This window comes from Moritella sp. 36, from assembly GCF_018219415.1.
GTDB lineage: Bacteria > Pseudomonadota > Gammaproteobacteria > Enterobacterales > Moritellaceae > Moritella.
In genome coordinates this window covers 2,479,873-2,537,543 of the sequence record NZ_CP056120.1, presented here as the reverse complement: position 1 = coordinate 2,537,543, position 57,671 = coordinate 2,479,873, and the positions used below count along the sequence as shown (strand labels likewise).

Sequence of the window (57,671 nt, the reverse complement as noted above, 5' to 3'; positions counted from 1 at the left end):
TTGTGAACCATTTCTTTCAACAATATTCGCTCTGCCAGTAATTTTACCCCATTCATTGTTAAAATCGCTCTTGAACAAAGCTGCTGTATACGCACCATTCTGATGATTCTCAAAATTAATATCATTGATAATACCAGATGCATTTTTGTAATCCACATTTGGCACAACATCATGAATCTTACTTGGGTCTAGCTCTGGGTCTGGAGTTGGGTCTGGAGTTGGGTCTGGAGTTGGATCTGGAGTTGGAGAGGGATCTTCTGGATCTGGTGTTGGGATCGGAGTTGGAGCTGGCTCTGTTTGAGTTTTATCATCTGTTGATGAAGACCCACCACATGCAACTAAAAAGATACTTGTAAAAGCGCAAAGTAATAAATTTTTCAAATCTGAACCTCTTGGCATTTGTTCGTTATGGTTAATTTATACAGCAACTATCTATTCACTAGATATAATTTACACAGGCAAAAATTAACCTCGTTAAATAACAAGGCCAATTGTGAATTAATAAGTTATGGTTTTATTTTTAATAGCTAACCGCTTTGAACCATTTCTATCTAAAATATTTACTTTAGCTAGATCACCTATAGTTCCCCATTCATTGTTAAAATCTGCATTGAGTATCCCGGCTGTATATTCGCCGTTATGGCGTGCTCAAAATCGATGTATTTTGTGTCATCTACGTTTGGCACAAAATAATAGATTTTTCGAATGAACACCTAGCCTATCTCTAAATGATTTTCAGCATACTAACGGCATTATTTGACCAGTACAAGTGGCTGGGTTTATGCTGTTCGATACTTACTGTTCGTAAGTGATTGGTTTAAATTTCTAAGTATTTGATAAGAAAGGACTCGAAATTAATTGAAAAAAATATCAATTTATAGTGTTAAATCGTAAAACTGTGCTATGGAGATTTCAGCTGAATTTTCGGGAAAGTCAGTATAAAATTCGAGCTAAGCAGTTTTCATTATAGAAAAATGACTACTGCAGTAATTTAATAATTTTGCAATAGGGTGAGAGGTATTGAGCAAGTAGTCGCTGAATATACGTAAAATAGTGCTGCTTCTCAAGTAAGTAATAAGGATTAAATGCAAACTACTTGCTCCAATCTGGGAATGCTAACTCTGGTTTTAAAAAGTAATAATCGTTATTCTTCCTTTCCTGTAATTCTTCGTTATTATAGAAATAACAAATCCTAATAAATGTAATTAATACTAATGATTAAAATAATATAAACAAAATATGAAAAGTAACTAGGCTAAAAGTATGGGTGAATAAATAAAGAAAACATTTAAATATAAACTAGACACTAATCTTAGGTGTTATTTATAACATAAGAATAATAAACCAAAGTCGATATTATAATAATAAATAATAAATAATAAATAATAAATAATAAATAAATATATCGACACTATTTTATAATATATAACTTGTTTTATTCATTGTTTTTTATTTAGGTCTATACTAGAGATCTATTGTTACAATATAGAAAAAGTTAATTACCATTTAGAGTATTATCATTTAATTTTTAATCATTATAATAGATAACATTTAAATTTTAAAAGGTATTAATTTTGTTAGCTTTTTTACTTCGAGTAAATGAAGGTTCAATTTTTAATTTGCGAGATAATTATGATCGTCCGTGATAACCCAAGTGTATTTAGGCTTTTTTTCATTCTTAAAGGTTCGGTTATTCCGCTGATATTTCCACAGGTTCTATTTATTACATTACTTAGTACTTTAGTTGCAATCGCACATTTTAAATATCCGATTATTCTTCCTACATATACTGTTGCACCGTTTACCTTATTAGGTGTCGCGCTATCGCTGTTTTTAGGGTTTCGTAATAATGCATGCTATGAGCGTTGGTGGGAAGCGAGAAAATTATGGGGACAGCTAATTGTTAATTCACGAAGCATAGGTAGGCAAGTATATTCATTTATAGATAATGATAAAGAAGGTGGTGAGTTGATGCAGAGGCGACTAATCAATCTGACCATAGCTTTTAATCATGCATTACGGCATCATCTTCGCCATTCAAAACCTTGGGACGATATTGGAAAATATCTTGAGCCTGAAGATTTAGCGTGGCTAAAAAAAAAAGAAATGTACCCGATTCGATATTACGTCTAATGGGGTTAAAGTTAGGAACTTGTAGACATAAAAAACTATTGTCTGATTTTTTGGTTCAAAGTATCGATGAACACATAACATCAATGACTGCAGTGCAAGCGGGCTGTGAACGAATTGCTAATACGCCATTACCTTTTGCATATCGATTACTTGTGCAGCGTACCGCATATTTATATTGTATCATTTTGCCATTTGGACTTGTTGCTTCGCAAGGTTTTGCGACACCACTATTTTGTGCCATTGTTGCTTATACTTTTTTTGGATTAGATGCGTTAAGTGAAGAGTTAGAACAACCATTTGGGCTATCTTTCAATGACTTACCTTTGCATTCGATGTCTATAAATGTTGAAATTGGTTTACTTGAGATGATGGGGGAGACAGACTTACCTGAACCAATAAAAGCGAAATCACATTTGCTAGAATAACATTGGATAATGAGATGATAACAAGAGGTTTGTTATCATCTCAAATTGTTTTTAGAACTTGTAACTTGCAGCTACGTATGCAGAACCAATAACTACGTCTGTATCTTCAGTTGTACGGGTCTCAAATGAGAACGCATCTGCTTCATAACCAACACGGAAACTTACACCAGATAATGCAGCTGGTGTATATTCTAGACCTAAACCAAGGTGAATAGCTGTTGCGTCATCATCTTTAAGTTCTTTTCCTGATTGACCTAAATCTAGACTTGCAAGACCAATAATACCAAATGGACGTAAACCATTCTGGAAAGTGTAACCAAGGTTAGCAGATACAGAAAACGTTGTTGCATCCCACGTATATAACTTACCATTGAGTTTATAACCTTTATCAGGCGTGATTTCACCATATTGTGTGTATTGTGCTTCAATTGCTACGATACGGTTAAATTGATAGCCACCAATGAACTTTAGCGTTGTGCCATCTGCGTCTTCATCGTACATAAGGCGAGAGTTATCTAGATTCACATTTGTTGAACCTACACCACCACCAATGTAGAAACCTGAAACATCTTGATTTGCTTGAACACTTGCAGTTAATGCTAGCGCAGTTAAAGCGCCTAATACAGTAATTGATTTCATTTTTTTACCTTTATTTTTATTTATATATAATATGATAATAACTGGATTATATAGGCTTGTGATCTTTATACAATAGTATACCTATTAAGTAATGTAAGTGCATGTAAGCTATAGCTGTTTATTATTCAGGTTGATTAACTAATACGTTAATGCTTGGTAAAAGAGGCTAACTTTGGGCCTGCACGATAAATTATCAAAGCGAATAAAATTAAGCTACAACCGGCTAACTTTGTTAATTCCATTTTTTCACCATACCAAAGCATACTTAAAACAACAGTCCAGGTTGGTTCTAAAATCATAATAATGGCAGCATTTGATGTTGTCGTATTTTTTTGACCTGCAGTCTGAAGGGCATAGCGTAAACTTGTTGCAATTAATACACTCATCGCAAGCCAGCCCCAAATTTCCAATTCAATTTGCTGAGGCCATGTTTCAGATAATAGTGATAGGAGTACTCCAAGAACACCGGTGACGAATAGTTGGATACAAGTAAGAACCAGTGTCGGAATTTTTTGTGCAAAATGGCTATTTAAATTAAATTGCATGGCAAGCATAACAGCCGAAAACATAAACCAAATTTGACTACCTGAGATAGTCCAACTACTCCCTTTTGACAAAAGAATTAAACCAAGTATTGCAAAGGGTAGTGAAAACCAAAACATTCTAGGAGGTCTGTTTTTAAAAAAAATCCAAGCGATAATAGGGACAAACAACATTGATAAGCTCATGATGAATGCGCCTTCACCTAGTGAGCTACTATTGGCGATGGCATAAATCCAGATTAAAATTGCAGAACCAAGAAAACAACCGACACTTGCAGCTCCAAGTAAGGTTGCCCGATCAATGTTAAAAAGTGTTCGATAACAAAATGGTAATAATAGTATGGATGCAAGAATAAATCGTAATCCGATGAAACCAAAAGTCGGTAATCCTTGAATCGCCTCTTTAGAAAATATCCATCCAGCTGAAGCAAGTATTGTTGTAATGACAAGGATTAAATCAGCACGGCGGTTATTGGTCATCTCATTCCTAGAAAATTTTAATCGGGATATTATTCTAGCTACATTCTATCGTTAAATAGATATTCATCCCACAAAATACAGCGCTAATATTGCTATTTATTACATTATATTGGTTTAAATCTCGTTATTTATCAAGGCTACTGGTTTATCTCACTTAATTTTAATGATTCACTGAAATTTAATCATCACACCTCAACGCCAAAGTAAGTTGTTGATAATCATGGGTTTATGTTTATTTTAGTGTGCTAACTACATTTTATACATTGTTTTAAACCGTATAATGACATTCATTTTGTCTCATTTTTACGGGGTTAGATAAATAGCTGTATATAAACACAGTTATCTATTATCTTGTTAAAGAGCTATATTTCACTGGGATATACAATGACAGTCGTGATTTTGCTTTAAAATGGTGTTAAATACGTCATTCATAACGCCTTGATCTGCACATATCTTGTTGATTAATATGGTCTATTCCGCATTTCGATGGTTTTTTTGTGTGCTGTATGTGAAATCTATAGTTTGGTGGCTAAGATTATCCGTAAATATTAAAAAATAGGCCTAAAACTCTATTGTACGAAATGATATTTCAGTGCTAATAGACGCTTATTAATTAATGTATACATCATTTAAATGCAGATATACATTCTATTTATTTTGATTCATAAATCTATTTAATTTCAGATCTAATTCCATCATTTCAAAGCTGTGTAATCATTATTGCTATCACTATATGCATCACTTAATGAATTTGAATTAATAAAATAAAATTCAATGCGCATTCAACACTGCTCTCTTTATTTCGTATAATGACCGTTAAGCGAAATAAAGACATTGATATCATTGGTATTTATAGGTGAATTATTAGTTTTATATATAGGTAGGTACTTATATGTTTTGAATAATCACATTGAGATTTCACATGTATTGATATTAATGTTCGTAGAGTGAACTCAATTAGGCGTTCAAAATTGACCCTCCTATTGAACTAAAATGATGATATAATGAATTCAATTAATTTCTTATTTTTAAAGAAAGCATTCTTCTTAACTTAATCCGTGGTAAATATTATGAAGATTAAACCAGACGCAGTTCGAAAAAACAGTACGATAAGAATGTACGAAAACTTACTCGAAAAATTAGAAAGCATAAGTGATCAATGTAATGTTTCTAAGAGTCAGTTTGTTGAAGGTATGCTTGCAGACGTTTTTGAAAATGGCATGAGTGATTTATTATTAGGGACGGGGATTATTACTGTTCATCTTAGTAATAAAATAACGAAGAGGCATGTTGAAAATGTGTTGATCGAAAACTATCCTAAAATAAAAAATACACTTTATGTCGAGACGGATAATGATGAAACAGAAATTACAGTTAACTTAAACGGTAATGAATTTAGCCATCATGATACAGCGTGCATGTTTCATTCAATATTGAATGAGATGGTAAATTTAATTGATGGTTAAAGACTGTTAATTATAATTGGAAAGGGCATGACCTTTCCAATACATATTAATTTTAATCTGCTGTCATCTCTTCCAATCTTTCTCTGAATTCACGTACTGTCGCAAATTTATTATTCACACCTCGGGTGTAAAGTTCAACCATGCGTAAAGTTTTCCAACGACCAGCTCGCATAACCAACGAATCATCAAAACCAGCACCGACAAGATCACAAGATGCACCAACTCGAGCAGAGTGACCACTAAAAGGCCGTTCGGGTAAGTCTATATGTAAATCAAAACTGACAGATTCATTATACGCATTAATTTGATGCCAGGTATTTGCAAACACAAGTTCAACCGTTTTCGTTGATATTGGTTTGTCATTTGGGTTTGGTGATAGCGAACTTGGTTTTAGCCTTTCCAGTTTACCGCCTCGTGGTGTTGTTCGTTTAAACAGGTATTGCCCATGATGTTCGGTTATTTTTTGAAGGTACAGTGGTAATAGCTTTGATGTGAATTTACTCAAGTGAACAATTGAACCATCTAACGATTTATCTGTTTTCGTATTCGTGATATTAACAGTATAAAGGCCGTTGGTTTTATGTAGTTGATCTATGAACAGATGACAGGCTTCACTTTCACGGAGCAATCCATCGTAGCAAATGTTGAGTAATAATGTATTTCGGATAGAGATCAAGGATGATATATCAAGTCGTTCATTTACAAATTTAAGGTGCTCATAAGAAAACGCCACAGCTTGCTTACGTTTAACGCCCAGCTTTACCTCTTGTTTCGAGATGATTTTTAACCTAGCTGTGATCACTGTTTTGAAATAAGGGATCTCTAAACCTGCTAAAGCATGGACCTTTGATACTGCCCATGCGTAAATTCGTAGTGTTTGAGCTTTACATCCTCGCTCATTTTCCTTTATCAGAAATGCTTCAAGCACTGTCGCATCTTGTAATGGTAAAGGGATAATATTACGACTGAGGCAATATTCATTGAATTTATTCACATGGAAATGCAGTGATTTAAGTGTGTTTTCTTCTAACTGTTCTTTACGATCACTAAACCTGAGTAGGTTTTCGATGTGTTCTTCACTAAGGTTAGTTAATGGAATTATTGAGTTATTACCTATATTTATCAATGCTTTAGGCATTTTAATCCCATTTGGTTGCTTAATCTAAAATATTAACGTGGCAATTATAACATCTACAACTGTATAAGCAACCAGTGTAAATGGTCTTTATTTTCGTGCGCTACGTGAAATCTGAAGATGTAGTGGGGAACCTAGCTAGTTAAATTCACGTAGGAGCGATAATTCAACAAGTTAAAGTCGCATTAAACGAGATAAATGTGTTTAATCCAGTAAGTTTTAACAAATATTTAAACTATTATTAAAATATAACTTGCAAGCATACCGCTCGGTCGGTATCTTATATGTACAAGGTTTAGATAAACTTATTTATCAAACGCAGTCTTTGTAATATGGGTAGATAAAATCTATGGTTGAAATTAGAGATTCAGAATTAACGAGACAGACTATTTTAGAGATCACCGCGGCTGAAATGTGGAAAAATGGCTACAAAGCCACGAGTTTGTCGGACATTATTTCGAAAGCAAATGTGTCTAAAGGCGCGCTTTACCATCATTTTAAAAACAAGCAAGCATTGGGTTATGCTGTTTTTGAAGAGATTTTTGCTGCTCAATTTTACGCAATGTTTGAACCTGTTTTAGCTCAAGAAGATGCTATTACTGCATTATCAGAACTTTTTTCTGTTATACCAACGATGGGTTGTGAAGACGATATGATTGGTGGTTGTCCAGTGAATACCATTTCACAAGAAATGTCTTCGCAAGATGAAGGCTTTCGACAACGTGCAAACACCATGTACCAGAAGAAAGTTCAGATGTTTGCCGAGGCTTTTGAGCGTATGCAACAAGCAGATAAAATTAAATCCGAAGTCGATTGTCGAGCATCTGCTTTACTTATTGTTTCATGTTTTCAAGGTATGATGAGTTTGGTTAAGGTCTCTCGTGATCGACAGCAAATGATTGATTTACTTGAAGGTATGAACAATTACTTAGGCACTCTTCGAGTTTAAGTAATCGTAGATAGAAAGAATAATACTCATATTTACTCGCAAAGTACAGTATTTATGTCTATTATTTACGGTGGAAATGAGGTTTAAACGTTACTTTAAGAAGTGATATTTAAACTTTTTTTTTAAATATGGACATACCGAGCGGTCGGTATTTCTGTGCAGGTTTACTCGTTTAACTTATAAATTTTATAAAAAGGAAATAAAATGAAACAACAAAAGGACGTGACTAACGATAAATTTAGTCGTTATGCTGAATGGGTAGTTAAGTGGCGTTGGTTATTAATTATAACGTCAGTACTTTTTGTCATTCTGCTCAGTAGTGGTACGCGATTACTTGCATTCAATAATGACTACCGTGTATTTTTCACTTCAGACAATCCACAGCTAATCGAATACGAAAAGTTACAGCGTACATATACTCAAATCGACAATATATTATTTGCTGTCGTCCCTGAGGATGGCGATGTATTTTCGACAAATGCATTGTCGGCGTTAGAAGAGTTAACCGCTGAAACCTGGCTATTACCTTATACCTTACGTGTTGATTCTCCGACAAATTTTCAACATACCAGCGCTGAAAATGATGACCTTTGGGTCCGAGATTTAATCACTGAAAGTGCATCAATGACAGACTTGCAACGAAATGAAGCTCGGTCTATTGCATTGGCTGAACCATTCTTGAACGGTCAATTAATTAATTCATCGGCATCAATCGCTGGTGTAAATGTTACGTTTCAGCTACCACAAAAGTCGTTAGATGAAATCCCTTTACTGGTTGGTAAAGCACGTAAACTCGTTTCTAAAATTGAAGACAAGTACAAGGTTAAGATCCATTTGGCTGGCATGATCATGTTAAGTCATTCATTTTTCGAAGCGGCAATGCTTGATATGAAAACTCTCGTTCCCGCGATGTATCTCATTATTCTACTTGTTGCTTTACTCTTGTTGCGTTCATTTACTGCAATATTGGGAACATTAGTCGTGATCATGTTTTCAATTATGTCGGGTATGGGAATGGCGGGTTACATGGGAGTTCAATTAACGCCGCCCGCGTTGGCTTCGATGACTATCATCATGACCTTATCAGTCGCAGATTCAATACATTTATTAAGTACGATCATTGTAAGTATGCGATCTGGTATGGATAAGTTAGCAGCGATTAAAAATAGTGTGCGAATAAATGCGTCACCGGTGATTTTAACATCTGTTACGACAGCGATTGGTTTTCTTTCTATGAACTTTAGCGAATCGCCCCCGTTTCATGATTTAGGTAATATAACCGCGATAGGTGTTATGGCTGCTATGTTGCTCTCGTTAACTTTATTGCCTGCGATGATGCTAGTACTGCCTTTACGCGTTAAACAAATTAAAACAAAATCAAGTAACAGAATGGAAGCGTTAGGCCGTTGGGTTATTCATAAACAAAAAACGATTTTAATTGTATCAACATGCGTATCGGTACTGCTGTTATCTTTCATCCCTAAAAATACGCTCAATGATAATTTTGTAGACTACTTTGATAAGTCGATGGCGTTTAGACAAGCAAGCGAAATTATTGATTCCGAATTTACAGGTGTGTATCAGATCCAATATTCACTGGATTCTGGCGAAGCAAATGGTGTCAGCAACCCTGAGTTTATTCAAAAAGTAAGTGATTTTACAGACTGGTTACGCGATCAATCTGAAGTTAGACATGTTAATACTATTACAGATACGTTCAAACGTTTAAATATGAATCTGCATAGTGATGATAAGGCGTACTATCGTTTACCTGAAGATGCAGAGTCAGCAGCGCAATATTTATTACTTTACGAACTGTCGTTACCTTATGGATTAGATCTAAATAATCAGCTTAATGTAAGTAAGTCTTCTACACAAGTTATTGTTACAGTTAGTAATATGCCATCAGGTAGTCTTATTAATCTTACTGAGAGAGGAACCGATTGGTTAAAAATCAATGCGAATATCGATGCAATCGGTGTCGGTCCAGCTGTCATGTTTTCACATATTTCAGAGCGAAATATACAAAGTATGATTGTCGGAACACTGCTGGCGGTTGTGATTATTTCCGTACTCATTGGGTTTGCATTGCGCAGCGTTAAGTTAGGACTTGTCAGTTTGATTCCTAATTTATTACCGGTTGGTTTAGCGTTTGGTTTATGGGGACTGTTTATCGGTGAAGTGAATCTTGCTGTTGCCATGGTGACTGGTATGGTTCTTGGGATTGTTGTTGACGATACCATTCATTTCTTAAGTAAATATCAGCGTGCACGTAGTGAAAAAGGCTTATATCCAGAAGCCGCTATTTGTTATGCATTCTCAACGGTGGGCACTGCTATTGTTGTTACTTCATTTGTTTTAATTGCCGGATTTAGTGTATTAGCACAATCAAGTTTTGGTATGAATTCTAGTATGGCGATCTTAACTGCCATTGCAATTGCTATCGCTATGATTGCAGATTTCTTATTACTTCCTGTCTTGTTACTAAAAATAGAAGCGTGGAGTAGTAATAGAAAAAGCACTGTAATACGTTAAAAAATCGAAAGCTAAATTAGCATCAGCATAATATAAGGATATAAATAATGAGCATATTTTACAGTACAAACAACAGTATCTATAGCAATGAGATGAATAACCACAAAAATAAATCAGTAAACAAGAGCCGATTACGTTGTTCATTACTCGCAATATCATTACTTAGTGTCGTGAATACACCAACTGTTTTAGCTGAAACGTCACAAGAAAAAGGGTTGGCGATTGTTGTTGAAGCAGATAAACGTGATCAAGGATTTGGAGATTCTTCTGCTTCGATGGAAATGATATTAACCAATCGACATGGTGAGCAGTCGATACGCATCATGCGCAATAAAACGCTAGAACAGGAAAATGACGGTGATAAATCCCAGATTGTGTTTGATAGCCCAAGAGACGTAAAAGGTACCGCTTTTTTGTCATATACACACCGAGAAGGCGCGGATGATCAATGGTTATACTTACCGGCCTTGAAGCGTGTTAAGCGTATAGCATCAAGCAACAAGTCTGGACCATTTATGGGCAGTGAGTTTGCATTCGAAGATATAGCGTCACAAGAAGTGAATAAGTATACTTATAACTATTTGAAAAATGAGCATTTTGATGGACGTGAACATTATGTCGTAGAGTTTGACCCAAAAGATTTAAAGTCAGGGTATTCACGTCAAGAAGTCTTCTTCGACACTGATGAATATCGAGTCTGGAAGGTAAATTACTTTAACCGTGGTGGTGAATTACTTAAAACGTTATCAATAAGTGATTTTAATCAGTACCTCGGTAAATACTGGCGTGCTGATACTTGGACCATGATAAACCATAAAACAAGTAAAAAGACGGTACTCAAATTTCAAAATTGGAAATTTAATAATAACTTTTCTGACCGTGATTTTAGTCGTAATAGCTTATCGCGCGCGAGGTAATAAAGGATGTATAAAATATTACCTTTACTTACAACCTTCGCATTAACGGGATTTATACCAAATGGAGTCAGTGGTGAATTTTCAGGACACATAGGACTTGAAGCTACTGCGTTTTTTGAGCCTGCAATTTACGAAAACCAAGAAGACACTTATGCGTCGTTGAGCACTAAAGTCAATTATTACCATGATTGGGATAATGGTTATCAGCGTTTTGAAACGAGTATATTTGGTCGTGTCGACGGTGATGATGAACGAACGCATGCTGACATACGAGAGCTATATTATTGGCGTGCTTTTAATCGAATTGAGTTATACATCGGTGTTCGTCAGGTTTTTTGGGGGGTAACCGAATCTGCACATCTTGTTGATATTATTAATCAAACTGACTTAGTAGAAAGTATCGATGGTGAAGAGAAACTCGGACAAGCTATGATTAATACATTTTATGAAACAGACTATGGTGCTTATGAATTGTTTGTTTTACCGGGTTTTAGAGAGCGTACATTTACGGGTGAAGAGGGTAGATTAAGGCCAAGTGTTATCGTCGATCAGGGTAACGCTACATACGAATCAGATAAAGAGCAGTCACATATCGACTATGCTTTTCGTTGGAGTCATGTTGTCGATGTTGTCGATGTTGTTGATATAGGCCTGAGTTATTTTAATGGTACCGATAGAAACCCAACACTAACACCAAATTTTGGTGGTAACGGCGTTATCGAATTAACACCTTATTACCGACAGATCCAACAATATGGCCTTGATGTTCAAGCGACGATTGAAAGCTGGGCTTGGAAAATGGAAACCATCGCCGTGATCCCTGATAGTGATGATAATTATTTTGCTTCTGTGTCTGGCTTTGAATATACCCTTGTTGGGTTCTCTGGTAGTAGTACCGATTTGGGACTTATTGTTGAATATCAATATGATCAGCGTGATGCAGACTCGGCGAGTTTACAACAAAACGATATTGTACTGGGGACACGTTGGTTACTAAATAATGCAGACAGTACTGAAATATTATTAATAGGCAGTGCGGATCTGGATGACAGTTCAGTCATTATGTCGGTAGAGGCACAGCATCGATTAACAGATAATTGGAGCGTGAGTGTTGAAGCGAGATATTTTGGAAACGCTTCATTAGGAGGTGCGACTTATGATTTACGTAAGGACAGTTATGCAAGAGTCGAATTTAATGGATATTTTTAAATAGCTGGTTTTGGTAGTGCAGTAAGAGAAAAGTCACTGGCAGAATCGTAACATATACGAATAGTTATGTAATAATAAGGTTCTTGACTCTACTCTTTATAGATAACAAGGATCTTATCAATGAATCAACCCACCTCTGAAAATGAATATCTACATGAACATGCCGATCTATTAATATCAAGTTATCAACGCCTAACGGGTAAAAATCTCATTGATAGTCGTCATGTCGATATTGGCAAAGCTTTATTTTACGCTGACTTTGTCGTAGTATCACATGGCACTGAAAGTGATCCGATATTTAATTATGGCAACAAGTCGGCATTAAAATCATTTGAACTTAGCTGGTCAGAATTTGTTGCTTTACCATCGAGAAAGTCAGCAAAGCCCCTAGACAGAGATGAAAGACAGGACTTATTAGCGAGAGTCACAGCGTTTGGTTTTATTGATGATTATCGCGGTTTACGTATTTCCTCTACAGGCCGTACTTTTTGGATAGAAAATGCAACTGTGTGGAATCTTATTGATAACAGTGGGGCTTTTCGTGGCCAAGCTGCTATGTTTAAACCATAGACTTGCTAAATTACATTCTGTACAATCAGTTTCAAGCTAATTCAGTATTTCAATTTTGCAATTAGTTTCCCTTCGTATAACCCTAATGATATGGATTAGGGGTTTCTACCAGGAACCAATAATTCCTGATTACGAAGAGTTTAGTACTTTAGTACTTTTCTCTTTGTAGTGTCTGTTATTAAAGAGAAGTACTTAATAAATTTTATTAGGAACTTAATCATGAAACAATTTATTCAAAATTTACCAAAAGTAGAACTTCATTTACACATCGAAGGTACGCTTGAGCCAGAGCTTATGTTTGAACTTGCCGCACGCAATAATATCGACATTCCCTTCAAGTCATTCGAAGATGTGAGAGATGCTTACAATTTCCATAATCTGCAATCATTTTTAGATATCTATTATCAAGGGGCGAATGTATTAATCACAGAACAAGATTTTTTCGATCTTACCTGGGCTTATCTAGTCCGTTGTAAACAAGACAATGTTGTTCATACCGAGGTATTTTTCGATCCACAAACACACACCGAACGCGGCATTAGTTTTGATACTGTTGTTAACGGCATTCATAACGCCTTATCAACAGCTGTTGAAGAACTCGGCATTACAAGCCAATTGATAATGTGTTTTTTACGTCATCTCGATGAAGAGTCGGCATTTATAACATTAAATAAATCACTTGAGTACAAAGATAAGATCGTCGCCGTCGGGTTAGATTCGTCAGAAAATGGTAACCCGGCCAGTAAGTTTGAACGTGTTTTTAAAGCCGCGATTAATGAAGGTTTCTTAACAGTTGCGCATGCTGGAGAAGAAGGCGAGGCGAGTAGTATTCGCGATGCATTAGCGCTGTTGAAAATTACGCGTATTGATCATGGTGTACGGTGTTCTGATGATGAGATGTTAGTTAAAGAGTTAGCAACACTGCGAACGCCGCTAACAGTTTGTCCGTTATCAAATATCAAGCTTAAGGTATTTGAAAAAATGGAAGAACATAACATCGTTGAATTATTACGAGAGAATGTATGCGTTACGATTAATTCTGATGACCCGGCATACTTTGGCGGTTATATGACAGATAACTTCATAGCAGTGAGTAATGCGCACGACATGTCAAAATCAGAAATCGCACAATTTACTTTTAATGCCATTGAGGCCAGTTTTATTTCAGAGGATGAAAAAGACCGTTTAGTTGCAATGAATACAGCCTATTTAGCGCTGAATAAATAACTATATCCCCGTAAAAGTCTCGTTTTTATGGGGATTGAATTATAACTGTATATGTATACAGTTATAATTCAAGCTAGCTTAAATCGATACTTATCTTCTTAAAACCAATCTTTTGTGCATTAGCAGCTGCGGCATCAATACTCTTAAATGCACGTGGTGTATTTGATTCTTCACGTTGTGACGTCATCACATGTACATTTTTATTTGTCGTGTTTGCAATTAAGATATAACCGTCCATTAATGGTGCGCGTTTTATAGTGACCGCTTTAAGACCACCATTATCAAACAAAACTTTCAATTCTTTGAGTTCCAAACTAATACATGCCTTTGATGCTACAAAATTAAGGTCTGTATTTTACAATCAAACCTAGATATTTAGCAATCAAAATTTAAATTTGATTGTGTATGAAATCGTAAGGCATCACGCATATTTTATGTTTTCTAAGACTTATATATGACCATGATTCTAGACAGTTTCTTATAGATAGTTTGGTATATTGTTGATTTTATTGAAGTAGCTTTCGAGTTGAGCATTTTTATTTATTGCTTGGGGCAATGAATAGAGGAGTGATATTTTATAAGAGATGGTCTGACCTTGAGGTTCTTCGATGGGAATAGTCCGGTAATAGGATTAACCGGACTATTAATTATTTAAAAAGAGGGGAGACTTATTAAATTAGTTATTTATCTCTTTTGAAACCAGTACACCTTCTTTGCTGTAATCTTTGATTTCGCCAGATTTAACTCGAGCAATAAACGAATGTAGCTCTTTTTTCACCACTGGCATTAAGAAATACAAACCGATGATATTGAAGATAGACATTGCAAAGATAGCCGCATCAGAGAAATCAATTACAGCGCCAAAGCTAACACTTGCACCGACAACCACAAAGCCACAGAACATAATTTTATAGACAAGTTCCGTAGTTTTGCCTTCACCGAACAGATATGTCCAAGCTTTAAGCCCATAATAAGACCATGAAATCATTGTTGAGAAAGCAAACATCACCACCGCCACAGCAAGAATATACTGGAATATATCTGCCGTTTCAGTAAATGCTGCAGCTGTAAGCGTTACGCCACTTAGCTCGCCGTTGTTCATACCTGAAATTGTGATAACTAAAGCCGTCATGGTACAAATGATCACGGTATCAATGAATGGTTCAAGTACTGAAACTAAACCTTCAGTCACAGGCTCTTTGGTTTTTACTGCTGCATGCGCAATGGCTGCTGAACCCACACCGGCTTCATTTGAGAATGTCGCACGTTTCATACCTTGGATTAATGCACCAACAAAACCACCGGCAACACCAGCACCAGTGAAGGCACCTTCAATGATTTGTGCAAATGCATCGCCAATCATAGATGCGTTAGATACCAACACAATAACCGACATGCCTATATATAACAGAGCCATTGCTGGAACTAATTTACTTGTTACTTTCGCAATTGATGGCATACCACCAATAATAACCGAGCCAACCATCATCGCTAAAATAACGCCTGTAACCCAGCCATAGCCGTCAGGTATACCCAGAGCTTGTACGATCATTGCGTTCGCTTGGTTGCCTTGGAACATGTTGCCGCCACCGAGCGCGCCTAAAATAGTCATAATTGCAAAGCCGACAGCCAGGAATTTACCTAGACCAGCAAAACCACGTTCTTTTAAACCTCGGCTCAGGTAATACATTGGACCACCCGATACTTCACCGTTTGGTAGCTCGTTACGATACTTAACACCAAGTGTACATTCACAGAACTTTGAAGCCATACCAAGCAGGCCACACAGGATCATCCAGAAAGTGGCTCCAGGACCACCAATGGCGAGCGCTGCACCAACGCCAGCAATATTACCAAGTCCGACTGTACCAGAAAGTGCTGTTGTTAAGGCTTGGAAGTGAGAAACCTGGCCAGGTTCGTTCTTGTTCGGATCTGTGAAGTCACCTTTGACGATCTTAACCGCTAAACCAAAACGTTTGAACTGAACAAAACCAAAATAAAATGTGAAAATAATGGCCGCAATAAATAACCAGCCTACAATTATGGGGAAGTTTGTCCCATTAACAGGAACTGAGGTGAAAATAGTGTTAGCAAACCAACTGAGGTTTTCATTAAAGAACTGATCAACAGCCTTATCAAACCCGACTGGTTCACTGGCGGCAAAAGCCGAAGAGGTAAACATGCTTAATATTCCAGCAAAGTAGCAACTAACCTTAGAGATCATATTCAATTCCATCCATGTTTTATCTTATTTAAGCGATACCAATAGAATAATTCACTATTCAATATGGTATTTCCCGCTCCATGGCAAAATAAATTAGCAATAAATAAACATTTACTCAACAATCGGCGTTAGCATGTGATGGTGCCTTGCGCTGCAAAAAAGTTAAATTACCAGCGTTATGGTCTGCCAATTGGTATGATTACCAGTTAATACCACTGGTAAGTGGTGTGTGGCGGATGATATGCGATTAACATAATATTGATTACAATTTGTTAACTTTGTCACCTTTTTTCAGCGTATTACTCTAAAATAGTTAGTTAATTTGGACGTAAGTACTTACAAGTGGTTAGTCAGTTTAAGTTCTTAAATCTGGTTTTTTAAAGGCTGAATTATACTTAATATACAAATTATCAGATTGCCTGATCCTGTTTTATTCATCGATATTTATAGCTTAATTCGCCTCTAAAATTGATTAAATAACGTATAATTAGTACGGCGTTATTATTTTAGTGACACATCTCACCACGAGAATGATTTTGATTTGCAATTGATATCAATTCTCATTAAGATTGATTTATCTTATAAATTTGAGGTCGATTATGGAATTGCAGCAATGCTGGATGCGTTATCTGAGGGCTGAAGAGCTAATGGAACAGGGCCATTGGCCTGAAGCTCATCAACTATATGGGGAGGTTTTAGACAATCTGCCCATACATATTCATCAGGCTTTAGAAAACGAGCATATTAAACCATGCCAGTTTTCATGCTTGTTATTAGGATTAAGAGATGCCACTGTCGCACAGTCTGAAATTCTCAATCAAATGGGGCAGCAGAAACGCGCATTTGCAACATTAAACCAGTCTTATGCGCTATTTCAATTTATTTCTCTTGAAACAAGTGATCTTGTTCAACGAACAATGACACTTATCGATAATAAAAGTGAAGATATTTTACGCCATATGGCCGCTTTTTGTCACGCTCAACATGATGATCAGTGGATGCTTCAATACGAGCATATCCAAAAAGCGCATCATCACTTTGCTAAGTTAAGAGTGACCTCAGACTCACACCATTCAACGCATCTCTTAAATTGATAAGGACCTATCATGCTAAACCAACCTATTCTTCAAGTTCGTAACCTTTCCGTCAGTTTCACAACCAATGACGGAATGGTTGATGCGGTGAAAAATGTTAACTTTGATTTGAAATCTGGTGAAACGCTGGCTATTGTCGGCGAATCGGGTTCGGGTAAGTCAGTATCATCCAATGCTTTGATGAGCCTATTACCGGATAATGGGACCGTCTCATCTCAATCTAGCATTATTTTTGAAGGCCAATCGATCTTAGATAAAACAGAACGTCAAATGCAATCTATCCGAGGCGACCGTATTGGCATGATATTCCAAGAGCCGATGACCTCTCTGAACCCATATTTAAGGGTAGGAACTCAGGTTGCTGAAGCGATGATGTGCCATCGAAAAGTATCGAAGAAGCAGGCTAAAGCACATGTTTTGGAACTTTTTATTCTCGTTCGTTTACCAGAACCAGAGCAAGCTTACAGTAAGTTCCCACATGAATTTTCAGGCGGGCAGCTGCAACGTATTATGATTGCAATGGCACTTATCAATGAACCTGACATTTTAATTGCTGATGAACCGACCACTGCGTTAGACGTTACGGTACAGGCAGAAGTTCTGGATTTAATTAAAGAGATACAGAATAAAATGGGCATGGCTATTTTGTTTATTACACACGACCTCGGCGTAGTTAAACACCTTGCAGACCGAGTGCTCGTTATGTGTAAAGGTGAGATCGTCGAAGAAGGAGAGACCGGATTACTTTTCCGAGAACCACAGCACGAATATACAAAAATGTTAATTAACTCGATCCCGAAAGGTCAAAAACAGCCAATTAAAGCAACGGCGACAGAGCTGCTTAGCGCTGAAAATATTCACGTTCATTACCTGGTTAAATCTCACTTCATCCCAAGTAAGTGTGAATATTTTGAGGCGGTGAAGGGAATTTCACTCACACTGAAGCAAGGTGAAACCTTGGGTATTGTCGGTGAGTCTGGCTCAGGTAAATCGACTCTAGGCCGGGCTATCATTGGCTTGTTACCCTTTACAGGTAATCTCTCCTATAAAGGTCAAGATCTCAATTTACTCACTGATAAGGAAAAATTTGAACTCAAAAAAGACGTACAGATGGTTTTCCAGGACCCGTACGGATCTTTGTCTCCGCGTATGACAGTTGGCGAAATCATTACTGAAGGATTAAGGGTGCACAAACCTTTGATGTCCAAGCAGGAACGCTTACAAAAAGCCTGTCTCGCGCTCGAAGAGGTACGCTTAGAACCAAACTCAATCAATCGTTATCCGCACGAGTTTTCAGGTGGTCAGCGTCAACGAATTGCAATTGCGAGAGCACTGATCTTGAATCCGTCTTTTATTTTATTGGATGAACCTACCTCTGCGCTTGATCGCTCTGTTCAGCTCACCGTGATTGACTTACTTAAAGAGATCCAGGTAAAACATAACATTGGTTTCATCTTCATCAGCCATGATCTTTCAGTCGTCAAAGCATTATCTGACCGGGTATTAGTGATGCAAAAAGGCTGTGTTATGGAGCAGGGAACGGCTGAAGATATATTTCATAATCCTCAGCATGATTACACTAAAAAACTGATTAATGCTTCCTTTGACTTGGATGAAGAACCGGTAGAGGTGGTCGCTTAAGGTGTATTAAATCAAAAATAAAATGCCCCAACTCTGGGGCTATACGAAACCCTCTAACGGCCTAACTTTCGATAGCTCCTATCACTAACGATCTCGTCAAATATTGTAAATACAGAGCCTGCTTGTTTACACTGAATGCTACAAGGCCCTTGACGAGTTGGACTACACTTTCAACATATATTGCGGCTAATGACGTCGATAATACACTAATAGGGATCTTCATTGAGCAACCGTCTAAAGCGTTTGCTAATTTAACCGCCATACAATTAGCAAGTTTTGTTTTTAGTTGTAATAATGCTTGTGGCCAATCTTTATCGAGCTTAAAATTCATCGGGCGTCTAAAATTGCTATTATTAGAAAATATATTCAGCATATAACTTACAGAAGGGCGAGCCTCATTACTTAACCAGTCATCTTTACTCGTTAAATCCTGAAGTAATTGATCAAAAATACCGTCATGCATGGCCAGTAACACTTCTAATTTACGTTGGTAATATCGATAAAAGGTTGTCTTGCCAACATCAGCTTTCTCAATAATCATCGCAACAGATATATCGCAATAATCTTTTTCCCTCAATAATTCGGTAAAAGCCTTAACTATGCGTTTTTGACTACGATTTAATGTTAATTTTTCTTTCTGCATAATATTTACTTGGTTAAACCTAAAGTCACTTCATATCAAAAATATTTTAACGTATTTAGCAAATAAGTTAACTATCCGCGTGGGACGTTTACCCTAAATAGTTCCATTTGGAACATATTTACTACATTGTATCTGAAAACTTGAGTGTAAATTTGTAAAACTACAGCTAAATAAACAAATATGGAAGGCATAATGAAAGAGACAGATAACAGACGTAATTTCTTAAAAACAGGTCTAGCTTGTTCTATGGGGCTAGGTGTAATGGGCACAAGTTATTTTACCAGTGCAGCACAAAACAAACCATTACTGGCACATAAAAATGCTAAACAGAATCTTAGTACGACTAAGCTCAATGTTGGCATATTTTTATATCCAAATATGACCATGCTGGATGCTTATGGCCCCTTGCAAGTATTAGCTTTAGTTCCAGAGTTAAATACGTTTACGTTTGCAAAAACATTCGGGCTTTTACCGTGTGATGCAAAAATACAGCTACTCCCTAACTATGGATTCAGTAATTGTCCTCCCATCGATATTTTGATTGTGCCAGGTGCAGCTAACCCTGCAGAACAAATGCAGGATGAAGTTGTTATTGAATTTTTACGGCGCGTAGGAAGTAACGCTAAGTATGTCACTTCTGTGTGTACGGGAGCATTGATCTTGGCCAAAACGGGTTTAATAGATAATTATCAAACGACTATACACTGGGCATATGCCGAGGCCCTAAAGGCTTTCCCTAAGGTTACATATGTCGATAGTCGGGTTGTCATTGATCGTAATCGTATTAGTGGTGGCGGTGTAACTTCTGGTTTGGACTTTGCTTTTAGGTTAATTGGCGAAACTGTTGGAGAAAACCGCGCTAAAGCGATGGAATTACTACTTGAGTATGATCCGCAGCCTCCTTTTAACAGCGGTGATCACAATAATGTTGCTCCCGATTTAAAACGAAAAGTTCAAGAAAAGGTTTACGATATTGCTGCAGAGTTATTTTAATTGGTAACAAGGAATTACAAACATTGACAAAGCAATGATTGCCTTAAAATTTAAAAATAATTAAAATTGATACCGTTTAATAGTAAGCCAAATATAAAAAGAGTTAGTTATGTTGAAAAAAATATTCGTTGCCGTATCGACTGCATCACTTGTTGCTTGTGGTGGCGGAGGCGGCGATCAAACACCACCTCCAGCTAAACCTAAAGTTAGCGTACCACAAATGTCTTTATCGGCGGTTAAAGGTAGCGTTGCTAATCCAGATAGTTCAGCGACAAAAGCGTTAGCTGGGTATGCAGCAATGCCACTCACTGACTCGTTTGATGCTCGTTTTAATACCACAAATTGCAGCAGTGCGCTTAGTCTTTTCAACATCTACTCTTTAGGCTGGTCCGATAAATTTAAAGGTGGGCTTACACCGAAACAGATCTTAGATATGAAAGGCTTCTATGGTATTAGTGGGGCTAACGGTATTGTAGATTATTCCGCTTATAGTAAAGAAATGATCGAAGCTAAAGACTGGATCAGCTATTTCTATTACGGTGCTAACTTTCAAGACTGTGAAGCTAGACGTGATAAGGAATACGACAGTATTAATAAAGAAAGTAACGACATTACTGAGCTACGTTATCAAACGCATACAAAAGCAGAAGCGAAAGATAACACACCAGAACAGACCCGAAATAACTATACGGCCTGGCAGATAGATAAAACAAATAACACCCTTGTTGGTCTTATTAGTAATGTTACTCACTTCACCAAAGATGGCGGTAAAATCAAAGAACAGCTGAAGAGTTACCGATGGGATACAGGTCGCGCTGTTGATTCTATTTCTATTGGTGATATGTTCGTTAATAGCTATTTCTTAGAGTCTATTGACAATAGCACGCTAGATTATCAGGTGGTTGGCGGAAAGGTTATTGATAAATATGCAAAGCCAAAGAGCACAGATATAGACCAATACTACGCGGTCAATTTAATCTCAGCTCATTTCCCTGGTATTGGCACACAAGTAAATTGGTGTGTTCGTGGCAGCCAATTTGTAAAAAATAAAGAAACACCAATTACAGCTGAAAAATACAAAGAAATCATTGATAGTGGCGATCTTGATACTGCTTACTGTGACCCGTTTGATGCTAAGGTTGGTCAAGTTCGTTACTACGATACTAAGGGTAAAAAGCTAACTGATAGTTCAAGTATTGCAACTGAACTAAAAGCTAAACTAGCATCAGGCAATGTTGTTAAAGATAAGCTCGATGAATTAGTCAATAACAAAAAACTGTACCTTGGTAAGTCACAACAAGAGTACTTTCAAGATCTGTCTTTATCTAATCAAGTCGATCAAATTAAAGTAGATCTTAAGCCTTAATCATAGCTTAGATCTATAGCTGAACGTAATCGAAGGGTTCATCCTACGTGAGCCCTTTTTAGTTTAAAACAACAAAGTATTTCCAACTTCATTTCTCAGTTATAAAACCCCATCTTTTGCATTTTAGTAGCGAATCCCTCTGAACTTAAAAATCTATATTTCACATTGTTTTCAAAGGCTTAGTGTTAATTTAAGAATATTCATATTTATTATTGATTAACTCTAGTATACCTTACCTATATAGCTCTTTTAATATTATAAAAATAGCAAGGTTAAAACTTATGTTAGTAGGAGTGATCATAAATACCATCATACCAATTTAGAGTGTTTTAAAATGGATTAGCTTCGCTATTATAGAGTCGTTCTTAAAATAAATCATTCGAGAACGGCTCTTATTCACTAATACAACTAGCCTAATATACTGTAGCTAGAATACAAACACTTATAAGGATATATAGTTTGAAAATTAATAATATAGCTAAGATATGTATAATTTCTGCCATCGCAGTTTCATTTAACTCTGTTGCAGCCCCTAATCATTGGAGTGGAAGCATTGACGGTATCGGGGATAAAGTGTTGCCCACTGGTATAATAAATAAACTGTGTAATGATATTGACGGTTGTGAACTAAGATTTATATCTAATAAATTATCATCAGGTGCTACGGAAAGAATCAATTTAGGACATATAAATTTTGGCGCTAAAAATGATTCATTGGATAGCACCTCTTTTTATTTTAAAGAACTAAATTCTAGTTCTTCATATCATGTGACTTTAGGAGATGGTGTGCTAGCTCCATTTAACTTCTGGGGTAAAAATTTAGAATGTAAATTACAAGATGGACTCGGTGATATTCAAGGCTCAGGCCATCAGACTGACCCAACGACGTACGAAAATAAATTATACCTATCGAATAGGGATGAAGATACTCAGTGTATTGTAATGATTAGAGATTAGAGATTAGAGATTAGAGATTGTTAAAAAGGCTTTAACGGCTTCCCAAGATGATTCTAAGTCGTTAAGGCCTCAAACCGTTAATTTAGCGACTTTACAACCAATCATGTTCATCGCTATAATGTATTAATCATTTCTACTGGAGCTAACGCCATAATGAACAACTAACTTCCTGACATCCAATTAATATCATCATTTGGACACTCGGGGTTAGTGGGCGTTACTTTCGTCATCTCTTATCTTGCAAAAATTGCATATATTATCGTAATTGAATTTCTATTTATCTACGATGATCGTATCTAAGTAACGTCTTGCCAATCTATCTTTATAGAAAGGCGAACCCCTATTACATTTTATTACGTAAAGGGAGGCATTTTCATGCCTGTATTAAGTACACATCAACTGTCATTTCAGCTCGATACTGGGGAATGGCTATTTCAAAATTTAAACTTCAGCTTAACCAGCCGTCTTACAGGATTAGTGGGGCGAAATGGCATTGGAAAATCAGTATTCCTTTCTCTATTAATGAGGAAACTCACCCCGGTTAACGGTTATGTAACGAGCCAAGGTAAAATTGCTTATTACTCACAATTATCTTCTCACCTTTTGGATGGGGACTTACGTATTGCGGACTTCTTAGGTATTAGCAATAAACTATTGGCTTTGAAAGCGGTTGAACAGGGATATTGTTTGCAAGAATATTTTGATTTAATTGGAGACGATTGGGATATAAAAAATAAAACAAAACATACATTAAAAAACCTCAAGATCGACCCTAATCTTAATGCGTATTGCCATACTTTGAGTGGAGGGCAATTAGCACGCCTACAACTGTATCAATTGTTTAATTCGGACGCCGAAATATTGTTGCTAGATGAACCGTCTAATCATCTTGATTATGAAGGTAAGCAATGGCTAATTAATCAACTTAAACAATTTTCAGGACAAATACTTCTGGTGAGTCATGATAGAAGTTTGTTAAGTCATGTGGATGGTATTTATCAGTTAACGAGTCTAGGTCTCGGATTTTTCAAAGGGAATTATGATGCCTATTCAGCGCAATCCTCTACACAGGCTGAAGCATTAGAGAGACAAATTACTCACGTTAAAGCAGAACAAAAAAGGGTGGAGCGTCAAGCACAAACGAATAAAGAGAAGGCCCTGCAACGGGAACGTCATGGTAATAGAATAAGGAAATCGGGTAGCCAACCTAAGGTTCTGATGGATGCGAAGAAAGATAAAGCAGCACAAAGCCGATCTGCGGCAGTGATTAATCAACAGAATCATTTACAACGAAATCAAGAAAAATTACGTGTTATGGAACAACAGAAAGAAGTGTTGAAACCACAAGTGTTGTATCTGCAACAAGCAAGTCAAATTAAGAAGAGAAGATTATTGAATATCGAAAATTGTCAGTTGTATTATGGCTCTGGGAAACCGGTTTCACTCATTCTATTTCACGCTGATCGGTGTTATTTAAATGGCGCTAATGGATGCGGAAAATCAACTTTATTGAAAGCAATACAAAATAACCACTTAAACTATTCTGGTGTAATAGAACTGAATGTAAAAACAGTATATTTAGATCAACACTTTGGATTACTGAAGCTTGAAGAATCCATGCTAGATAGCTTAATTAAAAGCAGTGAAGAACTGACTGAAAATACTGCCCGGGTTTTACTTGCTGGGATTGGGTTTCGGCGCGACTCTGTATATCGAAAAGTAGCTCATTTAAGTGGAGGTGAAAAAATGAAGCTATCAATGCTGGTGGTTAGTCACCTTACTCATTCACCTTTATTACTGCTAGATGAGCCAGATAATCACCTAGATATTGAGTCTAAACAAACCTTGGCAGCGGCATTGAATGCTTATAAAGGGGCATTCATTTTAGTCAGTCATGATGAGGATTTTATCGCAGAGGTTAGAATAAACAAGTATATCGTGATGTGATCTTATGATATAGCAAAGCCGAATAAATATTGAAAAGATGGTAAATCGTTAGGCGTTACCATCTTTAAAAAATTAATTTATAACATGAACTTAGGACCATTAAACGTGTTAACTGGATTACCACGTTCGAGATCCCAGTGCTGTTGCCAACGCTGCTTTTCTTGTTTTGTCATATCATCTAATTTTTTAGATTCAATTTTTTGAAATAGTAATGCTTTGGCCAAACGCTTATTTGCATGCTGACTGCGTTCGCTCTCTATACGGACTGATAAGCCGGTAGCGATATGAGTTGCTCTAATTGCGGAATCTGTACAATTAACATGCTGTCCTCCAGCACCTGATGCTCTACAAGATTGAAACTTAATTGTTTGATCTAATTGTATTTCATTTACTTCGAACATTTTACCACTAAAGAACCAATTTTTACGTTTGTGCTTGGGGCGATAAGGACTTTGACAAACCCATTGCATTACACCTTGCCAAGATATTGCAATTGCTTTTGCTTGGGCTTGACTCTGATTATCGCCAAGTTGGATTAATACTGATTTATAGCAGCCTGATTTTGAGGTTTTAGTGATATCAATAACATCAAATTTAAGTTTATCAATATCACATTGCTTTTCAATCGAACGAAAAGCCAAACCAACGGCTTTACTACATTCCAGTGGCCCTTGGCCTGCTGATAATTGCAATAATATCATGATGAACAATCTCCATTTGTTTTGAAAGTGAGTACTGGGCGTAGTTTTGCAATTATCTTAACTAATCCAGCATCGACCATATCTCCGACAACACTGGCACAATCCTTATAGGCCTGTGGTGCTTCATCATAAAGTAATGTTTTATTGCCACAAATAACATGACTGCCTAGTGCTGTTCTAATCATATCATTACGCTTGTATTTATGGCTTAAACGTCCTTGGCATTCACCACGCTTCCATTTTCTTCCTGCACCATGTGCTAATGAAAACAAGCTTAAGTTTGATATATCAATATTTGATAAAAGTGGCTTTACAAGGTAAGTGTAGTCGCCCCGGGAACCTGGTATTACCACGCAGCCTTGATCGCTCGGGGTGGCACCTTTACGATGTAACCAGCCAGATTTCCCGTTGATATTTTTGGGTGACACCAAATTATGGTTTATATCAAGGATACAATGACCTTGAGATTTAATTGCTGTTAAGAAGCGTTGTGCAATGAGCTCTCGATTAAGTTCTGCCCAGCGTACAGCTTCATTGTGCTGTGATAAATAATGCTCGAAATCAGGACCGTGTGTTACAAGACCATCGTGATTACACTGTGTTATATGTTCAACTAATATAGATTGACCAACCCCCCTAGAACCTGAATGAACAAGTAGCTGTAAGTGCCGCTTGTCTAATCCCAGAGTATCGAATATTTGTTGATCATAAATGTCTTCAATAGCCTGAAATTCAGCAAAATGATTACCTCCTCCAATGGTTCCAAGGGCATAGTCAAAGTTTGATGTCTTAATTGATTTGTCATTTTTCCTGGCTTCAATCGTGGAAGACCAACTTTCGTCTAGTGGCAATTCAATGTTGGCAAACCGCTTTGATAGTTTGGGTAAGTTTATTTTTGATACTTTTGCTGACGTTTGCCAAAGTGACATGCCACAGCCTATATCATTACCTACTAATGCTGGATAAATTTTGTTTTGAGTGTAAAAGGCTGCACCAATTGGGTAACCTCTACCTGGGTGTAAATCAGGCATACCTGCAGCTTGAAGCATGCCTGATAAAGTTGATGTTTTAACAAGCTGTTCGATCGCAAGGCCTTCAATCCAAGTATTTTTGGATGCAATAAGGCTAATATTGTCAGTAATTTTTTGGACGGATTTGCCCATAATACCAATTCCTTTAAATAGGATTTAAACGTAAAACGAATTGGCAGGTCTGGTGTTTTTGGTGTGAACTGAAAAACAGATATTAGGTATTAGACTTTCTTAATGTAATAAGAAATAGCTAAATAAACCCGCTATCGGATAAGACCTGCAAAGGATGTCGATGTAATTGTCATAATATTTCTCCTTTACAGTTGAGTGGGGAATTTAAATAAATAGATTTTAACGCGGAGATGATAATCGGTTTACTATAATAATGCAATACTATTATTTTCAATTAGTTAGTAATAATAAAAGAGTTAGTGCATATTTTTTTATAAAGATGATTTTTACGTAGTGCTACGTAGAATCTGAATGAGCAATCAGTATCCTAGTCAGCAAAATTCACGTAGGAAGGTTTCAATTAAATATATGTAACAAACACTTACAAAATCTTTATTGCGCTTTAATTGTAAAATAATTAGAATGCATGCTGTTAATAGTAAGCGTGCATCGAAGTATATGGGCATCATCTATTTTTGTAATGTTTTTATCCTACCGAATACACCTAGATGATGATTATGACCTCGGTGATTCAATTGAAAAATAAAAAGAGTTAATCATGTTGAAAAAGATATTCGTTGCTGTTTGTAGCGCATCACTTATGGCTTATGCCGGTAGTGGAGACGATGCTATAACTCCAACAAAAAAATCATCAAAACATGAAGTATCAATTCCTAATGACGCAGCTTGTACTCCAGAAGAAACTGTCAGGGCTGTGAAAGATTCAAAGCCACTCGCAATGGACATTGAAATACATGGGGCGCGTTTTGGTGGGCATACTCTATATGGACAGTATAAATACTTTGATTTAAACAACGACCCTCAAACTAGTAGTCTATTTGAATGGAGCGTGATTAAAAATAACCTTGATACTGTTGTTAGCCGAGAGCAAAGTTACACTCTACAAATGAGCGATGAGGGTAAAGGTAATCAAATTCGATTCTGTGTTACAGCATTGAATGCAAAAGAACAAGGCGATATACAATGTGTTACTGAAGATATTGCATGGTTTGAAGGGTTCGGTGAATTTAAAGAAGGCGGGGTGATAACCCCTTATTTAGTAGGCTATCCTAATTTTAAACTTTCATATTGGAAGTCAGCGTCCAACATGTTGACGGCCGCAATTGCATTAGATCTTATACATAATAAAGTAAAACCATTAACTATCGATACTGCAGATCCTAGCTTTAGTAACCTATATCCAATTTCGCTTTGTGTGTCACTCGATCATAACATTCAAAATGATGATGATATTTGTCGAGAAATGAAAGCGAGCAGCAATCTAAATGGCGGAATGGTATTTGACTTTAATGATACTAGCCGAGTCGCAATGAACTACAAACGTGAAGTCAATGTGACGGTCGCAGGACAAAAATATCGTATTCGACGTCCATATACATGGGCCGAATTTCAAGAATTGAATTTAGATAAAAATCCCGAATTCCTTTCAGCCGAGCCAAGTATCATGCGTGAAGGATTCAATACGGTAAAGGGGGTTAAAATGACACCGATACAAGCCAATAACTTTTGTTTACGAGCCTACGGTGCCCCAGGGCTGATTAGTTCATCCATTAATCTTAGTGACGGGGTTATTCCGTCAGGCAGGCACCAATGGCCGATTTATCTTGCGTTGCAAACGTATGTAACAAAAGAGCCTAATGGTAAGTTTGTTATTGATTCGAATAAACACATGCCTGCAGATATGAACAGTAAGTATGCTTTTGCTTGTATGGCTGCGGTTCCGTAGAACGTATAAGCGCTGTCATAAGGCTGAATACTATAATATTTAGCGACACACATCCTGAAAAAGCTGTTCAGCTAACTGCTTTATGGTATTACCTTCAGGGTGTGTGTGTGCGAATGTTCTTAATCCATATATACCCATCATCAGATAGTGAGCGCGTTCATCAGCGTTGCGGTCGCTGACAATTTCATTTTTATCAATAGCCTTTTGCAATACTAAGGTAATAGCTTGTTGCCAGTTAGCGAGATGACGCGTGATAATGCCATGCACTTCTTCATCTTGTTCTGCGACTTCATTTAATGCCTTAGTCAGTAAACAAGCTCGTGATGCATCACAGCTCTGACACTCTAAAACGATATGATCCAGGTAACATTTGAGCTCAGCAAGCACCGGGCTTTGACCGGAAAAAATCCCGGTGAACTCTGCATTTCTATCCTGATGGTATTGCTCTAATGCGGCTAAGAGTAAGCCTCGCTTATTTTCAAACGCACAATAGATAGAACCAGGGTGTAAACCAGTGGCCTTTTTTAAATCTTGCATACTCGTTTTACCGTAACCTTTATCCATAAAGGAGGTCATGGCAGATCTCAGTACTTTCTCTCTATCAAATTCTGCAATACGCATGGCTAGTCGGTAACTCTTCTTGAGACTCTTTTTATCGCTGAGTCAAATTATCTAATGAAGTCTATTATAATCAATTTTGAATTTTTATTCAAAAATAGATCTTGAATGTTCATTCAAAAAAGAATATCTTGAACGTACATTCAAGAAACGGGCATCGCTATGACTGACAATTTATTTCAAACTTATGTGCTTAATGAGACTCTATCTTTAAAAAATCGTATTATTATGGCTCCTCTGACTCGTTGTATGGCTGATGATGAGTTAGTTCCGACTCAAGATATGGCTGACTACTATGGTCGTCGCGGCGGAGCTGGTTTAATTATTTCTGAAGCCGTGATTATACGTCCTGACGGTCAAGGTTATCCAAATACTCCTGGTTTATTCACGCCAGCTCAAATTGATGGATGGAGAATGGTAACTGATGCTGTACATCAAAATGGTGGGAAAATATTTGCGCAACTTTGGCACACCGGTCGTGTAGCACACCCACATTTTTACCAAGCAATTACGGGGAACCGGGATGTAATAGCGCCTTCTGAAGTAGGTGTTGATGGTACTGTACCAAGAATGCGCGAGCTGATTTATCAAATACCAAAAGCTGTATCGATAGAAGAGATTGCTCAGCTTGTGAGTGACTATTCTCAAGCTGCGGCTAATGCTATAGACGCAGGTTTTGATGGTGTTGAAATACACGGAGCAAACGGTTATTTAATTGATCAGTTCTTACATCACGACAGTAACCGCCGCAGTGATGAATATGGTCAGACACCTGAAAACATGTCCCGTTTCGCACTTGAGGTTGTTGATGCAATCATTGCTCGTATTGGTAATGAGAGAACGGCACTGCGTGTATCGCCGGGTGCATACTTCAATATGACTGGTGACAGCCGTGACCGTACTGTGTTCGATTATCTAGTCCCTGAACTTGAGAAACGTGATTTAGCCTTCTTACATATTGGTATTTTAGATGATTCGATGGAATTTGACTATTTAGGTGGTCGAGCATCAAGTTACGTTCGCAGCATTTATAACAAGACATTAGTGGGAGTGGGTAGCTTTACCGCTGAAGCTGGTAGCAAAGCGATTGCGGATGATAAATTTGATCTGCTGGCGATAGGTCGACCATTTATTGCCAACCCTGATTATGTCGAGCGTGTTCGAGATGGTAAGGAGTTAGTTGAATATTCAACTGAGATGCTGACGAGTCTAGTATAAGACTGATTGTCGATAGCAATAAATAATAAGAGGGTTAGCATTGTGCTAGCCCTTTTGTATTAAAGCGTTTACTTGAACCATTGTTTAGGTGAAATACCGAGTTTTTTTCTAAATACACGCGCTAGCGCTGAGCCATTTTCATAGCCCACCGCATTAGCTACAACGGCCACAGGCTTGTTTTGAAGTAGCAGACTCTTAGCGACAATAATACGCCAATCAATTATATAGTCGCCAGGGCTTTGACCTACCGTACGCTTAAATATGTCGGCAAACTTTGATCGAGACATAAGCGCTAGTTCAGCCATCTCTTCTAATCCCCATTGTCGTTCAGGTGACTCGTGTATAGCCAATAACACTTTAGATATTTGCGGATGTGCTAATCCTGCGAGCAGACCATACTGCATTATGTTGTTATCAATAACATGGCGTAGCACGTAAATAATAAAGATATCCGTCAACGAGTTAATCATTGGTAGTCGTCCGCTATCTTCGTTAAATGCCTCTTCAAATAACCATTGCGCGGTTTTCATCAGCGCTTCGTTTTCACTGAGTTTGAAGCACAGTAATCTTGGCAGGGCATTTGCGATAGGATTCGCTGTATTTTCATTATAAACGATGCTCGCACAGACTAATTTAGGCGGATTTTCTTCACTAGAAATCACACGGTGCGCATGTTGTGTGGGGAAATACATCACTGTGGGCTCATTGATTAAATATGAGGTTCCTTGCTCATCAATTATTGTGATCTCACCACTTTGCAATAGATGTAAATGACCTTTGTTTGGTTCTCGATTGAAATTAGAAATACCACAAAGATGACCGGTAAAAAACACTTCGGTATTCATTGAGAATCGTTGAAGAATGACTGATAACGGATCCATTATTACCTCATATAGGACTTTTTTGGACGATTGGGTTTAATGTTAGGACTATCTCATCCCTTTTGAATGATTGAAAGCACTATATTTACAACCAAGGAAAACAACCTTCGATTGCGTAACTGGTTAGCTGGTTAACATAAAAATTTTCATAAAATACGGAGAATACTATGAAGTTTTCAACATTTGTAAAATCAACATTCATGACGACAGCACTTGTCGCTAGCAGCTTAACTTTTGCTGCAAACATTGAAGTAAATGCGAACAGTAATGATATCGCAATCAGTGGTTACGATACTGTTTCTTACTTTACAAAAGGTACGCCAACTAAAGGGTCGAACAATTTCACGGCCGCTTACAATGGCGCCATTTATCAGTTTTCATCTGCCAGTAACCGCGATTTATTCAAAGCAGATCCAAGTAAATATGCACCACAATATGGTGGTTTTTGCGCGATGGGTGTGGCATTGAATAAAAAATTAGATACCGATCCAACTGCTTGGCATATTCGTGGCGATAAATTGTACCTGAATTACAACAAGGCTGTTCAGACAAAATGGAACACTGATATTCCTGGTTATATCGAAACAGCGCAAGTTAACTGGATTGATATTAAAGGATTAACTGAAGATCAAATCGAAAAAGTGTACGACTAATATTAAATCCTTGGAACGCACTAATGACGCTTTAACGATATAGGAACCATTATGAATAATAAATTAATAGCAAGTGCTGCATTAGCTGCTGTGATGTCTACAGGTGTTATAGCCTCTGCAGAAGCAGCAAGTAAAAAAGAAAAATGTTACGGCGTTGCGAAAGCGGGTCAAAACGATTGCGCGAACTTAGCCGGTACACATTCATGTGCAGGGCAATCAAGCCTGAGTAATGACAAAGGTGAGTGGAAATTAGTCACAAAAGGTACCTGCTCAGAATTAGGGGGATTGACTAAGAAGGAAGCCAAGCAGTTATATTTAGCATCTAAATAAGATTGAGGAGAATGTGTATGTCGGTAAATAGTAAAGAGATGTTGGCAAACAACAAGGATATATTAGTGGGCGTTGGATTAAGGCACCCACATTTTACCGACATATTAACTTCGGCTAAGCAAGTTGACTTTGTCGAAGTGCATTCAGAGAACTTCTTTGGACAAGGTGGCGCTGCTTTATCTGTCCTTAATCAAGTAAGAGAGGCCTATCCTGTTAGTTTGCATTCAACGTCTATGGGTCTTGGATCGTTACAGGATATACCTACGAGTTATTTAACGCGTTTAAAGCAATTAACGCAAACCATCGATCCATTTCTAATGTCTGAACATGCTTGTTTTACGTGGGGACTATTACAAAATCAAATGCATGGGCAAGTGATACACAGCGGTGACTTATTACCGATAGCGCATACGCGTCATAATTTAAATCGAATGTGCGAACAAATAGATAAAGTGCAATCGTACCTAGGACGTGAGCTAATTATTGAAAATGTGTCAGCTTATGTGAAATTTGATGAAAGTTATCTTTCTGAAGCCGAATTTCTAACGCAACTGTGTAAGCAGACTGGCGCTAAAATACTGCTCGATATTAATAATATTGCGGTGAACAGCTTGAATTTTGAAGGTGGAAATATTCAGGAATCGGTCAATGATTATATAAATATTTTGCCAGTGAATAGTGTCGCGCAAATACATCTCGCGGGTTGTAGTGCGGTTCCTGATGGTCAAATGGTTATTGATGATCATGCGCGGCCTGTTTCTGATGAAGTTTGGCAAGGGTATCGTCAAGCATTAGCACGCTTTGGTGCTGTGCCAACACTGGTTGAATGGGATTCAGATTTACCAGAGTGGTCAGTGTTAATTTCTGAAGCACAAAAAGCACGTGCTATAGCTAATACCGTATTGGGGGCTCGCGATGAATGATGTTTATATCAATGAACAGCAGCGTCTATTAAATGCTATTTGGAGTGATGGAGAGTCAGGCACAGATCTGTATGGGTTTAGTGCTCAAGGTATCAGTATTTATCGTCGTAATTTGTTGGCCAATGCTGAACGCGCATTAAGAATAACTTTTCCTACAGTCTTTGAATTACTTGATGGTGATATTAGTACCTTCCTGGTCCATAAGTTTCTAAAATCATCGCCACCACTTCAAGGTGATTGGGGGCAATGGGGGCATGACTTTTCTGACTTTATCGCAACAACTGAAATTGGTGTGGATTATCCGTATCTTGCTAGTTGCACGGCTTTGGATTGGCATGTTCATTGTACGTTACATGGTCTGGATCAAACGTTAGATCAAGCGTCATTACAATTACTGGTTAATTGCGAACCCGAACATGTCTTTATTACATTTAACAACAATGTGAAATTGCTAAGCACAAGCTATCCAGTAGCTGACATTTTTGACGCACATAACCATGATGAGCAAGCGCAACGCGACATTGCGTTTAATCGTGCTAAGCAGGCCTTATCGTCAGTGCTGGTGGAGCATACTGTCATGGTTTACCGACCTGAATTTCAACCCCAAGTAACCAAGTTAACAGAGAGTGAAGGGCGCTTCACTTTATCTTTAATGTCGGGAAATTCGCTCGCTCAGTCGCTTGATACTGTAAGGCATGATAGTCGATTTTCATTTCAAACCTGGTTGATTAGCGCCATCGAACATAACCTAATTCATTATTTTAAAGAGAGTTAACCATGAACACTTCAAACTCATTGCTGTTATCAGCCAATCAAATTTATCGACGTATTACAGAAAAAGTAAGTATGTTAGAACCTGTTGCATTATTGGCCGCACGTTTTTATGTCGGTTGGGCTTTTTTTTCATCTGGACTGACAAAGCTAAATAGCTGGGACAGTACGTTATTTCTGTTTGAAGAGGAATATCACGTACCATTATTACCTTATGAACTGGCTGCTTATTTAGGGACTGCTGCTGAGATTATTTTACCCTTGTTATTGATGGCTGGATTAGCAAGTCGCTTCTCTGCATTAGGGTTATTTTTCGTCAATATTGTGGCCGTTATTAGCTTAGAAGATATTGCCGCTGCAGCTTACGCTCAGCATATATTATGGGGGACTCTATTGCTGCAAGTTGTTATCTTCAGCGGAGGTCGTTTTACTTTCGATTATGTGGTTAAACGTAAGGTAGATTTAACGTAATCAGCGGTAAGTACTCTGAAAGTAATCAGAACTTATGCATTATGGCACCGTCTATGGGTTATAAAACGACTTGTTGAGGCTGTATAGCCTTAGCAAGTCGTAGGCATGAGATCAGAATTTCATTTTACTGACCAATAAGCGTTTATTTTTTTTGTACCATAAAATGAGTAATAAGCTCGATATAAGTAACAGACCTGTTGCTGGCGCTGATACTGTTAAACCAACATCCCCATCAGTAACTGCCCAAGCATAATTGTCATTCCATTCATAATCACTAACAATATCACCCCATCGCAAACTAAAATCCCAATATTCCGTTAAGCTTGCTTTTGGTAAAGTACCATCCCAATAATTATAGTTTTGCATGTTGATAAACATATTCATGTTGGCGACGCCTGCCGCATCTGTTGCCGAAGGGTCTAAGCCGTCTTCAGCATCCAAACCAAAATAATTGTAATACAAATAACCTAGTTCACTTCCCGTACAGCCATCACCTGAAGTATAGCCTGTGCCGGGGTCGGTATAATCACAATTAGGATCAAATAAATCACGGGTAAATAGACGCCAGTCATTTACCCCTTGAAATACTAAGCCTGTTGCCCATGTATTTGCCTCTGCCCATGTCATCAGACCATCAGCATCATAACCACTAGTTTGTGAATAGTTAGCATCTTGTAACCAAGTAATGTCTTGAACATCGTCATATATTAAGCCATTTCCTCTATCAATTAATAATGCGTGAGACATGTTGGTAAAAAAAATCAGACACATAAAGATTAAAGCATGAATATTTATAGATTTATAAAATAGTTTCATCACTGTTGTTTCCCTTAAGGTTATTGGTTTTGTCACTATCGTTCTCCTTAATATAAAGTTGCCATTTTTTAACTGGTACTTTCATAGATGCATTAATTAATCCAACTTATTTATGTGTATGTTTATTAAAACCTTTCATATTTAATAAATAATGGCCTAACTAAGATGTGTTAAATTTTCTGACAACAGGAGTTTCGTAGGGGGAGCTTAAGAACTAGATGTTGCGCCAATGTTAATTTATTGTTAATTTATAATGGCAGCCCTAATGGGGTAGTATCTCGTTTGTAAAAACGCCACGTTTAGTCAAAATTCAACGATAGATAAAGCTATCTTAGATAACTAAACGAACCATTATTATTTTATATAAGGTTTTAAATATGTCTCTGTCTACTTATTTTTATTTGAGTCTTCCGCTTTTACTTTCTGGATGCTTTGATTCTTCCCCTTCAACTGGTAATAATAGCCCTGAGTCTATTATTGAGGTATCTGGCCATGGAGGAAATGGGGCTACGGGAATTTATACTTATGGTCTTGATGAACTTGCCGATAAGCCATTAATAGTAACCAAAGATCATACTCGCGATAACTGTAAAATGAGCAATGAAAACTTTGAATTAAGAAATGGGTGGGAAAGTGCGTCTACTCACGCACCTATTGACGGAGGTTTTTGGAGTAATTATTATCCACGCGAAACTTTAACTTTTCCTTGCCCTACAAAGAATGAAATTCTTCAACATGAGCAAGACCAAAGAAATGGCAGCTTCTCGCCGATTAATGATGCTTGGTTTGTTTTAAATAATGCAGTGCCTTTTTATGAAGAATTATCAGGCGAGCTTCCTATGTCAGAAAAAATCACAATCATCTCGCACTATCAGTTTGGCGCTAATGCTCAGTATGTTCGCCCCGATCATGAATTTGCACCTGATCAGTTTAAAAATAATATCTTAATTTCCGATGGTATACATCGCGATGGTAGTGGAATTGAATATACTTATTCATTTGCCACAAGTGATATCTTAGTTCATGAATTGACCCATGCTTACACAGGTAAAAAGGGGCATTCATTCGAAAAAATAAATGATTTGAGGGATAGTTTAGGTGGTTGGTCGGAACATTTCTCAGATATAATAGCTGAATACTACCAGTTTAAAACAACGGGTAATACAGATCTTATTCATGGCGCTGATCATATGAAATGTAATATATCTGAGTCTGATTGTTCTAAAAATGTTAGAGATTTTAAAAACCCGCAATATAAAAATGTCATTGATGCAATCTCTGATCAAGGTAAAAACAGTCTGGATGAGCTAGAAGTACATATTATTGGAGATACTTTAAACTATTCCTTCTATCTTCTTCTTAAAGATGATAATTATGGCGTCTTTACTCTTGATGAGTTAATTAAAATTTATATAGATGCTGAAAAAAATGCTTGGGAATTAAATGCCTCTTCAAGCAGTAAAGACCTCGTAGACGGATTGATATCCTCAGCATCCCATCAGCGTTACTCTAAAGAGAAAATTTCAAAAATAAAAGAAGTTTTCACACAAACCGGATTTTATTCTGACTTGCCGTTGTAGCGACATGTAGATTAATGAGGTGTTAATCTCAATCAATCAATGCTTTTTATAATACCCATAAACCTTGTTAGAGTCAGTAACCTAACAAGGTTTTTTCTATCAATGGCTACGCACATCTCTTGCCAACATGTGAAGACATCATCCTATATCCAGATATCGATTCGCCCTCTATCCTTGTTGCAACAAAGCCGCTAAGACCAGAAAACCATCGCTTAACATTATCAATTATGAAAATAATGGATTAATGACTTAAACCGAACTGAGACTAATTAGACTTAAACATACCGATCATTCAACTCAGTTCAATCCACCAATATTGGTTTGATATCAACATATTAAACCAATGAAATCCGTTCCTACATCCGCCCCCAAAGCAACCTAGCAGGTTAAAAAAAGAAACGATAATGTAACACTTTGGTTTTAATGTTGAATTATTTGTGATCGAGATCTAAAAAAATATTCAAAAAGTGAGATAGGATTCAAATTAAATAACATCTCATTAACATCAGCAACTATCAACATCAGTTACTTTGTCACAACATATAATGCTTGGAGGATCCGGTGCGCACTATATTTACGCTACTAATATCTGCATTTAATAAAGGCTTTACAGTTTTAGCTTTCACTATTTTATTTTCAACTGTCGCTGTTGCAGCTAGTTATATACCGACTATTGCAACTAGTCATATACCGCCTGCTGTCGATATAGTCACAAGCACAACTCATCACTTTAATTTCAGCGATAAAAAAGAAGTATCTGCGATTTTTTCGGTGAAACCTAAGGGATTAACATTATTATCCGCTGTTGTTCAGAGTGAATCAGTGGAGGACCCAGATCAAGTTAAAGAGTACAGACTTGATAATATGACATTTTCTATCGCTGACGATGAATATGTCTTTAAGAATGCAACACCACAGAAAGTGAGTCAGATCACGGTGAATTACAATGATGGTATAACGAATGATAACGTTGCGTTATTAAGATTTGATACCGTTGTTAAACCCTTTAGCTCGGTTGTATTTGAACTACCAGGGTTAGCACTCAGCAATATTAGTCATAATGACCAGATGAAGCTATTTTTGCCTCAAGTCATCTTTCCACCCAAGGATAAGTCTTGTGATAGGGTGCCAAGATATTGTTATCTGCCACCTAATCCAAAACAAAAAACAATATATAATACACATATAGTGATGTTGCACAATGCATTGAATACCGTTGCATTTCCCCCATTTATAACAAGAATAATTAATACATATTGCCCGTTTTTTAAGGAGTGTAAAAAGTATGGTACTCAACCCTTGTCATATGCATCACGTAATATGCTTTCATTAGGCGCTGAGGGTCATACGTTTAACATACGGGTATTGGCGGGCAATTATTTTTCAGCTGGCAGGGGGGGTGGTGATAGACCTTGGACTAATAATAAAAAAGCAGCGAACACCTCAGGTAAAGCGGCAGTTTACGAAGGTTATATTACAAAAGGTTCTGGGAGTTATAGACCCTATCATCAAAGAACCTATAATACGTTCTTTCATGAAACAAATCATGCATTTGGTTTTTCCCATGATTCAGCAATGACTTATGGGTTAGGTGTTCCGTATAGCCAAGTCTTTATTACTGAAAATTTTTCAGTAATAGACAGAACAACGATCGGTGAAGTAAACGTACCGTCTGTATTTGTGACAACGGAGCTTAACGCAAAAAATGAAATGACATTGGCATTTTATTATTTACCTGATGAAAAGGAATATGAACAGGTTTCACTTACGATGCTGGGATTATCACTTAATAGCGGTAGTATTGCTTATAAACTCGATAGTAAAAACAAGCCTGTTGATAATACCTTAGTGTTGCATTTTGATACATTACCCACCGCAACGACATATATTCGTACCCATAATACCGACACAAAATATTTATCGACCATTAAACTCTCTCCGAGTGAGCTAGTGCCAGTTGTTACCTATAATATCGAAGGCAATGACTATGGTATTCTCGATGATAAAGAGTTACTTAATAAAGATTATGATGGTAGGCAGATCCGAAATCTTTGTACAAATATGGATGGGTTACTTGCAACGAAAGATGAATATCAACGTCTTTGGAGCTATTTAAAAGAGAATGATAAATTGAATCTATTACAGGAACGCGTATTTTTATCGAGAGATGAACCATCGAATAATACAATATGGAAATTAGAGTTTAATGACGATGTAATGTTAGCGAGTCAGCATTCTATAAATGATAAACTAGGCACTGATAAATCGCTGGTTTGTGTTAATAATAATTGACCGATTGCGTATTTTAATAACGATGTTACGCAGTTAAAGCCTGCATTTGTTTACAGGTTTTAACTGCTCCCTCAGCGTTGCGCATACAGTTGGTTATGGTTATCAAGTATGGCTAGGAGGTAGAGTCATCAATTATATACTCACATTGGCTCCATGCCACAACTGCTCACGTGAAGTAGATTTATAGTTTGTTTGGATAAAATCAATGAAGCAATCTGCCATCGAATATTGGGTAACAATCCCATCACCTTCCATCATGGTTAGTGCTTCATAACCTTCTTTACCTTTCATTGTATAAGCGGAAGAGGTTCCATAATAAATCATTTCATGATCGATATCGTTCCAACCATCTTCTTCCGTATAAATAGTAAGTTTAGCAATTCGCTCACCAAGGGGGCGTTCGCCGTAATAGCTAAAATTCAGGTTATAGGTATAAGGGTAGCTTCCCGAGCCAGAGCCTAGAACCCCATTATTGGTGGCGTTGTTGATTGCACCCTCTAGTGCCTGTGCGATATATTTGCCTTTGATACGATAAACACCAATGGGAACGACAAAGGGAAGTAGCTTACCTGCAATATCACCAATTGAAATATTACCCTGGTGTAAAGACGTTCTCACACCTCCAGCATTATGAATTGCAAAGTCGACGCGATGACCATTCTTATTCATCATATGAGCAAAAGATTCGGCTACTAGCGGGGCAATAACACTGCCACCCTTCTGATCAGGAATGCGGACATGTCGCATATTCTCTGCTAATTTAGCAATCACGGTATTTTGTAGCTTACGTACTCTAGGGATATATTTATCTTGTAGCAAGCTTTGTAGTGTCGCATCTTTTTTACATACAACTACGTTTTCGTGTTGAGTAAGGTAGAGGCTCGCCTTTGCATGGATTTCGTCATCATTGGCTGTTAACAAGCTTGCATCAAGACAAAGTCGGCGACCAATAAGCAGCTCATTTTTGCCCTTGAAAGTGTTAACCGAACCATCGGCTGCGAAATCAATCTCACAGTGACCAAGTGCCTGTGAATGAAGTCCCGCTTGAACAATATAAGTACCATTAACCTGATGCCCGTATTCAGATTCTTTTTTCAGACCTAAGTCACTGAAATCGCCGAGAAGCGTGTGGCTATGACCGCCAACAATCAAGCTGATACCATCCACTTCTTTCGCTAATTCACAATCACCATCAAAACCTAGATGACTCACTAATATTATCTTATTGATACCTGACTTTCGGATAGCTCGAACAGTATTTGTGGCTGTTTCAAAGGCATTAATAAATGGCGTGTCCGGATCTACATTCGCTATATCGGCCATCTTATCCAATGATACCCCGAATATTGCAATGGACTCGCCATCTACAACACGAGTCATCCAGCGTGCAGTTTTCTCATCAGGTTGATAAGAGAACAAGTTTGAACGACCGTTTAAATAATGAGATTTAGTTTGTATTTCGTTAGAAAGGTCCCAGTTACCAGCTAACAGTGGAAACTGAATACGATCTAAAAATGCAGCCACAGGTTCATTACCCATATCTAGCTCATGATTGCCAATTGTCATCACGTCAATGCCCAGTGCATTGAGCATATCTGAGTTGGCCTTACCTTTAAACAGCGAAAAATAGAGCGTCCCCTGGAAGCAATCTCCAGCATGAACAAATATAAAATCTCGATTATTTTGCAGGGCTGTCGCTTTAAGTTGTTTCGCTCTGGTCGCTATACGGGAAAACCCGCCATTACTAACATAAGGCGATATACTTTTTCCCTCAACGTTAAGCTGTAACTGCAGTGACTGAGGTTCGAAGTAGGAGTGCGTGTCATTTATATGTGCGAGAGTTATTCTAACTGGCTTATTATTCTTTATCATTATTTAACTAGACCTTGCCACCTAATTAGTGTCAGAAGAGAATGAGATTACTCAATAACGATAGCATGCCACTAAGTGTTGCATGTTTCACTAAATAATATACTAAACTTGACGATTTTAGTGCTAGATCTAAAAGCCTCCAACGAGGAGGTCTACCTCAATGAACCACGACACTGATAGTATTCGATTAAGCCATGGTTATGAAAGATAATCACGTAGTCCTTTCTTATCCAGCCTAAAGGACTCGCTGTTTTACTTATTATCAGGTTTTTGCGCCGTAATCCACAAGAGTGTTTCATTGCAGATTGTATGATATTCCTGAGCCTCAATTGTAAATCCGATACGTTGTAAATCACAAAATAACTCAGCGGGTTTCTTGTGGCTGTAATAAAACTCAGTATCCATGAATTTGATATAACCGCTAAACTCTTCAACCCCAGTAGCTTCCTTCGTTGCATAAGTAAATAGAAGTTTTCCTTTGGGTTTTAACCACTTAAATATTTCGGAAAAAAGATCGACATGAAGTTCAGATGGAATGTGAAAAAGGCTATACGTTGCTGTTACTGCATCAAACTCATTTGACTTAAATTTTACATCACTGATATCACTTCTAACAGCCTTCATTTTAGGCGCATACTTTGAAGCTAACTCGAGCATACGTTCAGAAAAATCGACACCTGTAACTTGCCAGTCATTATCTATAAAATAGCTGGCAACAGGCTCTCCAGCACCACAACCAAGATCAAGTAATTTTCCACTCTTAGACGCTAAATTAGAATAAAACGAGTTGAGGATGTCAGATATATCAAAAGCCCCTCTATTTACGTCATAAGTATCTGCAAAACTATTATATGTTTCCCGTAAAGAATTATTCATATTGCTCTCATATTTTGTGCTAACGTTTGTATAGTAAGACGTCTCGATTCAAACCTTGGTTCCACCTTAGCAAGATGGCAACCTCCTCAATAACTATTATCCAGTGCAATATCCTTTGAAAGATATTTTACACCCTCACAGGGTACCCCTTAGTGAATACCTTGTAAATTGTGAAACGTTATAAATAAATTAAAGATATGTAATTAAATGGGATATAAATCAAAGTGATTTTGCTCTGCTTGCTTTAAACCTCCCTAAAAGCTGCGAGAACCTATTCCATTACATGCAAAAGAAAAGCGCCATATTATTCGAATCAGAACATTATATTTATGCGATACGAACAGTGGTAATTGGGGGGGGGGGGCGCGTGGATTGTTATTGAAGTTGTTAATTTGTTGATGGAAAGGCGTCACCCGGAATCGAGTAAATGTATTGATTGGTATAACAAAAATATACCGTCTTGGTTAAGTGAGATGGAACATGCCTTATAGCATATAAGAATAGGTGCAACCAAATATTCTGGTCGCACCTTTGTGATTAATTCCTAAATATTAAGCCTTAGGTTTGACTCGACTTCATCTATTAACGATAGCGGGACAGCTTGTTCGGTAGCGAGTGTACGCCACGTAGATACATGCTGTGTGATCTCGTCGATGGTTTCGTCTATGAGTTTTTTAGTAAATAGGGGACTTAGTGTACTCAGGCTATAGAAATCACTACGCTCAAAATTATCACGCTTACCGTTGAGAGTCATCCAATGACAACTGACCCAGTCGCTATCTGGCTTGTATGAGTATGCAATGTCGTAAGCCGGAGAAAGAGACCAGGTACCGGCATCGCTCATCATAAATCCAAAGTTCTTTGAGTGGTCGTCATGGTTACGCGATACGATATTAAAGATTAAGCGTCTTAATAGCTGCATAGCCTCTGGCGCTTTCAGTCTTAGTTGACGGACGACTCCAAACAATTCCTCATACGAGTATGAGCCCGCTTGCTTGTAGCTAACATGTGCCATTGCATTCAGGGTCTGCACGTGTACGCGCTTGTTTCCGATTCTATCGAAACGTTGAGTGATAAAGTGGCGACGATCACCTTCGTTCAATAGTTGAGTTGGCATCATATCAATACCGCAAAGCTTATTTGCCATGAGATAATACGTATATTCCATCGCGCCGTAACCTAGTGGGTCACCAAATGTCTCTTTGTTCTTGTTATGCTCACTGACACCATCAAATTTCATTAAGTAATGGGTAAATCCGTCAGGGACTTCAACTTGGCCGGATCTAACTTCGCTAAAACTCTCGTTAAATGCCAAAACTGCTTTAGGTCTGGCACCACCTGCGCTCATTCCGACAGACATAAGTTCTAACATGGCGTCTTTGTTTTCACGGCCAGCATGATCAAGTTCAACGCCAAAGTCTTGTCTCTCAGAGAGAATGTTTTGAGCGACAGAAACCAGAGACTTGATCTCTATCTCTTGCGACTTATTGAAAGAGTTACCGTATTTCTTTGGCGGAGAATAAGACAATGCACCCATTCCTCTCGCTCCCGTATACTTTAAACGTTCAAGCGGGGTTATTTCACTGGGTAATCGTCCGTTTCGAGCTACCCAAGCATTGAGGACTGTATTACCGAAATCATCTGGTAAAGAGTCAGCCAAAAGCCCCGAAAGACCTTTAAAAGTAGCATGATCGATTGATGGGAATGAATAAATTTTCTTAGAGAGTGGCATCATTAGGGGAGATAGTTCAATCCCACTAGAAATGAAGCTAGGATCGTACTCAAACGCGCTTTGCTTTGTCACTGGGTCGTAGCTGGCAGCGCCGACAGCAAGGTCGTTGTAACTGACCTCAATAACTTCTTTTACCATCCTAGGTTATCCTCGTTTTCAGGTTCTTGTTTTTGTTGTTCTCTTGGGCTAGATGCTCTTTTTCGTTCATTCCCATGTAGCTGGGCAAGCTGAACCGGTGATATCTGAGTTGCCGGAAGAAAAATATCGATTTGGTCTATAACGTCTAGCGCTTGCATAATAATAATCATGGTTTCGAGTGAGCATTGCCCATTCTCAGCATTGGCTATCTTTTTACGGGTTAATCCTACGTCTTTAGCGATTGATGCTTGGGTCTTGTTCGCGTTAAGGCGGTAGGTTTTTAGCCTTTCACCAATCACAGTGGTGATTGCAGGTGCTGTCATGTTTGAATAATTCATATCAACCCTTTAATGTTCTGTTATACGTACATTATAGGTTAAAAATCACATTAATGCTCTCTAAATGGAACATTAATATGATTTAACTTAATGTTCCATAAATCATCCGTTAACGGCTTGAAGCACCAGTAATGTTCCATATATGAACCATTATTTTAAATGGTGAACGATGGTGTCAATATAATTTTATACATTATTCACAATGGCCTAACCCTGTCGTTTATTCTGCTATTTTACACCCCCTTACATCTCTTACGTATCTTACATTCATTGTGTTGATGTGCCATATTTAAGTGTGTAATGTGTTAATAATCAAGGATACGCAGAGTATTAACCTACACTTTATGGTTATAAAAGATGTAAATATAATTCTATTGAATATGGAAAAATAAGAGAACTTCGATGAACAATCAAAACCTTAGCAATTTAGACAATGCTCAATTAACTTATGGGGATAATCTAAACCAGATTCAGATGGTCACCAACATGAATACCGGCTTTCGTGGTCCAAGGGGTCTAAATCGAACTGAAGGTGTTAATGTATCTAAATTAGATAACTGGATAAAGTGTCTATCAGATAGAGGTGGTGTGCTAGCTGAAAGGCCTTTGGCTACTTACACGTTACCAGGGTCACACGATGCCTTGACCTATAGGTTTACGGGTGGGGTCATCAGGAGGCTCGCGAGAGGAGGGACGGTTACTCAGGAGTTGAATCTTACCTCTCAATTTAATGCAGGAATTAGATACTTTGATATCCGTGTCGGGGTTAAAGGCGGTAAGCTCATTGGTGTTCATGGTCCTATCAACTTACTGGGAGGCGATATAGAGTCTGATATTACTAATCTTTTAATATTAGCAGTACAGAACAAAGAGCCAATCGTCATTAAATTTGATTATAAGGGCAAAGCCTATTCTATCGTTAAAAAGATAGTGACAATGTTCTCTAAAAGTATCATGCCAACTTCTGAATATTGGAAGGTTGGCGTCGGTGATTGTATTCGCCAAGGTAAAGTATTGTGTTTATTTCACAAGATTAAATCGAAGCAAAAAGAGACATTTAAAGATGCCTCTGAAATGTTTGGAGACTACTCCAAGCACAAGGCTGGCGGATTTTCAAATAAGCACTTTATGAAAGGGCACAGAAAGTACCTTGAAGACTTAGTAGATGAGGCTTATACGCTAGATGAAGAAAGACTTAAAGTCATGTCTTTCAATATACCTTGTACCCCTACAGGCGGCTATACTGCGCTTGGCGTTGCTAACTTTTTTCTCGGCTCGATTCCGAGCAAACTATGCCTAGCGGCACAAGTTGCGGTAAGAGTGAAGCGTGAAAATCGCTGGTTGGGCTGTTATGAAAGTGTCTCTAATATAGAGCAGCGTGAGGTTGTTAAAGATATAAACTTAGGCGTTGTACAAAAACTAACTGATGCGGTTGATTCGTGGTATTTTATGGAGGAAAAAGAAAGCAATCCGATAGCGAGTGCCCTTCACGGAGAGAAGGTGAGTCAACATATTGCAGGTGCTGTAGGTATGGATTTCGTTGGTCGTAAACGGCAGTTAATTCTAGAGCTTATCGAGTTGAACAATCGAGATTACTAAATAACCTAAGTTCGGAATAAGAAAAGATAATTTAAACTCAAAGCTAGCTCTACGATTAGATCTTTCAAGCAAGAAAGTACAATCGTAAGGAGCTAGCTTTGAACAAATAGGGCAAGTTTCATATTGAGACTACCCATTAGTCTTTTAACTTTAATCTATCTATAGCCTTTGTAAGTAATTTCATCATTGTGAAAGCCTATGTCACGTCTCATTTCACTGAGTAATTTAAGCATTTTGGCGCGGAACACTTCAAATTCGAATTCATCGATAGTACTAAATTGTACTTGCGAGTTATGGATGTAATCGACTAATTCGGTGAACTTATCAAATACATCACTTGAAGCAAATAAAGCTAAGTGTGCAGAGACCTCTAGTCTTTCTTTATCAAATTGGCTTATATCATCAAGACTTAATTTTCCTTCTTCAGGAATTTTGGCCGTTAGGTCTGTTAATGGTTTTAAGACTGTTTTATATAGTTCCAGTTTTCGGTAATCACTGTCTTTTTTAATACGAGTTAACTCTTCTAACTTACTTTTGTGAGTCTTTATTCTTTTATTGGTTATTATATTTGAGCATATAGCCCAGAGCGCAGCTAGCAAGCTTATAATAATGGCGGTTTGTCCACCTACATTAGATATGAATTCTTGAACGTCCATTAATATTAACTCCAATACACTGTCATAATTTAATATTACATTATAGCCAGCCTGAAACATCTTGCTAGCAGTAAAAAAGGATAGGGGTCTTGTAACAAACGTTTCTAAACTACAGTTAAAAGTCAGGATTTTACAGGGGGAGATATTTAACTGTATATAAACACAGTGTTAATTGGTGTTCCGCAAAATCGAGACTTTAGCGTTATTATTAACAATTAAATCAATAGCATAAGGTTTTTACGTGACGCTACGTGAAATCTGAACCAGTAACTATAGTGGCAAAACATTTCAGATTTCACGTAGCACACGGTAATTTTGTAGTAAATAGAATGGTTTGAACAGAATAATGGCTAATGAACATGACATTTCTAACGGTGCCAATCCTGACGCCTCTATTTGGGTTTAATACAGCACTGCGCATAATAGAAACGTGATTATGTTAAACATTTACCTGTTTGCAATACTGGAACAGGCAAACAGGCCACGTAGTGGTATTTATACATAATCCGCATTATTCGAAGTGAGCTTTTTAGTATTTATTTTTCGAATCTCTTTTATTATTTCCATTAACGATATTAATAAATTTTCTTTTGTTTCGTGTAATTTATTCATATCCTCAGATCTTTCGTTACTTACTCTTAGTTGTATTTCATCAATAATTTCAGGCGCAGCATTTTTTTGGTACTGGTTTAAAATCTCAATTGCGGTATGCTTACTCATATCATTTATAGACTTCACTTGAACTTCCCATTTTTCAAGAGAACTCGCGAAATATGAACAATTGTCATAATGGTTAAAATAAATTAGATACATGGTCATAACTCGCGTTATCAATGAATTGACTTCATTCATAGGGGTTAATAGTCCTTTATCCGTTAGAAATTTATATATGTTTTTGTGTGTAAGTATCTCGTCAAATAAGCTCGCGCTTTTAGATGTTGCTTCTTCGACTTTGTCAGAAAAAACTATGATTTGTTCGAGATCTTCTTTTCGCTGATGATATCCATATTCAATGCTGCTACTGCCTTCAGATTTTGTTTTTTCAAGTTTCAAAATTTCATCTATACGTTCCATTTGTACATCAAATTTAGCTGATGTAAGTCTTTTTTCAATTTCTTCTAATTTATCTATTTTGTTTAGTTGCCCTGTAATTTTAGCACCTGTTAAAGCCTCCTCGATTTTAGTTAATTTTAGAGTCATTTGGTCTCTAATATCAATTTTTGCTTCCTCCTTAGCAGCTGCACTAAAATAGTTCTTTATCCAAAGAGCTATTACGCCTCCTACAAATGCAATTAAGTGGCTAGATCCGACTTCAGGTGTCATTTATTTTCCTTTTAATTTTCATAGCGAAAACTGAAATATCAGGCGAAGACCCCCGTACTGTCTTACGGGGGTTAACTCTCTGCAACAATACGGTTTTGCCAAGATCGCTGGATTTCTCAAGGGTAACTATTTTTAATAGTCGACTCTTATCCAAATTAAAATCTAAGAGTGTCTTTGTTCTATACAGTAGTATCAAGGCCCTAAATTACGCCATAAGATTCTAAATTTGATTCGGCTTAGTTATGTCTTCTACATAATCATTATACCGCAAAGTAGTTATAATTAACCTAAAATGGCGCATAAATGCAATCTTGTTTAATGAGTCATAAATCAACCATTAGGCATGATTAACGCCAATAATGCACCAAAAACGAATCATTATACACAATCATTCTTATGTCCAAGCTTAACATTTAAACGTCTTATCAGCATAAAAAAAGGATAGGGAGCTTGCACCAAATATTTCTAAACTATAATTAAAAGTCATGGTTTTACGGGGGTAGATATTTAACTGTATATAAACACAGTAATAATTAGCATTCCGTAAAACCGAGACTTTAGCGTTATTATTAACAATTAAATCAATAGCATAAGGTTTTTACGTGACGCTACGTGAAATCTGAATCAGTAAGTAACATCCTAGTTAGTAAAATTAACGTAGGATCGATTCAAAATAGCATCTTAAATTCCAATTAGTATATTTAGAATTAGATTGGTTCAGTCATATTGATCTAATAGGAATTCGCATTGAAATGATGCCAGGTAAACAAAATCATATTTAATGGTCAGCTAGATTAAAGCAGAAATTATTACCAGGCTAAGAACTGTAAATCCAAATTTAGCTAATCGATTCCTAAATCAAAAACAGACAAGTGATCACAGAATCTATTTATTGATAATACAAATTCATAATGAGCGCTGTGCAAATCATGTTGGTAATCACAAGAAAAGCTAACTTAGATTTTACGTAGCGTGCGTTATTGTTATCACAAGATATTGATGACGGTGATGAACGAAACTTGAAGGTAAGGAATTTCAATGTTTTTCACCTTTAAGATCGGGAGGTGTTTATGGCTTATTCTGAACTACAATTGCAGCCACATATTCCTAATACAGGTGTGTGAACATAAAAAAGTCGTAATATTACCTAAAAACGACCTGTTTCCCATAATTTGGATACACCGATCCCGTGTAAACTACATAAGCGATATTCTTTTTGCACCCATTAACATTGATGTACTTAATTCTGAGAGCGATGTGCCCGCACGATATTCAGCAAAAATGAGTCTGCTTTGGCACAAAATACATTCGAACGGGTCTATTTTTACGTATGCCTTTAGCATTGATGCAAAACCAGGTAGTACAGGTTTGCTTCTTTCTTCCATATCCAATGCTTCATACACTTTAGGTAGCATCACTCCCCTGCGACGATTAGAGAGGAAGCCAAAATAACGTATCATTTTAAATCCTTTATCGGGGATGTGCTCGACCAGTCGAGTGATTAACGCGACCTGCGGTAGCGTTAACCTTTCCGTTTTACCTGTTCGATGGTCAAGATACTTAAACGTTAATAGACCACCTTTGCTGTAATGACGCAGGCGAGAACCTGAGATGGGTGGACGCTTTAAATAGCGACCAAGGTAAGCGACTGTCTGAATGATATTATCCGTCTTCTGGGCGAAATGTAGCTTCCAGAGTCGTTGAAACTGACTATCGAGAAAGTGAGACCAATCTCGCTCTTCTCTGATATGGGAATAACGTGCAGCAGAAAGGTCTAAGTCACCATACTGCTCACGCAGTAAGGTGATGATTGCGTATCGCCAGCAAGCCTCTGTCTCTTTGGTTTTGAAATAGATTTGCTTCCATTCACCGGTTTTAATGCAAATACCACCTCTGGTCACGGACAGATGAATATGTGTATTCCAGTTAAGTTGACGACCGTAGGTGTGAAGGGCACAGAAGATACCTATCTCTATCCCCTTTTTCTTTGCCCACGAAATTAATGTTTGAGCAGCGCAGTTGAATAGTTCTCCTAGCAACGCACGATTATAACGGAATATTTCCCAAAGGGTATCAGGCATAGTGAAGGTGATATGTTGCCATTCACAATCTGGTAATACATGTTGTTGGGTTTGCACCCAACGCTCTGTTGCCTTTGTGCCACAGCTATTACAGGCTCTCGATTTACAGGTTTGATGAATGTATTTGGTGTGAGAGCAATTGTCGTTTGAACAGGTATACTTTCGAGAGCCGAATGCCGCTGTACCGCAAGCGAGCATTTTAGTGACATTCTCAATCACTGCATCACGAACAACCCTATATTCTGATTAAGATAAGTTAACCAGGCATTGTTTTTGTTGAAGAGGTTTTTAAGTGGCTTATTTGGGTGCATAAACAGGAAGATACCTGTTTATGCCTATTATGAATAGTTAAATTTGCAGAATGTTAGTTGCCGCCGTAGGCGGCCTATGTTCTTACCAATTATTTTTTTATACCTCTGCATCGCAGTTTCTGACACATTTCGCCGGCCATAATGCCGACGTTTCTGCCAGCGCATTATCCCTAAAGCAAAGCTTTCAATTAAATTACTCATTCGTTTTGAATGATGGAACTCATCCGCAAACGTATTATCTTTCGGCGGAATGATAATTTGTGCATCTGGAAAGTACTTTTCCAATGTTTGATAAACAGCATTGGTGTCATACATTTTATCTGCGGAAATATGCTCGACAGCTACTGTGATTTGAGCACAAATAGCATCAACAATCTGGTCATCCATCTCATCTTTATGCGTTAAGACTGCACTTTCAATTATGTGGTTACCATTAACCCCAAAATGTGCTTTACGCCAACTTCGTTTGGCGTTCACCTTATGCTTTTCCTGATGCCACTCATCTCTACCAAATCGCTTTAAGCCTGTAGAATCAATGGCGATAGCGACGATGTCATCGTCCATATTTTCATTTCGCTTAAATTTAGGCGTATCAAAACCTAGCTGGCAAAGCCGCTTCGAAAGTAATGTATAGTCTGGGCATTGAAGGTTATCGGTGCTGAACATCTCAAGTCTATTTTCGATAAACCCCTGCGTTTGACGTAAAGGTAATTTGAATACCATTCGTAAGTAATGGCAAGCTTCTATCGTGCTATTCGGATACTTAGCAGTTGAACCAGTACCATCATAAATACGCACATCATCTTGCCAAGATTCAAGAATATCATCTGATATCCAAACATCATCCGACCTCTGTTTTTGAGGGATTTGTTATAATCTGAATAATTACTTTGTCGGTAAGTATGCTTCTTAAAGTGATGCTGTTTAGTCAGATTATATTTGTAAGGCATTTGTTAAATTATACTGGTGTGAAAGGTCGATTAAAATAATAACCGACCCTGCCAGTATTGCCTAATTGATGATTCTCTGAGCGCTGCAACAAAGCCCATAGGTGCTGTACTACAACCGGCGCAAAACTTAATGATTATTGTGCCAGAGAACAGTGTACCGCTCGCAGAAGTCCAGATTCTCAATAAAGATGTCGGTTTTATTTACTGATGGAGATCACTCAGTATAAATTAAACCTAGCTCTACAGACGGAGAAAAAAGTGATCTCCATGAATGTTATTGAGCGATCTTCTTCATGTGAATACGCAACAGGCGACAATACGGTTATTTAATATAAAAAAGAGAAGTTTTATGAATACAGTTGTTAAAGATTTAATGGAATTAACTTACCTACAAAAAGAAATATTATTAGAGCATGTGATGGATCCCGATAACCCTAAAACGAATATAGGTGCTTTTTATCGTTTTACGGGGATAAATATGAGAAAGATCATTGAAAGTCATCGTAAAACCATCTTAGACCATCAAGTTTTCAGAGTGCGTTTTACTCCTTGCGACGATTTGTCACTCGGTGTTAAACAATATCTATCCAACACCGTATTTTCAGGTTGTGAAATATATGACTTAAGAAACGATGAGGATGCTGAAGTTAAATCGAAAGGTATTATAGACACGTTACTTCAAACTTCTTTCACATTGTATGACTCGCCTTTGTATCGGTTCGCATTAATCCGATTACCAGATGATAAGACTATTTATATGTCTGTGACTCATCATGCTATTGCTGATGATTATGGCGTCCTGAACTTTTTGAATGAATTGTATAATGATTATGTTGGTATAGATGCCTCAATAGGCCACAATTCAGATTGGTATATTTGTGTAGCATCTTCGACTGATTATTTTAAATCAGCGTTTTTTGAGAACGATAAAGGGTATTGGAGGTCATTATTAGAGGGAAAATATACACCATTATTAAAGTCTAAATATCCGCTTGGAGAAATTAAGAAACGCAGCGGGAAAGTATCTTTCTTTTTAGAACGGAAACTATTAGAAAAGTGGGCATCAAGTTTGGATGCTCAAGGTATTTTATTACCGAATGCATTTCTTGCATTGTGGCGATTGTATTTACATCAAGTTCATAACTGTGATTCAGGTGATGGCATAGTTAATATTGGAATACCTGTACATGGGCGTAGAGGCGCAGAAAAAGATATGGTAAACCTGATGGCCAATATATTGGTGCATCCGGTCAATTGTAGTAATGAATATAGCTTCATTGAATTGTGCCATCAAATACAAAGTCAAATCAAGACGGCTAATAAGCATAGAAAATATCCGTTAGGTCAGCTACGTCGGGATTTGGATCTTGAATCTACAGAGCTACTTTATGAGTTCGGTTTTAATTATCTGCAACAGGTTGAAAATTCAGATAAATATAAAAAAGTAGATAAAATAAGTCTTCAGTTTATGTCAAATTATCATAATTCAACCCCTTTAGCTCTTACGGTAGTTGATTTCGCTTGTAATGATAAAGCGGAATGTCAGTTTGACTATAACCTAACGTATTTTGATAGTGATGATATTGCCTTATTATGGCCTCGTTTTGAAAAGTTGTTAAAACAAGTTATCAATGACCCTCATAAAAAAATACAAGATATTCAAGTTATAACAGAAGAAGAAAGGCATACTCTATTGCACACGTGGAATCAAACAGATGCGCCATACCCGCAAGATAAAACCATTCACCAGTTATTTGAAGCGCAAGTGGAGCGAACACCTGACAATATTGCATTGGTATTTGAAGGGGAAGCACTGACTTATCGTGAATTAAACAATAAGGCGAACCAGTTAGCGCGAGTAATCGTAGCGGAATATGCAGGGGTGACAGGGGGTGCGCAAGCAACACAAGTGCACTCATTACCCGCAGATACACTCGTTGCACTTTATTTCGACCGCAGTCTAGAAATGGTGATGAGTATATTGGCAGTATTAAAAGCCGGTGGTGCTTATGTGCCCGTGTCCCCCGAGTATCCCGCAGAGCGTATTCGGTTTATTCTGGACGATACGAAGACGAGCCTGTTGTTAACGCAACAGCATCATATGTCATCGCTTGATGCGCTGCTCACTGAGGCGGATGAAATATCCTCTGTATTCAGGTTAGCGGTTGATGATGAAAAGCACGCCGAAGGTGTATCAATAAATAACTTAATTGCTGAGAATAATCCAACATCACTGGCGTATGTTATTTATACCTCGGGGACAACGGGTAAGCCGAAAGGCGTGATGATTGAGAATGGTGTATTTGCTCACTTCATTGATTGTCTTAGTTGTGAATTGTTTAATGAGCCTATGTCGGTATTAAGTTTAACTGGGTATACCTTTGATATTTTTGGTTTGGAGTATGCTGCACCGCTAATTACAGGTGGAGTTGTTGTTCTATCCATGATGGATAGGGTGGATGAGGATTTAATTCGATATGGAAATAGGATTAATTGCATTCAACAAACCCCTTCAATGTGGCTTACATTATTAGAGAAAGACATTATAAGTTCAGGATTGGAACATGTTCACGTACTTTCTGGAGGAGAAAGTGGCAGTAGACATTTATACGATAGTTTATTGCCTTATTTTGCCAGTGTTAAACAAGTCTATGGCCCGACAGAGACATGTATTTGGAGTACGATAAGCACCTATTGGGTAGGAGGAAATAGAAGTATCGGTATGCCATTGAGTAACGAATTGTGCTATGTTCTAGGCGATAATAGGGAGTTACTCCCAATAGGTTCACCTGGTGAACTTTACATTGGTGGAGCAGGTTTAGCACGTGGTTACCTAAACCGCCCTGATTTAACAGCGGCGAGTTTTATCGACAATCCATTTGCAACGGAAGCGGATGTTGAGAAAGGGTATACCCGCTTATATAAAACCGGCGACTTGGTGCGCTGGTTACCGGATGGAAACCTTGAATACCTAGGGCGTAATGATAATCAGGTTAAAATCCGGGGTTACCGTATTGAGCTGGGTGAAATAGAGACTGTATTAGCCGCACAAGATACTGTTAAGCAAGCCGTGGTGATTGACCGTGAGCGTAATGGCAGCAAATATCTGGCCGCTTATTTGGTTGCTGATTTACATTCCGAAGACCCTTGTGAAAATAGTATCGAAGCAGATAATGTTGAGATAGTTCGTGAGCTAGATATAGACACTATTCGTCATGCCCTTTTGGCCGAGTTGCCAGAGTACATGGTTCCTGCGAGTTTCACGGTTATCGAGCAGGTACCTTTAACTATTAACGGTAAGCTTGACCGTCGTGCATTGCCTGAGCCAGAGTTTACTGAAAGTGACACATATGTGGCACCGCGTACTGCATTAGAAGCCCAGTTGTGTCAGGTCTGGCAAGATGTGCTGGCTATCGAGCAGGTGGGCATTCAGGATAACTTCTTCCGTATTGGAGGGGATTCGATTACCGCGATACGGTTAACCGCCGTTACCCGTAAGGAAATGCACCTTGATATACCGTTGAGCTTGTTGTTTGAACACAAAACAATCGCAAGTCTTGCTCAGTGCTTAGCAAGTTTAGACAGTGCTGAAATGGTGATTATTCCTAAGTGTGAGTTAGATGAACCTGCCCTGTCTTTTGCGCAAGCGCGTTTATTGTTCATCGAGACTTTCGAACAAGGTTCAAGTGTGTACCACATTCCCGCGTTACTGCAATTGGATAATACTGTCGACATTGATGTATTAGCACAGGCTATTCGCTGTGTCGTCGAACGTCATCCGGTATTGAATTCAAGTTATCGTAGTCACAATGATGGTCAGTATTATCAGCAGTTACTGGGCCACCCACCAGTAATACATAAGCACACTGTGGCCGATAAAAATACGCTTGTCGCTTTAGTGCACGATATTACAACCCAGCCTTTTGATTTGGCGAATGAAGCGCCGATGCGAGTGCATCATTATTCGCTACCATCAGAAAGCTACTTATTAATACTCTGGCATCACATTGCTTTTGATGGCTGGTCTACAGAAATATTTGAACAGGAGTTATCACATTGTTATTCGGCATTGCTGAATAGTAAGCCGATAACCTTACCGGAACTCAGTATTGATTATGGTGATTATGCCGTATGGCAACGGGGTTACTTGCAAGGTGAAGTGCTAGAGCGGTTGCTGGATTATTGGGGAACACAACTATCTGGATTTGAAACGCTTAATTTACCTACAGACAAGGTACGTCCAGCGCAAATTGATTATACAGGTAGAGACCTTGACTTCACACTTGATGAAGGACTGTCTCAACAATTACGGTCACTGGCGAAACAACAAGGCACAACACTCTACACCGTTATGTTAAGTGCTTTCTATGTCACCTTATCTACGTTATCTGGGCAAGATGATATCGTGTTGGGGTCACCATCGGATAATCGCCATCATGCACAAACGCAAGCGCTTATTGGTTTCTTTGTAAACGTATTGGCTTTGCGCAGTCAGGTGAATAAGCAGCAAACAATAGAGGCGTATCTATCGCAGGTTCATGAAGTGGTTACCGGGGCTAAAGTACACCAAGAGCTGCCGTTTGAACGTATTGTGGATTACCTAAAACTCGAACGTGATACCTCACGTCATCCACTATTCCAAGTGATGTTCAGTGTTCAAAATTTTGCAGGGCAAGATTTTGTTGAGCAAAATGCGGAAGGAAATGAACTGCAATTAAAACCTGTTGTGTTGGGTGCGTCAGATGCGCAAGTATATGCTCCGGCCAAATACGACATTAGCTTCGTTGTCAATGATGGGCAGGGTAGATTATCGATTAACCTTAACTATGCAATCAGTTTGTTTGACGCTGAAAGTATGCAGCGTTTAGTAGGCATGTATCAGCGTGTGATTAAGGCGATGGTGGTTAATCCACAGCAGCAGATAGCAGATATAGATATGTTATCAGCGGAAGAAAGGCATACTCTATTACACACGTGGAATCAAACGGATTCACCATACCCGCAAGATAAAACCATTCACCAGTTATTCGAAGCGCAAGTGGAGCGAACACCTGACAATATTGCATTGGTATTTGAAGGGGAAGCACTGACTTATCGTGAATTAAACAATAAGGCGAACCAGTTAGCGCGAGTAATCGTAGCGGAGTATGCAGGGGTGACAGGGGGTGCGCAAGCAACACAAGTGCACTCATTACCCGCAGATACGCTCGTTGCTCTTTATCTCGATCGCAGTCTAGAAATGGTGATTAGCATACTGGCAGTCTTAAAAGCCGGTGGGGCCTATGTGCCTATTTCTCCAGAATATCCCGCAGAGCGCATTCAGTTTACTCTGGAAGATACGAAGACGAGCCTGTTGTTAACGCAACAGCATCATATGCCATCACTTGATGCGCTGCTCACTGAGGCGGATGAAATATCCTCTGTATTCAGGTTAGCGGTTGATGATGAAAAGCACGCCGAAGGTGTATCAACAAATAACTTAATTGCTGAGAATAATCCAACATCACTGGCGTATGTGATTTATACCTCGGGGACAACGGGTAAGCCGAAAGGGGTGATGATTGAGCATAAGGGATTAGTTAATTTATCTACATACATGTTGAGGTCTCACCAACTTGATATTAACGTCAATGCGATGTTGTTTTCTAATTATGTTTTTGATGCATTAGTTTATGAGCTTTTTCCTGGAGTCATTAGTGGATGTGTATTATATATGATATCCGAGAAAGAAAAGTCAGGCGTAGATAGTATTCTTGATTTTATTGAGAGAAAAAAAATAACTAAAGCTTTTATTCCTACAGCTTTGATAAATAGTTTTAGTGATAGTTTTGTTACCTCGTCACTTTCTATATTACACACAGGGGGAGATAGACTAAATAATTTATCTGTAAAACCATCAAAACTATTTTTTAATGAATACGGCCCGACAGAAAGTACGGTCTGTGTAACACAAAATAGAACAGCCTCTGATGCGAGTGTTGGGATCGGTAAAGCAATCGATAATATTAATTTATATGTTATTGGAAACGGTGGGCAATTGCAGCCAATAGGCTCACTTGGTGAACTTTACATTGGTGGAGCAGGTTTAGCACGTGGTTACCTAAACCGCCCTGATTTAACAGCGGCAAGTTTTATCGACAATCCATTTGCAACGGAAGCGGATGTTGAGAAAGGGTATACCCGCTTATATAAAACCGGCGACTTGGTGCGCTGGTTACCGGATGGAAACCTTGAATACCTAGGGCGTAATGATAATCAGGTTAAAATCCGGGGTTACCGTATTGAGCTGGGTGAAATAGAGACTGTATTAGCCGCACAAGATACTGTTAAGCAAGCCGTGGTGATTGACCGTGAGCGTAATGGCAGCAAATATCTGGCCGCTTATTTGGTTGCTGATTTACATTCCGAAGACCCTTGTGAAAATAGTATCGAAGCAGATAATGTTGAGATAGTTCGTGAGCTAGATATAGACACTATTCGTCATGCCCTTTTGGCCGAGT

At 37.9% G+C, this 57,671-nt stretch carries 43 protein-coding genes, 2 pseudogenes and 1 riboswitch (2 of these 46 only partly in view); of the genes and pseudogenes, 25 read left to right on the top strand and 20 right to left on the bottom strand.

Going from position 1 to position 57,671, the window contains the following annotated elements:
• A protein-coding gene (locus HWV03_RS11365) for a polysaccharide lyase (protein WP_211676013.1) crosses the window boundary here: on the bottom strand, nucleotides 1-381 show its start. It extends 609 nt beyond the left edge of the window; only the first 381 of its 990 coding nucleotides appear in the window; the start codon lies at nucleotides 379-381; its stop codon lies beyond the left edge, outside the window.
• A 1,218-nt stretch (nucleotides 382-1,599) separates the two neighbouring features.
• Here HWV03_RS11365 and HWV03_RS22775 point away from each other — a divergent pair.
• A pseudogene (locus HWV03_RS22775) lies at nucleotides 1,600-2,558 on the top strand (bestrophin family protein).
• Nucleotides 2,559-2,609: 51 nt separating this feature from the next.
• On the opposite strand, the gene HWV03_RS11355 reads toward HWV03_RS22775, so the two are convergent.
• Nucleotides 2,610-3,197 carry a porin family protein gene (locus HWV03_RS11355; RefSeq protein ID WP_211676012.1) on the bottom strand — a complete coding sequence of 196 codons (588 nt, stop codon included), beginning with the start codon at nucleotides 3,195-3,197 and terminating at the stop codon, nucleotides 2,610-2,612.
• A 146-nt stretch (nucleotides 3,198-3,343) separates the two neighbouring features.
• Nucleotides 3,344-4,219, bottom strand: coding sequence for a DMT family transporter (locus tag HWV03_RS11350; RefSeq protein ID WP_211676011.1), 876 nt, complete (start codon nucleotides 4,217-4,219; stop codon nucleotides 3,344-3,346).
• 1,070 nt (nucleotides 4,220-5,289) lie between these two features.
• On the opposite strand from HWV03_RS11350, the gene HWV03_RS11345 reads away from it, so the two are divergent.
• Nucleotides 5,290-5,685 carry a hypothetical protein gene (locus HWV03_RS11345; RefSeq protein WP_211676010.1) on the top strand — a complete coding sequence of 132 codons (396 nt, stop codon included), beginning with the start codon at nucleotides 5,290-5,292 and terminating at the stop codon, nucleotides 5,683-5,685.
• Between the two features lie 52 nt (nucleotides 5,686-5,737).
• Here the strand turns inward: HWV03_RS11345 and HWV03_RS11340 are convergent, their stop codons facing one another.
• Nucleotides 5,738-6,823: a tyrosine-type recombinase/integrase gene (locus HWV03_RS11340; RefSeq protein ID WP_211676009.1), complete on the bottom strand. Its 1,086-nt coding sequence runs from the start codon at nucleotides 6,821-6,823 to the stop codon at nucleotides 5,738-5,740.
• A gap of 346 nt (nucleotides 6,824-7,169) precedes the next feature.
• On the opposite strand from HWV03_RS11340, the gene HWV03_RS11335 reads away from it, so the two are divergent.
• The 6 genes from HWV03_RS11335 to HWV03_RS11310 all read left to right on the top strand — a co-directional run bounded on the left by HWV03_RS11335 (nucleotide 7,170) and on the right by HWV03_RS11310 (nucleotide 14,227).
• Complete coding sequence (locus tag HWV03_RS11335) at nucleotides 7,170-7,769, top strand: TetR/AcrR family transcriptional regulator (RefSeq protein WP_211676008.1); 600 nt, start codon at nucleotides 7,170-7,172, stop codon at nucleotides 7,767-7,769.
• Between the two features lie 204 nt (nucleotides 7,770-7,973).
• Complete coding sequence (locus HWV03_RS11330; protein WP_211676007.1) at nucleotides 7,974-10,304, top strand: efflux RND transporter permease subunit; 2,331 nt, start codon at nucleotides 7,974-7,976, stop codon at nucleotides 10,302-10,304.
• A gap of 47 nt (nucleotides 10,305-10,351) precedes the next feature.
• A complete protein-coding gene (locus HWV03_RS11325) occupies nucleotides 10,352-11,221 on the top strand; it encodes an outer membrane lipoprotein-sorting protein (protein WP_255546773.1) in 870 nt (289 codons plus the stop codon).
• A 6-nt stretch (nucleotides 11,222-11,227) separates the two neighbouring features.
• Complete coding sequence (locus tag HWV03_RS11320; protein WP_211676006.1) at nucleotides 11,228-12,430, top strand: hypothetical protein; 1,203 nt, start codon at nucleotides 11,228-11,230, stop codon at nucleotides 12,428-12,430.
• 120 nt (nucleotides 12,431-12,550) lie between these two features.
• Entirely contained in the window at nucleotides 12,551-13,000 is a 450-nt protein-coding gene (locus HWV03_RS11315; protein ID WP_211676005.1) for an MEKHLA domain-containing protein, read from the top strand.
• A 52-nt stretch (nucleotides 13,001-13,052) separates the two neighbouring features.
• Nucleotides 13,053-13,152, top strand: a riboswitch (purine riboswitch).
• Between the two features lie 67 nt (nucleotides 13,153-13,219).
• Nucleotides 13,220-14,227 carry an adenosine deaminase gene (locus HWV03_RS11310; protein WP_211676004.1) on the top strand — a complete coding sequence of 336 codons (1,008 nt, stop codon included), beginning with the start codon at nucleotides 13,220-13,222 and terminating at the stop codon, nucleotides 14,225-14,227.
• A 73-nt stretch (nucleotides 14,228-14,300) separates the two neighbouring features.
• Here HWV03_RS11310 and HWV03_RS11305 read toward each other — a convergent pair whose 3' ends face one another.
• Nucleotides 14,301-14,540 (bottom strand): plasmid replication protein RepB, encoded by a 240-nt coding sequence (locus tag HWV03_RS11305; protein WP_211676003.1) that lies wholly within the window; start codon nucleotides 14,538-14,540, stop codon nucleotides 14,301-14,303.
• 363 nt (nucleotides 14,541-14,903) lie between these two features.
• Complete coding sequence (locus HWV03_RS11300; RefSeq protein ID WP_211676002.1) at nucleotides 14,904-16,451, bottom strand: alanine/glycine:cation symporter family protein; 1,548 nt, start codon at nucleotides 16,449-16,451, stop codon at nucleotides 14,904-14,906.
• A 599-nt stretch (nucleotides 16,452-17,050) separates the two neighbouring features.
• Here HWV03_RS11300 and HWV03_RS11295 point away from each other — a divergent pair.
• The gene (locus tag HWV03_RS11295; RefSeq protein WP_211676001.1) at nucleotides 17,051-17,545 is read left to right on the top strand and encodes a hypothetical protein; all 495 of its coding nucleotides are present in this window, start codon (nucleotides 17,051-17,053) and stop codon (nucleotides 17,543-17,545) included.
• A 12-nt stretch (nucleotides 17,546-17,557) separates the two neighbouring features.
• Nucleotides 17,558-19,186, top strand: a complete 1,629-nt coding sequence (locus HWV03_RS11290; protein WP_211679921.1) for an ABC transporter ATP-binding protein — start codon at nucleotides 17,558-17,560, stop codon at nucleotides 19,184-19,186.
• Between the two features lie 61 nt (nucleotides 19,187-19,247).
• Here the strand turns inward: HWV03_RS11290 and HWV03_RS11285 are convergent, their stop codons facing one another.
• Nucleotides 19,248-19,829 carry a TetR/AcrR family transcriptional regulator gene (locus tag HWV03_RS11285; RefSeq protein ID WP_211679918.1) on the bottom strand — a complete coding sequence of 194 codons (582 nt, stop codon included), beginning with the start codon at nucleotides 19,827-19,829 and terminating at the stop codon, nucleotides 19,248-19,250.
• A 192-nt stretch (nucleotides 19,830-20,021) separates the two neighbouring features.
• On the opposite strand from HWV03_RS11285, the gene HWV03_RS11280 reads away from it, so the two are divergent.
• The 4 genes from HWV03_RS11280 to HWV03_RS11265 all read left to right on the top strand — a co-directional run bounded on the left by HWV03_RS11280 (nucleotide 20,022) and on the right by HWV03_RS11265 (nucleotide 25,092).
• Nucleotides 20,022-20,822: a DJ-1/PfpI family protein gene (locus HWV03_RS11280; protein WP_255547167.1), complete on the top strand. Its 801-nt coding sequence runs from the start codon at nucleotides 20,022-20,024 to the stop codon at nucleotides 20,820-20,822.
• 109 nt (nucleotides 20,823-20,931) lie between these two features.
• Nucleotides 20,932-22,188 carry a hypothetical protein gene (locus HWV03_RS11275; protein WP_211679915.1) on the top strand — a complete coding sequence of 419 codons (1,257 nt, stop codon included), beginning with the start codon at nucleotides 20,932-20,934 and terminating at the stop codon, nucleotides 22,186-22,188.
• A gap of 459 nt (nucleotides 22,189-22,647) precedes the next feature.
• Nucleotides 22,648-23,145, top strand: coding sequence for a hypothetical protein (locus HWV03_RS11270; protein ID WP_211679913.1), 498 nt, complete (start codon nucleotides 22,648-22,650; stop codon nucleotides 23,143-23,145).
• Between the two features lie 375 nt (nucleotides 23,146-23,520).
• Nucleotides 23,521-25,092: an ATP-binding cassette domain-containing protein gene (locus HWV03_RS11265; RefSeq protein ID WP_211679910.1), complete on the top strand. Its 1,572-nt coding sequence runs from the start codon at nucleotides 23,521-23,523 to the stop codon at nucleotides 25,090-25,092.
• A gap of 77 nt (nucleotides 25,093-25,169) precedes the next feature.
• On the opposite strand, the gene prfH is transcribed toward HWV03_RS11265, so the two are convergent.
• Nucleotides 25,170-25,793, bottom strand: coding sequence for a peptide chain release factor H (gene prfH, locus HWV03_RS11260; RefSeq protein ID WP_211679907.1), 624 nt, complete (start codon nucleotides 25,791-25,793; stop codon nucleotides 25,170-25,172).
• Entirely contained in the window at nucleotides 25,790-26,956 is a 1,167-nt protein-coding gene (locus HWV03_RS11255; RefSeq protein ID WP_211679904.1) for an RNA ligase RtcB family protein, read from the bottom strand. Before HWV03_RS11255 ends, prfH begins: the two co-directional genes overlap by 4 nt.
• A 598-nt stretch (nucleotides 26,957-27,554) precedes the next feature.
• On the opposite strand from HWV03_RS11255, the gene HWV03_RS11250 reads away from it, so the two are divergent.
• Complete coding sequence (locus HWV03_RS11250; RefSeq protein WP_211679901.1) at nucleotides 27,555-28,742, top strand: hypothetical protein; 1,188 nt, start codon at nucleotides 27,555-27,557, stop codon at nucleotides 28,740-28,742.
• 39 nt (nucleotides 28,743-28,781) lie between these two features.
• Here the strand turns inward: HWV03_RS11250 and HWV03_RS11245 are convergent, their stop codons facing one another.
• Nucleotides 28,782-29,363, bottom strand: a complete 582-nt coding sequence (locus tag HWV03_RS11245) for a TetR/AcrR family transcriptional regulator (protein ID WP_211679899.1) — start codon at nucleotides 29,361-29,363, stop codon at nucleotides 28,782-28,784.
• A 159-nt stretch (nucleotides 29,364-29,522) separates the two neighbouring features.
• On the opposite strand from HWV03_RS11245, the gene HWV03_RS11240 reads away from it, so the two are divergent.
• A complete protein-coding gene (locus HWV03_RS11240) occupies nucleotides 29,523-30,578 on the top strand; it encodes an alkene reductase (protein ID WP_211679897.1) in 1,056 nt (351 codons plus the stop codon).
• A 68-nt stretch (nucleotides 30,579-30,646) separates the two neighbouring features.
• Here HWV03_RS11240 and HWV03_RS11235 read toward each other — a convergent pair whose 3' ends face one another.
• Entirely contained in the window at nucleotides 30,647-31,459 is an 813-nt protein-coding gene (locus tag HWV03_RS11235) for an AraC family transcriptional regulator (RefSeq protein ID WP_211679895.1), read from the bottom strand.
• A 167-nt stretch (nucleotides 31,460-31,626) separates the two neighbouring features.
• Here HWV03_RS11235 and HWV03_RS11230 point away from each other — a divergent pair, with 167 nt between their 5' ends.
• Genes HWV03_RS11230 through HWV03_RS11210 form a run of 5 tightly spaced genes read left to right on the top strand, consistent with a single transcriptional unit; the run spans nucleotide 31,627 to nucleotide 34,607 of the window.
• Nucleotides 31,627-32,112: a YHS domain-containing (seleno)protein gene (locus HWV03_RS11230; RefSeq protein WP_211679893.1), complete on the top strand. Its 486-nt coding sequence runs from the start codon at nucleotides 31,627-31,629 to the stop codon at nucleotides 32,110-32,112.
• 51 nt (nucleotides 32,113-32,163) lie between these two features.
• The gene (locus HWV03_RS11225; protein ID WP_211679891.1) at nucleotides 32,164-32,442 is read left to right on the top strand and encodes a BufA1 family periplasmic bufferin-type metallophore; all 279 of its coding nucleotides are present in this window, start codon (nucleotides 32,164-32,166) and stop codon (nucleotides 32,440-32,442) included.
• A 17-nt stretch (nucleotides 32,443-32,459) separates the two neighbouring features.
• A complete protein-coding gene (locus tag HWV03_RS11220; protein WP_255547166.1) occupies nucleotides 32,460-33,365 on the top strand; it encodes a DUF692 domain-containing protein in 906 nt (301 codons plus the stop codon).
• Nucleotides 33,358-34,140: an HvfC/BufC N-terminal domain-containing protein gene (locus HWV03_RS11215; protein ID WP_211679889.1), complete on the top strand. Its 783-nt coding sequence runs from the start codon at nucleotides 33,358-33,360 to the stop codon at nucleotides 34,138-34,140. The genes HWV03_RS11220 and HWV03_RS11215 overlap by 8 nt, the downstream gene beginning before the upstream one ends.
• Nucleotides 34,141-34,142: 2 nt before the next feature.
• A complete protein-coding gene (locus HWV03_RS11210) occupies nucleotides 34,143-34,607 on the top strand; it encodes a DoxX family protein (RefSeq protein ID WP_211679888.1) in 465 nt (154 codons plus the stop codon).
• Nucleotides 34,608-34,718: 111 nt separating this feature from the next.
• Here the strand turns inward: HWV03_RS11210 and HWV03_RS11205 are convergent, their stop codons facing one another.
• The gene (locus tag HWV03_RS11205) at nucleotides 34,719-35,459 is read right to left on the bottom strand and encodes a DUF1566 domain-containing protein (RefSeq protein ID WP_211679886.1); all 741 of its coding nucleotides are present in this window, start codon (nucleotides 35,457-35,459) and stop codon (nucleotides 34,719-34,721) included.
• A 341-nt stretch (nucleotides 35,460-35,800) separates the two neighbouring features.
• Here HWV03_RS11205 and HWV03_RS11200 point away from each other — a divergent pair, with 341 nt between their 5' ends.
• A complete protein-coding gene (locus HWV03_RS11200; protein WP_211679882.1) occupies nucleotides 35,801-37,003 on the top strand; it encodes a M4 family metallopeptidase in 1,203 nt (400 codons plus the stop codon).
• 561 nt (nucleotides 37,004-37,564) lie between these two features.
• Nucleotides 37,565-39,295 carry a hypothetical protein gene (locus HWV03_RS11195; RefSeq protein ID WP_211679880.1) on the top strand — a complete coding sequence of 577 codons (1,731 nt, stop codon included), beginning with the start codon at nucleotides 37,565-37,567 and terminating at the stop codon, nucleotides 39,293-39,295.
• Nucleotides 39,296-39,427: 132 nt separating this feature from the next.
• On the opposite strand, the gene HWV03_RS11190 is transcribed toward HWV03_RS11195, so the two are convergent.
• From HWV03_RS11190 to HWV03_RS11175, 4 genes are all read right to left on the bottom strand, one after another.
• Nucleotides 39,428-41,167 (bottom strand): bifunctional metallophosphatase/5'-nucleotidase, encoded by a 1,740-nt coding sequence (locus tag HWV03_RS11190; RefSeq protein WP_211679878.1) that lies wholly within the window; start codon nucleotides 41,165-41,167, stop codon nucleotides 39,428-39,430.
• Between the two features lie 252 nt (nucleotides 41,168-41,419).
• The gene (locus HWV03_RS11185; RefSeq protein ID WP_211675569.1) at nucleotides 41,420-42,043 is read right to left on the bottom strand and encodes a class I SAM-dependent methyltransferase; all 624 of its coding nucleotides are present in this window, start codon (nucleotides 42,041-42,043) and stop codon (nucleotides 41,420-41,422) included.
• Nucleotides 42,044-42,587: 544 nt separating this feature from the next.
• Entirely contained in the window at nucleotides 42,588-43,913 is a 1,326-nt protein-coding gene (locus tag HWV03_RS11180; protein ID WP_211679876.1) for a type II toxin-antitoxin system HipA family toxin, read from the bottom strand.
• Entirely contained in the window at nucleotides 43,907-44,251 is a 345-nt protein-coding gene (locus HWV03_RS11175) for a helix-turn-helix transcriptional regulator (RefSeq protein WP_249185529.1), read from the bottom strand. Before HWV03_RS11175 ends, HWV03_RS11180 begins: the two co-directional genes overlap by 7 nt.
• A gap of 402 nt (nucleotides 44,252-44,653) precedes the next feature.
• Here HWV03_RS11175 and HWV03_RS11170 point away from each other — a divergent pair, with 402 nt between their 5' ends.
• On the top strand, nucleotides 44,654-45,850 hold the full coding sequence (locus HWV03_RS11170; RefSeq protein WP_211675560.1) for a hypothetical protein: 1,197 nt from the start codon (nucleotides 44,654-44,656) through the stop codon (nucleotides 45,848-45,850).
• Between the two features lie 155 nt (nucleotides 45,851-46,005).
• On the opposite strand, the gene HWV03_RS11165 is transcribed toward HWV03_RS11170, so the two are convergent.
• The 4 genes and pseudogenes from HWV03_RS11165 to HWV03_RS11150 all read right to left on the bottom strand — a co-directional run bounded on the left by HWV03_RS11165 (nucleotide 46,006) and on the right by HWV03_RS11150 (nucleotide 51,019).
• Complete coding sequence (locus tag HWV03_RS11165; protein WP_211679873.1) at nucleotides 46,006-46,506, bottom strand: hypothetical protein; 501 nt, start codon at nucleotides 46,504-46,506, stop codon at nucleotides 46,006-46,008.
• Between the two features lie 495 nt (nucleotides 46,507-47,001).
• The gene (locus tag HWV03_RS11160) at nucleotides 47,002-47,829 is read right to left on the bottom strand and encodes a hypothetical protein (RefSeq protein WP_211679870.1); all 828 of its coding nucleotides are present in this window, start codon (nucleotides 47,827-47,829) and stop codon (nucleotides 47,002-47,004) included.
• 1,196 nt (nucleotides 47,830-49,025) lie between these two features.
• Nucleotides 49,026-50,221, bottom strand: a pseudogene (locus HWV03_RS11155) (IS91 family transposase).
• Nucleotides 50,222-50,248: 27 nt separating this feature from the next.
• Nucleotides 50,249-51,019, bottom strand: coding sequence for an IS5 family transposase (locus tag HWV03_RS11150; protein ID WP_255547165.1), 771 nt, complete (start codon nucleotides 51,017-51,019; stop codon nucleotides 50,249-50,251).
• A 501-nt stretch (nucleotides 51,020-51,520) separates the two neighbouring features.
• Between HWV03_RS11150 and HWV03_RS11145 the strand changes: the two genes are divergently transcribed.
• On the top strand, nucleotides 51,521-57,671 hold the 5' portion of the coding sequence (locus HWV03_RS11145; RefSeq protein ID WP_211679867.1) for a non-ribosomal peptide synthetase. The gene runs 9,095 nt beyond the window's last position; 6,151 of the gene's 15,246 nt are visible here — the first part of the coding sequence; its start codon is at nucleotides 51,521-51,523; its stop codon lies off the right edge, out of view.

Excerpts from the sequence above, each read along its gene's own strand:
- HWV03_RS11250 (WP_211679901.1), top strand. The coding sequence starts at position 27,555 with ATGTTGAAAAAGATATTCGTTGCTGTTTGTAGCGCATCACTTATGGCT.
- HWV03_RS11290 (WP_211679921.1), top strand. The coding sequence starts at position 17,558 with ATGCTAAACCAACCTATTCTTCAAGTTCGTAACCTTTCCGTCAGTTTC.
- HWV03_RS11335 (WP_211676008.1), top strand. The coding sequence starts at position 7,170 with ATGGTTGAAATTAGAGATTCAGAATTAACGAGACAGACTATTTTAGAG.
- HWV03_RS11345 (WP_211676010.1), top strand. The coding sequence starts at position 5,290 with ATGAAGATTAAACCAGACGCAGTTCGAAAAAACAGTACGATAAGAATG.
- HWV03_RS11225 (WP_211679891.1), top strand. The coding sequence starts at position 32,164 with ATGAATAATAAATTAATAGCAAGTGCTGCATTAGCTGCTGTGATGTCT.
- HWV03_RS11240 (WP_211679897.1), top strand. The coding sequence starts at position 29,523 with ATGACTGACAATTTATTTCAAACTTATGTGCTTAATGAGACTCTATCT.
- HWV03_RS11220 (WP_255547166.1), top strand. The coding sequence starts at position 32,460 with ATGTCGGTAAATAGTAAAGAGATGTTGGCAAACAACAAGGATATATTA.
- HWV03_RS11295 (WP_211676001.1), top strand. The coding sequence starts at position 17,051 with ATGGAATTGCAGCAATGCTGGATGCGTTATCTGAGGGCTGAAGAGCTA.
- HWV03_RS11325 (WP_255546773.1), top strand. The coding sequence starts at position 10,352 with ATGAGCATATTTTACAGTACAAACAACAGTATCTATAGCAATGAGATG.
- HWV03_RS11265 (WP_211679910.1), top strand. The coding sequence starts at position 23,521 with ATGCCTGTATTAAGTACACATCAACTGTCATTTCAGCTCGATACTGGG.
- HWV03_RS11170 (WP_211675560.1), top strand. The coding sequence starts at position 44,654 with ATGAACAATCAAAACCTTAGCAATTTAGACAATGCTCAATTAACTTAT.
- HWV03_RS11200 (WP_211679882.1), top strand. The coding sequence starts at position 35,801 with ATGTCTCTGTCTACTTATTTTTATTTGAGTCTTCCGCTTTTACTTTCT.
- HWV03_RS11185 (WP_211675569.1), bottom strand. The coding sequence starts at position 42,043 with ATGAATAATTCTTTACGGGAAACATATAATAGTTTTGCAGATACTTAT.
- HWV03_RS11235 (WP_211679895.1), bottom strand. The coding sequence starts at position 31,459 with ATGGATCCGTTATCAGTCATTCTTCAACGATTCTCAATGAATACCGAA.
- HWV03_RS11215 (WP_211679889.1), top strand. The coding sequence starts at position 33,358 with ATGAATGATGTTTATATCAATGAACAGCAGCGTCTATTAAATGCTATT.
- HWV03_RS11280 (WP_255547167.1), top strand. The coding sequence starts at position 20,022 with ATGAAAGAGACAGATAACAGACGTAATTTCTTAAAAACAGGTCTAGCT.
- HWV03_RS11315 (WP_211676005.1), top strand. The coding sequence starts at position 12,551 with ATGAATCAACCCACCTCTGAAAATGAATATCTACATGAACATGCCGAT.
- HWV03_RS11165 (WP_211679873.1), bottom strand. The coding sequence starts at position 46,506 with ATGGACGTTCAAGAATTCATATCTAATGTAGGTGGACAAACCGCCATT.
- HWV03_RS11275 (WP_211679915.1), top strand. The coding sequence starts at position 20,932 with ATGTTGAAAAAAATATTCGTTGCCGTATCGACTGCATCACTTGTTGCT.
- HWV03_RS11210 (WP_211679888.1), top strand. The coding sequence starts at position 34,143 with ATGAACACTTCAAACTCATTGCTGTTATCAGCCAATCAAATTTATCGA.
- HWV03_RS11340 (WP_211676009.1), bottom strand. The coding sequence starts at position 6,823 with ATGCCTAAAGCATTGATAAATATAGGTAATAACTCAATAATTCCATTA.
- HWV03_RS11350 (WP_211676011.1), bottom strand. The coding sequence starts at position 4,219 with ATGACCAATAACCGCCGTGCTGATTTAATCCTTGTCATTACAACAATA.
- HWV03_RS11175 (WP_249185529.1), bottom strand. The coding sequence starts at position 44,251 with ATGAATTATTCAAACATGACAGCACCTGCAATCACCACTGTGATTGGT.
- HWV03_RS11230 (WP_211679893.1), top strand. The coding sequence starts at position 31,627 with ATGAAGTTTTCAACATTTGTAAAATCAACATTCATGACGACAGCACTT.
- HWV03_RS11330 (WP_211676007.1), top strand. The coding sequence starts at position 7,974 with ATGAAACAACAAAAGGACGTGACTAACGATAAATTTAGTCGTTATGCT.
- prfH (WP_211679907.1), bottom strand. The coding sequence starts at position 25,793 with ATGATATTATTGCAATTATCAGCAGGCCAAGGGCCACTGGAATGTAGT.
- HWV03_RS11310 (WP_211676004.1), top strand. The coding sequence starts at position 13,220 with ATGAAACAATTTATTCAAAATTTACCAAAAGTAGAACTTCATTTACAC.
- HWV03_RS11180 (WP_211679876.1), bottom strand. The coding sequence starts at position 43,913 with ATGGTAAAAGAAGTTATTGAGGTCAGTTACAACGACCTTGCTGTCGGC.
- HWV03_RS11245 (WP_211679899.1), bottom strand. The coding sequence starts at position 29,363 with ATGCGTATTGCAGAATTTGATAGAGAGAAAGTACTGAGATCTGCCATG.
- HWV03_RS11300 (WP_211676002.1), bottom strand. The coding sequence starts at position 16,451 with ATGATCTCTAAGGTTAGTTGCTACTTTGCTGGAATATTAAGCATGTTT.
- HWV03_RS11255 (WP_211679904.1), bottom strand. The coding sequence starts at position 26,956 with ATGGGCAAATCCGTCCAAAAAATTACTGACAATATTAGCCTTATTGCA.
- HWV03_RS11285 (WP_211679918.1), bottom strand. The coding sequence starts at position 19,829 with ATGCAGAAAGAAAAATTAACATTAAATCGTAGTCAAAAACGCATAGTT.
- HWV03_RS11320 (WP_211676006.1), top strand. The coding sequence starts at position 11,228 with ATGTATAAAATATTACCTTTACTTACAACCTTCGCATTAACGGGATTT.
- HWV03_RS11355 (WP_211676012.1), bottom strand. The coding sequence starts at position 3,197 with ATGAAATCAATTACTGTATTAGGCGCTTTAACTGCGCTAGCATTAACT.
- HWV03_RS11190 (WP_211679878.1), bottom strand. The coding sequence starts at position 41,167 with ATGATAAAGAATAATAAGCCAGTTAGAATAACTCTCGCACATATAAAT.
- HWV03_RS11160 (WP_211679870.1), bottom strand. The coding sequence starts at position 47,829 with ATGACACCTGAAGTCGGATCTAGCCACTTAATTGCATTTGTAGGAGGC.